Source organism: Ruminococcus sp. FC2018, from assembly GCF_000621805.1.
Lineage (GTDB): Bacteria > Bacillota > Clostridia > Oscillospirales > Ruminococcaceae > Hominimerdicola.
On sequence record NZ_JHXH01000004.1, the window covers coordinates 56,695 to 114,365 of the forward strand.

Sequence of the window (57,671 nt, forward strand, 5' to 3'; positions counted from 1 at the left end):
TCGGCGGCATGATCGCCATGAAAATAGTTATCAAGATAATGAACAAAGGGCTTAAGGTCAAGCGTGTTGACAAGACGCTGCACAAATTCGTTACATCTGTGGTCCATGTTGCAATGATGATACTTATACTTGTGATGGTGCTTTCCGCACTTCAGGTATCCACAAGCTCCATTATCGCAGCTATCGGTGCGGCAGGTCTGGCGATCGGTCTGGCACTTCAAAACAGCCTTTCCAACGTTGCGGGCGGATTTATAATACTGCTGACAAAGACCTTTAAAATAGGCGATTTCATAAGCATAAACAACGTTGAAGGCTTTGTGGACTCCATATCCATATTGCAGACCACCATTCTGACCATGGAGAACAAGAGAGTCAGCATACCCAACAAAATGGTGACAGAGTCCATTGTCATAAACTTTACCGCACAGCAAAAGCGCAGGCTTGAACTCAGATTCAACATTGCCTATGAGGACGACCACAAAAAGGCTATGTCGATAATCCTGGCTATACTCAACACTCATCCTGATATTATCGATGTTCCCGATGAGCCTATGTGCGTTATGGAGGCACACGCCGACAGCTCCATTGTGCTTCTGATGAGGGCATGGCTGCCAACGGAGAAATACTGGGCGACAAGGTACGATGTTATACAGAGAGTGAAGGAACAATTCGACCGGGAAGGCATCACCATCCCGTTCAACCAGGTAGATATGCACATAAAAAACAATTAGCCCACAAAAAAAGAGCCGCAGCAAATGCGGCTCTTTTCAGTTGTTGATAAATTATACGCTCTCCTTGACCTTGGCAGCCTTACCAACTCTGTTACGCAGATAGTAAAGCTTAGCACGGCGAACTTTACCCTTTCTTACTACCTCTACCTTATCGACAGATGGTGAGTGAACAGGGAAAACTCTCTCGATGCCGCAGCCGTGAGCAACTCTTCTTACTGTGAAGGTCTCGCTGATGCCGCCGTGTTTCTTGGCGATAACAGTACCCTCAAATACCTGGATCCTGGACTTTTCGCCCTCAACGATCTTAACGTGTACCCTTACGGTATCACCGATGTTGAATGCAGGGATCTCTTTTCTCATGCTTGACTCAGAAATAAGTTTTAAAGCGTCCACTTTAAATTCCTCCTTAATATTTTCAGACATTCATACACTTTATGGCGAAAACAAATTCCGCAAAGTCAGAGGACTATCCGCTTTAATGTCACCCCGAGGGGAGGCACTAACTCTCGTCACGAACAATTCCGAAGACTTATCCGAGACGGTATCAAATGCTTGTATATTATACCACATTTGTCCTTGAATTTCAACTGTGCATTTCGTAAAATATCGTGGTTTTTCTTACTCGTGATTTGTATTTATTGCACAATCAGGAGACAAATGCGCTTATATAGCTTATAAACATATACAGCAAAACGCACACAAGGGTAACGCTCATATGCCCGTTTACGGCACAAAGCACTGCAAGAACGGCAACAAGAAGGGCAAAGCACCCTTTTATCCATACCGCTCCCCTTCCGTTCAGGACAAGCTCAAGCATTTTTCCCCCGTCCAGATAACCCACAGGCAGCAGATTAAAGCCCCCGAGCAGCAGGTTGACCTGTGCAAAAAAAGTCAGCTCCCCTTTTACCAGGCAGCTTGCAAATGCCAGCAGAAAGTTGACTCCGCAGCCGCTGGCAAGGATAAAAATATCCTTTTTAAACGAGTTCAGGCGCACAGGGGTGGTAAGTTTTATGCCTCCGCCGTAAAGGGTCAGCTCTCCCGGCTTGCAGCCGCAAAGCAGCATGGCAGCAATATGTCCGCACTCATGCAAAGCGCAGCAGGCAAGCATTACAAGCAATTTTCCTGAATTGCCCTCTCCCAGAAGGAAGCTCAGCGACAACACCGCAGGGAACGAAAAACAAAGCCGCAGCTTTACCCCTTTTATCTCACAGACAAACAAAAGCATCACCCCTGAAAGCATATGCTCCCGGGGGCGTATGTTATTACACTTTCTTAATAGTGTGTCTTACCGCATTTATATCCCTTTTTACTTTTTCAGCATTGGCACAAGGAACTGTCCGGTATAAGATTGCTTGCACTTTGCCACCTGCTCTGGTGTGCCTGTGCAGACGATATTTCCGCCGCCGTCGCCGCCCTCGGGACCCAGGTCGATGATATAGTCCGCTGTCTTTACAACATCAAGGTTATGCTCGATAACAAGCACGGTATTGCCCGCATCCACAAGCTTTTCAAGCACCTCGAGCAGCCTGCTGACATCTGCGGTATGCAGACCTGTTGTCGGTTCGTCAAGGATATAGATAGTCTTGCCGGTACTGCGCTTTGAAAGCTCTGCGGCAAGCTTTACCCTCTGGGCTTCACCGCCGGAGAGTGTGGTTGCAGGCTGACCGATTTTTACGTAGCCCAGTCCCACCTCAAACAGCGTTTCCAGTTTACGCTTTATCTTGGAATGGTTCTCGAAAAATGACACTCCCTCTTCAATAGTCATTTCAAGGACATCGTAAATATTCTTTCCCTTATATCGCACCTCCAGGGTCTCACGGTTATATCTCATTCCGCCGCAGACCTCACAGGGTACATATACATCAGGCAGAAAGTGCATCTCTATCTTTATTATGCCGTCGCCCTCGCAGGCTTCGCAGCGTCCGCCCTTGGTGTTAAAGGAAAATCTGCCTGCGGTATAACCTTTCATCTTGGCATCGTTGGTATTTGCATAAAGCTCACGGATATCGTTGAACACACCTGTATATGTGGCAGGGTTTGAACGTGGTGTCCTGCCTATGGGTGACTGGTCAATAACGATAGCCTTGTCAAGATGCTCAATGCCAAGCATTTTATCAAACTTGCCGGGAAATGTTTTTGCACGGTTGAGCTTTGCCGAAAGCTCTTTCTGTATTATTGCGTTGACAAGAGATGATTTTCCGCTTCCGGACACACCTGTAACGCAGGTGAATGTACCAAGAGGGATCTTTACGTCTATGGCTTTAAGGTTGTTTTCCCGTGCTCCCAGCACTTCAAGGAACTTGCCGTTTCCTTTGCGCCTTTGAGCGGGAATCGGTATTTTCTTCTTTCCGCTGAGATACTGACCTGTTACAGACTTTTCACAGTTCATTATATCCTCAACGGTGCCTGCTGCCACTATCTCTCCGCCGTGGACGCCTGCTCCCACGCCTACATCAACGATAAAATCCGCCGCACGCATAGTATCCTCGTCGTGCTCAACGACTATTACGCTGTTTCCGATATCACGCAGACGCTTCAATGTGGCGATAAGCTTATCGTTGTCACGCTGGTGCAGACCAATAGACGGCTCGTCCAGGATATACAGAACTCCAACCAGCGATGAGCCTATCTGCGTGGCAAGCCTTATGCGCTGGCTCTCTCCTCCCGAAAGGGTGCCGCTGGAACGTGAAAGGGTGAGATAATCAAGTCCTACGCTGGACAAAAAGCGCAGTCTGTCCTTTATTTCCTTTATGATGCGCTCGCCTATAAGCGTCTCTTTTTTCGTCAGCTCAAGTCCCTCAAAAAACTCAAGGCACTTTATTACGGACATAGAGGTAAGCTCATGGATATTTATCCCTCCAACGGTAACCGAAAGGCTTTCCTTTTTAAGCCTTTGACCGTGACACTCGGGACAAGGCTCGTCGGTCATGACGGTTTCGATATCCGCCTTTGAATACTCGCTTGCCGACTCTCTGTATCTTCTTTCAAGGTTGGGGATAATGCCCTCAAACGGACCTTCGTACTGGGCATTGTAGAAAAAGCTTCCCCCTCTGGTCAGCTTCAGCTTCTGCCCCTGGGTCCCGTAAAGGAAAATATCTATTGCGTCCTGCGGCAGGTCCTTAACAGGCACATCTAGTGAGATGTCGTACTGCTTTGAGATAGCCTCATAATACATCATGGAAATCGACTTCTCGTCAAGGCTGTTCCAGCCGGAAGCTTTGATAGCTCCCTGTCTTATTGTAAGCTCTTTGTTTGGTATTATAAGGTCGGGGTTTATTTTCTTGAACACCCCAAGACCTGTACACTTGGGACAGGCACCAAAGGGGTTGTTGAAGGAGAACATTCTCGGTGTGAGGTCCTCCATGGACACACCGTGCTCGGGGCAGGCGTAGTTCTGGGAAAACATCATTTCTTCACCGTCGATAACGTCGATTATCACCGTCCCCCCCGACATGGAGCAGACGGTTTCCAGGCTGTCGGTAAGGCGTGACTTGATGGAGTCCTTTATCACCAGTCTGTCAACGATTATCTCGATGTTATGCTTTTTATTCTTATCTATCTTTATCTCCTCGGTAAGCTCATAGGTTATCCCGTCCACCCTTGCTCTTACAAATCCCGATTTCATGCACCTTTCAAGTTCCTTGGTATGCTCGCCCTTCCTGCCTCTGACAATGGGGGCAAGCACCTGTATCTTGGTGCCCGGTTCAAGGGACATTACCTTATCCACTATCTGGTCTATGGTCTGGTGCTTTATCTCCCTGCCACAGACAGGACAATGCGGCACGCCTATACGGGCGTACAAAAGACGAAGATAGTCATATATCTCCGTGACCGTTCCCACGGTGGAACGTGGGTTCTTTGAGGTGGTTTTCTGGTCAATGGATATTGCAGGAGAAAGCCCCTCTATGGTGTCCACATCCGGCTTGTCCATTTGTCCGAGAAACATTCTTGCATAGGAGGACAAAGACTCAACGTACCGTCTTTGTCCGTCGGCATAAATGGTATCAAACGCCAGAGATGATTTGCCCGAGCCGGAAAGTCCGGTCATCACCACAAGCTTGTCCCTTGGAATGGTAACGTCTATATTTTTCAGGTTGTGCTCTCTTGCACCTTTGATAATTATTTCGTTTTTTGCCATAATAACCTTCCTGTTAACAATTATTTGTCTTCTCCACGCAGTTCCTTTATCTTGTCACGTAAAAATGCGGCGTGTTCAAAGTCAAGCAGCTTTGCGGCTTCCTTCATCTGCCGTGTGAGCTTGTCTATCAGCGCAAGGCGCTCCTGCTTGGACATCTTCAGACTCTGCCGTGTCTTATACTCAACGTCCTCCTTGGAGGATATCTCGATAACGTCCCTGATGTCCTTTATTATAGTCTTTGGCACAATGCCGTGAGCCTCATTGAAGGCAGCCTGAAGCTCACGTCTTCTCTGAGTCTCGGTGATAGCAGCTTCCATTGAGCGGGTGACAGTATCTGCGTACATTATGACCTGTCCGCCGGCATTTCGTGCTGCTCTGCCTATGGTCTGGATAAGGGCAGACTCGGAACGCAGAAAGCCCTCCTTATCTGCATCAAGTATAGCCACAAGCGACACCTCAGGCAGATCAAGACCCTCTCTGAGCAGGTTGATCCCCACAAGCACATCAAACTCACCGAGGCGCAGGTCTCTGATTATCTCCATACGCTCTATGGTATCTATCTCACTGTGCATATAGCGTACCTTTATATCAAAGCCTTTAAGATAATCGGTAAGGTCCTCCGCCATTTTCTTGGTCAGGGTTGTCACAAGCACTCTTTCATTTTTGTCAATGCGCTTGTTTATCTCGCTCATAAGGTCCTCGATCTGTCCTTCGATAGGCTTTACGATAACCTCCGGGTCAAGCAGTCCTGTGGGTCTTATTATCTGCTCCACGATCTGTCCCGACTTTTCCTTTTCAAAGGGTCCCGGGGTGGCAGAGACAAATATCGCCTGGTTTATGCGCTCATAGAATTCGTCAAATTTCAGCGGTCGGTTGTCAAGTGCCGAGGGCAGTCTGAATCCGTAGTCTACCAGAGTCTGCTTGCGCTGTCTGTCACCTGCATACATTGCCCGTATCTGGGGCAGGGAAACATGGGACTCGTCTATTATAACAAGGAAGTCCCGGGGAAGATAGTCAAGCAGTGTAAAGGGTGCAGTGCCGGCAGGTCTGCGCTCCAGCACACGTGAATAGTTTTCTATACCGCTGCAAAAGCCTATCTCCTCCAGCATCTCGATGTCATAGTTTGTGCGCTGGGCAATACGCTCTGCTTCGATGAACATTTCGTTGTCCTTAAAATATTTAACACGCTCATCAAGCTCCTGCTTTATCTCGTGGATAGCATCCTGCATTTTATCCCTGCTTACAACATAGTGACTGGCAGGAAAGATCATGTAGTGCAGATAACTCCCGATCAGTTCCCCTGACACCACGTTTATCTCGCTGATGCGGTCTATCTCGTCACCGAAAAATTCCACTCTTACAGCTATATCTGTGGAGTTGGCAGGCATTATCTCAACGGTATCGCCTCTGACTCTGAACTTTGTTCTTGTAAAGTTTATATCGTTTCGCTCGTACTGTATCCCCACCAGCTGTGCGATCAGCTGTTCACGGGAGATCTCCTGTCCTTTGCGTATAGATACCATCATGGACTTGTACTCCGAGGGGTCGCCCATTGAGTAGATACAGGAAACGCTGGCAACTATTATTACGTCCTTGCGCTCGGCAACAGCGGCGGTTGCAGAATGGCGCAGGCGGTCGATATCCTCGTTCACATCCGAGTCCTTTTCGATATACACATCCTTGCTGGGCACATACGCCTCAGGCTGATAGTAGTCATAGTAAGACACAAAGTACTCAACGGAGTTGTTGGGGAAAAATTCCTTGAACTCGGAGCACAGCTGTGCGGCAAGTATTTTATTGTGGGCAAAAACCAGAGTGGGGCGGTTGACACGCTGGATAACATTTGCCATGGTGAAGGTCTTTCCCGAGCCTGTTACTCCCATAAGTGTCTGTTCCTTCATTCCGCTTTCAAGACCTTTTACCAATGCGTCTACAGCCTCGGGCTGATCCCCGGCAAGCTTATAATCGCTGACAAGTTCAAAGTGATCCATAATAACTCCTTTTGTGCATAACAAACGTTACACATAATTATACTCCATAATATTTTTAATGTAAAGACTTTTTTGATAAACTTTTCAACAGCACATTCCAACAAGTGCTGCGGCTCTTGAAAAACGGTAAAAAATGTGGTACAATCTTTGTTGACAACTCGTGAAAGGACAATGGGCTATGCGTGAATTTGTGATAAACAAAAATGACAGCGGACAAAGGCTTGACAAATTCGTGACCAAGGCGGTGAAGGACCTGCCGCAAAGCCTGCTGTACAAATATATACGTCTAAAGCGCATAAAGCTTAACGGCAAACGCTGTGCCATTTCCGACAGGCTCAGAGAGGGTGACGTTTTACAGCTTTACATAAACGATGAGTTCTTTGAGGGCGACACGTCAAAGCCTGCCTTCCTCAAAGCCCCGGATGTACTGGACATTGTGTACGAGGACGATAATATCCTTCTTTGCGATAAAAAAACAGGGCTTGTGGTCCATGAGGACGAGAGCGGTGTTAGCGACACCCTTATAAACCGCATACTACACTATCTTTACAACAAGGGAGAATACGACCCGGAAAAGGAAATCTCATTCGTGCCCGCTCTTTGCAACCGCATAGACCGAAACACCTGCGGCATCGTCATATGTGCAAAGAACGCACAAAGCCTTCGGATACTCAATCAGAAGGTCAAGGACAGAGAGATAGACAAGCGGTATCTTTGCGTTACTGTGGGTGTCCCGAAAAAGAAAGAGGACACACTTACAGCCTATCACCAGCGCAACGAAAAGACCAAAGTTGTAAAGATAACCGACTCAAAGACCCCGTATAACAAGACCATGACCACACAGTACAAAGTCCTTGACGTGAGCAGCGACGGCAAGCTTGCACTTTTGGAGGTAAGGCTCATAACCGGCAGGACCCATCAGATAAGGGCGCATCTTGCACACATAGGCTATCCGCTGCTTGGTGACGGGAAGTATGGCATAAACGCCGTAAACCGGGAATATAATGTTAAGACACAAGTCCTTTGCGCTTACAAGCTCACCTTTGACTTCCCAACCGATGCAGGCTGTCTTGAATATCTCAGGGGCAGAAGTTTCCAGGTGGAAAAAGTATGGTTTTCAGACAAATATTTCAACCTGTAGTATCTATGCCAGATGGGCATTTCTGGCAGTTATGCTGCGGCGTATAGCAATAGCACCAAAAACACAAGCTAAAATTCGACAAAAACACACAATTTTTGTGTGGGTGCTTGATATTGCCCCGAAAATATGATATAATCAAACAGTTGAATTTTTCGACAAATACATCACTCTTTGGAGGGTTTACTATGACAGGCGATCTTCACTGCCATACCACGCTTTCCGACGGAAGCCTCGGTATAGAAGAAACAATCGTTCAGGCTAAAAGAATGGGACTGGATTTTCTTGCCATAACCGACCACGATACCCTTTCGTCTTCAAGCAGAGCCAAGATCCTGGGCGAAAGATACGGTATTCAGGTAATTCCTGCGGTGGAGCTTTCCGCATGGGATAAAAAGCGCAACAATAAAGTACATATACTTTGCTACGCTCCCCAGAAACCGGACAGATTGGAAGGACTGTGCATGAAGTCCTGCCAGATAAGGACAGAGTGCGCAAAGGACATGATAAAGAAAGTTCTGGACAGATACCCTATCCCTTCCGACTCGGTACAAAAGTACACCAAGGGTTCAAAGAGCATTTATAAATCTCACATCATGAGGGCACTGGTGAACTACGGATACGCCACCGAGTTTTACGGTTCGGTAAACGACAAGCTTTTTGCATGGCCAAACGGTGAATGCCTTGTTACAAGAGAATATCCGGACGTTAACTTTGTTATTGATCTTATTCATTCATCAAGGGGAATCGCTGTTATGGCTCACCCTTGTATGTTTGATAACATCGAGCTGCTTAAAGAGCTTATTGCGGCAGGAAAGATCGACGGCATCGAGGCTTACCATTTCTCTGCTACTGTTCAGAAGCAGCAGATGCTGGAAAAGCTGGCAAAAGACAATGATCTTATCGTTACCGGCGGTTCCGATTTCCACGGCCTTTACAACAGCACCATGACCCACATCGGCAAGTTCGTTACCGACCAGGAGAACCTTGACAAGATGTTCAAGCTTATCAGCAAAAACTCTCAGAAGACAAACAAGGTACCCCAGAAGACAGAACAGTAAAAAAATCAGTATATAAGAGGAGCATTACAGGTGTAGTGTTCCTCATATTTATAGCGAATTTATAGCGAAAGAGGAATGTAATAATGGACGTAATGGAAAAGTCACTTGAAATGCACAGAAAATGGGAGGGCAAGATCGAGGTCATATCCCGCACAAAGATAAACAACGCAGAGGATCTTACCCTTGCCTACACACCGGGTGTTGCAAGACCATGCCTTGAAATACAAAAGGATCCCGACCTTTCTTACGAGCTTACAAGAAGGGCAAACCTTGTGGCAGTCATCACAGACGGAAGCGCAGTTCTCGGATTGGGCAACATAGGAGGGCTGGCAGGTATGCCGGTAATGGAGGGAAAATGCGCACTTTTCAAAGAATTTGCAGACGTTGATGCTTTCCCTCTTTGCATAAATTCGAACGATGTGGACGAGATCGTGAACACTATCGCTCTTATTGGCGACAGCTTCGGAGGCATAAACCTTGAGGACATTGCTGCGCCGAGGTGCTTTGAGATAGAGGCAAAGCTCAAGGAGAAGCTTGATATACCTGTTTTCCACGATGACCAGCACGGTACGGCTATCGTTGTGGGTGCGGCACTTATGAACGCCTGCAAGGTGGCAGGAAAGAAAATAAGCGACATAACTATCGTTATAAACGGAGCGGGTGCAGCAGGCTGCGCCATAGGAAAGCTTATACTCAGCCTTGGAGTGGGCAACCTTATTATGGTGGACCGTGAGGGCATCATCTGTGAGGGTGACAAAATGCTCAATCAGGCTCACGAGGAGCTTTCAAAGGTAACAAACAAAAACCATATCCGTGGTTCCCTGGCTGATGCAATGAGGGGTGCTGACGCATTTATCGGCGTTTCAAAGCCTGACCTTGTAAGCGAGGAAATGGTGAGGTCAATGGCGGATAAACCAATCATATTCGCAATGGCAAACCCTGTTCCCGAGATAATGCCCGACAAGGCAAAGCAAGCAGGTGCATTTATTGTAGGCACGGGACGTTCGGACTTCCCTAACCAGATAAACAACGTGGTGGCTTTCCCGGGAATATTCAAGGGTGCTCTTGCGGTAAGGGCAAGGGATATAAACGAGGAGATGAAAATGGCTGCGGCAAAGGCTATCGCAGGCTGCGTGAGCGAAGACCAGCTTTGTGCGGAGTTTATCCTTCCGAATGCATTTGACAGAAAAGTCCCTGTGGCTGTTGCCGAGGCAGTTGCCCGTGCAGCTCGTGAAACAGGCGTGGCAAAGATCTGAAAGGGGAAAGCTTTATGAAAAAAATCAGCTATATACCAAAGGGCGTATGCTCAAGACAGATACAGTTTGAGCTTGACGGAGATGTTGTCCGCAGCGTAAAATTCACAGGCGGCTGCAACGGAAATCTCCAGGGCATAGGAAAGCTGGTTGAGGGCATGAATATCGACGATGTTATACAAAAGCTTGACGGCATAAACTGCAACGGCAGAGGAACCTCCTGTCCGGATCAGCTTGCCAAGGCTTTGAAGGCGTATAAATAAAAGAATGTTCAGGAAAGGGATGCTTTTAAAATGAAAAACAACAAAAAACCTCTTATGGTGAGAATAATCGCACTGGCTATGGTTGCTCTGCTGGTTCTGGGCGTTGTAGTGGCAGCTATCGCAGGGGCAGTAAGCTGATATGGTCCACATAGGAAACAGCTGGGACGATATTCTCAGTGAGGAGTTTAAAAAGCCGTATTATCTGGAATTAAGAGAGTTTCTGAAGCGTGAATATGCAAGGTACAAGGTCTATCCGGATATGTACCACATTTTCAACGCTTTGAAATTCACGCCATATGAAAACGTCAAGGCAGTTATAATCGGTCAGGACCCTTATCACGAGCCGGGACAGGCTCACGGTCTGTGCTTTTCGGTGCAAAAGGGCACTCCTCTTCCGCCGTCGCTGCAGAACATCTACAAAGAGCTTCACGATGACCTGGGCTGCCCCATATCCCAAAGCGGAGATCTGACCTGCTGGGCTCAGCAGGGCGTGCTTTTGCTCAACACCTCTCTGACCGTAAGACAGGGACAGGCAAACTCTCACAGCGGCAAAGGCTGGGAGCTGCTCACAGACGAGATCATCAGAAAGCTCAACAACGCTCCTCAGCCCATTGCGTTTATCCTCTGGGGCTCAAACGCAAGGTCAAAGGCTCAGCTTATCACCAACCCCAATCACGGAGTATTTCAGGCACCTCACCCATCACCGCTTTCGGCATACCGTGGATTTTTCGGGTGCAGGCATTTTTCAAAGGTAAACAGCTTCCTCTCGCAAAAGGGCGTCGAACCCATCGACTGGGCTGTACGGGAAGTATAAACTGTACGTTTTTTTGTACATAAGACAAATTGTAAAGGCTCACACCGCTTTTTGGTCTGTGAGCCTTTTTGCTATTCACAAAATGTTATCTCAAACATATCGTCTATGGGTATCTCCGACTTGTCGGCAAATATCAGCGTCCTTGCGTACTCATCTATCCTGCGCACAGTCCCGGTTCTGACAACATATCTGCCCCCTGATTTATACTTATCCGGGACAAAGTATGTCACCCTTACGGCGGGCATACTGTCACAAGTCTCCAGCAGACGATACAGGTTCTTATTCAGCTCATTCGCCTCGTCCTCGGTAAGCTCCAGCTTGCTGTCGGTGAGCCTTGCGGTCTCATCCACGGCATCGCCATAGCCTGTCAACGCCGCAAACGGTGAGAACTGCGCTGCCCTGTCGCTCATAGGCATGGGGTGCAGGTCATAATACCTTGGACGGGAAAGCTGTTTTATATCGTTATAATTATCAGACACATTCAACCTCCATGTTATTTCTTCAAAGCCTTCAGGTCAGAGCTTTCGTAACGGTTATGCCCCGGCAGATCATGCCTTATGCCCGCCTATCTGGCGGTTGCGGTCTCTCGCCGTTGCTCCCTGTGTATAGTTCTTTCCTTTGAGCACAGCGTTTTTCCCGTAGCGGTGCTTTATTTTCAGCATTGCCTCCTGCAGCGCACGCTCCTTTTCAAGTGCCCTGTCACTGTCAGGTCTTGTCACATCAAACAGGCTTATCTGCTCAAACCTCTCGTTATCCGGGATATCCTGTTCAGATATAACGCTGCACACCACCAATGTCAGCCTTCGCACCAGCAAAGTCCTGTCAATTATACGGTCAAAAAGCTCCATTGTGCTGTCCACTATCTTTCTTGTGGACGAGGTATGTCTGTCAAGATTGATCGTGCCGTGGGCGTGCTTGGGGACGACTCTGCCGTAATAGTCTGTTGTGACCTCGCCTTTGTACTGCCCGTCGGCGAGACTTTCACGGTCATAATTCACCGTAAGCACGATCTGGTTTGTAACAAGCCCTTTATCAACCAGGTCCAGAGACAGCATATCTGCCATTTCCCACAGGATAAGACGTGTGCGCTCATAGTCGCATGGCTCTTGCAGCACCTGACCTGATGTGATGCTGTTGCTCTGTGGTCTGTATGCTTTGACCGCCTCCATGGTCGTTGGCTCAATGCCCCAGGCGTGATCTATCAGCAGTTCTGCATTCTTGCCCAGAGACTTATACAATTTGCCAATGCGGTAGCGGTCAAGGGAATGACGGGCAATGTCACCCATAGTGTAGATGCCCAGCTTTTCAAGCCGTGCCGCAATTCCCTTTCCAACTCTCCAGAAATCGGTTATCGGTCTGTGATCCCACCAGTTTTCCTTATAGCTTTGCTCGTCAAGCTCGGCGATCCGCACCCCGTCCTTGTCCGCAGGAATATGCTTTGCCACAATGTCCATCGCCACCTTGCACAGGTACATATTAGTCCCTACACCTGCTGTTGCGGTGATACCCGTGGCGGAGAGGACGTCCTGTATCAGCATCCTGGCAAAGCCATGTCCGTCGGTATTATATGTGCTCAGATACCCCGTTGCATCAATAAACACCTCGTCTACCGAATAAGCAAAAATGTCCTCAGGCGCAACGTATTTAAGGTAGATACCGTATATCTGCGCACTTACTGTCATGTAAAGCGACATACGTGGCGTTGCGGTAATGTAGTCAAGGGCAAGCGAAGGATCTGCCACGACCTCGGAGTGGACGAAACTCTTGCCCGTCAGTCGCTTGCCGGGCGCTCTGCGTGCACGCTCCCTGTTTACCTGTTCAACCCGGGAAATTACCTCGAAAAGCCTCGCCCTGCCAGATATCCCGTAACTCTTCAGACTCGGCGAAACCGCAAGACATATCGTCTTCTCCGTCCGGCTGCTGTCCGCTACCACCAGATTTGTGTCCAACGGGTCTAATCCCCGATCTACACATTCTACACTCGCATAAAATGACTTTAAATCTATCGCTATATATACCCTCTCCATCCACTCCACCTCCTTTGCTAAATCAGAATTTGTCGGGGTATGCGTGTCGAGCAGCTGGGGGAAACCCTTTTGGAGAAGGGTTCTCCCCCAGACCCCCTTCCTAAACCTTTTAATGACTTTTCAGCAACGGGAGGCAAAGCTCCCGTCACTGAAAAGTGTTAGAGAGTTCAGAAAAAGAGTTTGAGAAAAAACGCTCCCAAGAGAATACCCACAGTTGCTTGACAGGTATACCTCAACAAATGCGGATTTACCGAGGTTTGCACAACACAGCTCTACTCTTGTACAGTTATCACAAAGTGAAAGCCCGGAGCGGCACGAAAGCCGCTGCCTGCTCAAACCGATATGCGACGGACAAGCGTGCCGCCGCGGCGGCAAATTCTGATTTACATTATAGCACGTATGTTCGAATTTGTCAAACATTAGTTCGATTTTCTTGTAAAAGTCCGTTTTTTTGTACGCATATGTAAAATATATGCAGAAAGAGCTATATAGGAAAGAACTTGCTTGACAATGTGGGGACATTGGGGTAAAATCAAAGAGAGATAAGCCGGCAAATAAAGGAGAAGAAAATGGCAGAAATAATTGAGATAACGGATCTTGGAGCAAAGGAGCTTGAGCCGTATGTCTGCACCAACGAGGTACAGTTAAAGAGATATTATGAGCCCAAACCGGGAATATTTATTGCCGAGAGTCCGAAGGTGGTACGACGTGCACTTGAAGCGGGATATGAGCCTATATCGCTGCTTTGCGAGAAAAAATACATAGACGGGCAGGCACAGGATATAATCTCAGCCTGCGACGGTGTAAGGGTATACACCGCAGCCAGCGACGTACTTACGGAACTGACAGGGTTCAAGCTGACGCAGGGGCTGCTCTGCGCCATGAGGCGGAGGGAGCCGGCAAAGGCTGAGTACATATTGAAAGGCTGCACGAGGGTAGCGGTGCTTGAAAACGTAATGAATCAGACCAATGTAGGTGCCATATTCCGCAACGCAGCAGCTTTGGGGATAGACGCTGTCCTTTTGACTAAGGCGTCCAGCGATCCGCTTTACCGCAGGAGCGTAAGGGTGAGCATGGGAACGGTATTTCAGATACCATGGACATTTCTGGAGCAGCCTGTGCCCGACTACGTGAGATTTTTGAAAGAACATGGCTTTGCCACAGCAGCAATGGCACTTCGCAACAACACGGTGAGCATAAGCTCTCCGATCATATCCCGGCAGCAAAAGCTTGCTGTGATTCTCGGAACTGAGGGTGAGGGATTGGATCAAATGACGATCTCAGACTGTGACTTTACAGTTAAGATACCCATGTATCACGGTGTTGATTCACTCAACGTTGCAACCGCAGGAGCTATCGCATTCTGGGAGCTTACAAAAAACAAAGATACCCCGTCCGGCTAACAGCCGAACAGGGTATTTTTTTGTACAGTTTAAATGTCAGAAGCCGCCTCTGCCGCTTCTCATTCCGCCTTTTCCGCCGCCGCCCATCATGGACTGAGGGATAGAGTCCACCTGGGTGCCGTTGATTATGATAGTACCGCCGTTATAGGCAGCCTTTCCGTCGCAGTCAAAGGAGGACGTTCCTGCGGTAATATCGATCTTTCCGCCATTTACGGTGATATTTCCATTTGAGTCAATGGCGTCGGTATCGCCCTGTCCCATGGAAATGGTGACCTCACCGTCGTTGATCTCAATGTTCGGAGTGCTGTATGCGCTGCTCTTATTAGCAGCGTTTATGCCGTCATCGGTAGCCTGGATATTGATCGTTCCGCCGTTGATAAGCACATATGTGGATTCGATACCCTCTCCTGCTTTAAGGTTAAGTGTGCCGCCGTCAACCTGGACATTGGTGTTGCCCTGGATCGCATCGCCGGAGGCATTTATGTTGAATGTGCCGCCTGAGATATAGATGATACCCTGCGTTGCATTGTCATCGTTTTCACAATGCAGTCCATCCTTACCCGAGGTGATATTGAACGTTCCGCCGCAGATAGAGATCGTATCGTTTGCCTCAACGCTGTCATTTGCACTGGTTATCTCGTAAGTTCCACCTGTAAATTTAATGTCGTCCTTGCCGGATATGCCATTGTCGTTTTTGGAAACTATCTTCAGAGTACCCTTACCGTTGAACACCAGGTCGTCCTTTGAAAAGATGACCGCATCGGTATTAGTCTCGCCGTCGGATTTGAACTCGCCTGTTACGCTGAGGCTGTTTTCCTTTTCGGTGGTGGTCACAAAACACTTATCTGCGGACAAAACATATATTGCCGGGAAATCGTCGTTTATAATATTCACCCCGTCAAGCACCAGCTGTACCTTATCTTCACTGCCGGCATTCACCTTAATAGTGCAGTTTGAAGCTGTACCGCTTATAACATACACGCCTTCCGAGGTTATGTCAATGGTGCTGTTGTCGGAAACGGTGAGCTGCTTGGCATTGGATGTATCGGCTGTCTGCTGAAGGTCACGCTCTGTAAATCTGTCAGAGTCAGATTTTGTACTGTTTTGTTCCGAAGACGAATCCTCTGTCGAGGATGTGGCCTCTCCTATGCCTGCATTGGCATTAGTGACTGTTCCCTTTGAGGTCTGTACGGATGAAGTTGTTGTAGAAGAGGTGGCTGTGTTTGCGTCTGTGCTGCTTGATGACTGAGAGCAGCCTGCCATTGCGATTGCAAGCGCCAGTGAGATTATTATAGCATAAGTTTTCTTTAACATTTTGAATACCTCCATGTTCTTTGTTCTTGTTTTTCCTTATGTGCTAATAATAATCTGTCTACCTTAAATGGACTTTAGATGATTGTGAAAACTTCAAGAAAAAAACAAGGAGCCTGTCCAAAACACAAGCTCCTTATTATATACAACTTATTATATACAAGTATATTACTTGTTCATTGCCTCTTCAACTGCAACTGCGCAAGCAACTGTTGCACCAACCATCGGGTTGTTGCCCATACCGATAAGTCCCATCATCTCAACGTGAGCAGGAACTGAAGACGAGCCTGCGAACTGTGCATCGGAGTGCATTCTTCCCATTGTATCGGTCATACCGTAGGAAGCAGGACCTGCAGCCATGTTATCCGGGTGCAGAGTTCTTCCCGTGCCGCCGCCGGAAGCAACAGAGAAATACTTTTTGCCTGCCTCTGTTCTTTCCTTCTTATATGTACCTGCAACAGGGTGCTGGAATCTTGTAGGGTTGGTAGAGTTACCTGTGATAGAAACGTCAACGTTTTCCTTCCACATGATAGCAACGCCTTCTCTTACGTCGTTTGCACCGTAGCAGTTTACCTTTGCACGAAGTCCGTCGGAATAAGCCTTGCGGAATACTTCCTTGACCTCGTTCTTCTCGTAATCCATCTCTGTCTCAACATATGTAAAACCGTTGATACGAGCGATGATCTGGGCAGCGTCCTTTCCAAGACCGTTAAGGATAACTCTCAGAGGCTTCTGTCTAACCTTATTAGCCTTCTCTGCGATACCGATAGCGCCCTCAGCAGCTGCGAAAGACTCGTGACCTGCCAGGAATGCAAAGCACTCGGTGTCCTCTTCAAGAAGCATCTTGCCCAGGTTGCCGTGACCAAGACCAACCTTTCTCTGGTCTGCAACAGATCCGGGGATACAGAAAGCCTGAAGTCCCTCGCCGATAGCGGCAGCAGCCTCGGAAGCCTTTGTGCAGCCCTTCTTGATAGCGATAGCGCAGCCTACGGTGTAAGCCCACTTAGCGTTCTCAAAACAGATCGGCTGGATCTTCTCTACAAGATGATAGATATCAAGACCTTTTTCCTTGCAGACATCTGCGCACTCTTCAATAGAATTTATGCCATACTCTTTGATAACACCAAGTATCTGCTTTTCTCTTCTCTCATATGATTCAAATAATGCCATAACTCGTTACCTCCTTATTCCTTTCTTGGATCGACAAGCTTAACAGCGTCATCAACTCTGCCGTACTGACCCTGTGCCTTTTCAAATGCTGTATTAGCATCATCGCCTGCCTTGATGAAGTCCATCATCTTTCCGAAGTTAACGAACTTATAGCCGATGATCTCGTCGTCCGCATTGAGAGCCAGCTTTGTTACATAGCCATCTGTCATTTCAAGATAACGAGGTCCCTTTGCCAATGTTCCGTACATGGTTCCGATCTGTGAACGAAGTCCCTTTCCAAGGTCCTCAAGACCTGCTCCTACAACAAGTCCGCCCTCGGAGAATGCGCTCTGCGAACGACCGTAAACGATCTGCAAAAACAGCTCTCTCATAGCAGTGTTGATAGCATCGCAAACCAGGTCTGTGTTGAGAGCCTCAAGAATAGTTCTTCCGGGAAGGATCTCAGCTGCCATAGCTGCGGAATGGGTCATGCCGGAGCATCCGATAGTTTCTACCAGTGCCTCCTGGATAACTCCATCCTTAACATTAAGTGTGAGCTTGCAGGTACCCTGCTGAGGTGCACACCAACCGATTCCGTGTGTGAAGCCGGAGATGTCCTTGATCTCTTTTGCCTTTACCCACTTAGCTTCCTCCGGGATAGGAGCAGCGCCATGAGCAACGCCCTGTGCGATAGGGCACATTGTTTCAACTTCGTGAGAATAAATCATTTATAAACTCCTCTCATTAAATAGTAAATGTACAGCTCATACATTCATGTATATTATAAACCATTTGCCGTTTTTTTTCAAGTGGTTTTGTCTAATTTTAATAAAATTTACAGCATTTTAAAAGCCGGGCGGCAAAAAAAGAGCACCGCTCACAGGCGATGCTCGTTGTCTTTTTATTTAAGCTTGCTTTCTCTGTAGATAATATCGTCTCTTGAGGGTCCGTTGGAGACCATTGTTATCGGGAAGCCGATATGCTGCTCAACAAACTCGATATATTTCTTACAGTTCTCCGGCAGATCCTCATAATTCTTTATGCCTCTGATATCAGTCTTCCAGCCGTCAAGAACTTCAAGCACAGGCTTGCACTTTTCAAGCACCTGAGTTGTGGGGAAATCATCAAGGAGCTTGCCCTCGTACTCATAGCCCACGCACACAGGTATCTTATCCAGATAGCCCAGCACATCGATGACCGTAAAGGCAACATCTGTGGTGCCCTGTATACGGCAGCCGTACTTTGTGGCAACGCAGTCGAACCAGCCCATTCTTCTTGGTCTGTGAGTGGTTGCGCCATACTCTCCCCCGTCGCCGCCTCTTTTCCTCAGCTCCTCAGCTTCATCACCAAATATCTCGGAAACGAATGCGCCTGCGCCCACAGCAGAGGAATAAGCCTTTACAACGGTAACGATAGTCTTGATCTCATAAGGGGGAAGTCCTGCACCGATAGCACCGTAAGCTGCAAGGGTGGAGGAAGATGTGACCATAGGATAGATCCCGTGGTCGGGGTCCTTCAAGGATCCCAGCTGACCTTCCAGAAGGACATTCTTACCTTCCTTTATAGCCTTCCACAGATAAGCGGAAACGTCGCACACATAAGGTTCAAGCATTTCCTTATATCTCATAAGTGTTTCAAAAAGCTCATCCGGATCAATGGCAGGCTTATGGTAAAGGTGCTCAAGGAGAACATTTTTCTGTTCCAGCACTCTTGCTATCTTGACTTTCAGAGTATCCTCATGGAAAAGCTCCTGTACCTGGAAACCTATCTTAGCATACTTGTCGGAATAAAAAGGTGCGATACCTGATTTTGTTGAGCCGAAGCTTGCCTTGCCCAGTCTTTCCTCCTCGTACTGGTCGAAAAGCACATGATAAGGCATTACCATCTGTGCCCTATCGGAGATAAGTATCTTTGGCATAGGCACGCCCTTTGAGGTGATATCCTTCACCTCGTTGAAAAACTTTTCAACGTCAAGCGCAACGCCGTTGCCTATTATATTTGTGGTATGGTCATAAAAAACTCCCGAAGGAAGCGTATGAAGGGCAAATTTGCCGTAATGGTTCACAATGGTGTGACCGGCATTTGCACCGCCCTGAAACCTGATTACTATGTCAGACTCCTGGGACATCATATCGGTAAGCTTTCCCTTACCCTCGTCGCCCCAGTTAGCACCGACTATCGCTCTAACCATTATTTTTTCCTCCTTGATAGGCTTAACTGATGTAGCATACCGTCCATCGGCACGCTCTCACCAAATGATTATAACATATAAAATTTACAATGTAAATATCAAGGGATAACTTTTACATTTTTATAACAATTCTCAGTACATAAAAAATTTACAAAGCATTTGCGTATTGTGTTGACAAAGGCAGATATATGTTGTATAATGTTCCTTGTTAAAATAATAGCCTTATCAAGAGTGGCGGAGGGACAGGTCCTATGAAGCCCGGCAACCTGGGTATTTATTACACAAGGTGCTAAATCCTGCGGAGTTTTCCGAGAGATGAGGAAATCATTGGTATTTCAGGCATTTCGGAAACGAAGTGCTTTTTTTCGGCTATTTTTGACTCATTCACACGGCGAAAAGCCGGACCCTATTTACATAGAAAGAGGTAAGCAAATGTCTAAATTTCTTTTTACATCCGAGTCGGTAACACAGGGACATCCTGACAAGATATGCGACCAGGTGTCTGATGCTATTCTTGACGCTATGCTTGAGCAGGACCCTATGTCAAGGGTCGCCTGCGAAACTGTGACCACAACTGGAATGATAATGTGCATGGGTGAGATAACCACAAAAGCTGTGGTGGATATTCCCCAGATAGTGAGGGACACTGTAAACGAGATAGGATATAACGATTCAAAGACTGGTTTTGACTGCAACACCTGTGCGGTGATCACCACGATAGATAAGCAGTCACCTGACATTGCCATGGGTGTGGACAATGCACTCGAGGGCAGAGATGCTGGAGAAAATGACACCGGTGCAGGCGACCAGGGAATAATGTTCGGATTTGCCTGCAACGAGACTCCCGAGCTTATGCCAATGCCTATATCTCTTGCGCACAAGCTCGCCATGAGGCTCACCGCTGTCCGCAAGGACGGCACGATGGGTTATCTGCGTCCTGACGGAAAAACACAGGTCACTGTGGAATACGACGGCGGCAAACCCGTAAGAGTAGACACAGTGGTAGTATCCTCACAGCACGATGAAGAAGTTACTCTGGAGCAGATAAGAGCAGATATTATCGAAAATGTGGTAAAGCCTGTTATCCCCCCGGAGCTGCTTGTGGACACCAAGTATTTCATCAACCCCACGGGACGGTTTGTTGTGGGCGGACCTCAGGGAGACAGCGGTCTTACAGGCAGAAAGATAATCGTTGACACCTACGGCGGATACGCACGCCACGGCGGCGGAGCATTTTCCGGAAAGGACCCCACAAAGGTTGACAGGTCGGCAACTTACGCCGCAAGATACGTTGCAAAGAACATTGTTGCCGCAGGTCTTGCAGACAAGTGCGAGGTGGAGATAGCCTACGCTATCGGTGTGGCACGACCGGTTTCCGTTATGGTGGACAGCTTCGGCACGGGAAAGGTCAGCGATGAAAAGCTTTCACAGGCTGTAAATAAGGTATTTGACCTTCGTCCGTCGGCAATTATCCGGATGCTTGAGCTTCGTAAACCACAGTACAAGGCACTTGCCGCTTACGGTCACATGGGTCGTGAGGATCTTGGTGTGGCATGGGAAAAGACCGACAAGGTGGACGCTTTGCTTGAGGCGGTAAAATAAAGACAACATAAAACAGGAGAACAGCAATGCGCTGCTCTCCTGCTTTTTTATTTTGCGGATATTTCCCCGGAAATTGTCTTGTATATTTTTCCAACGGCTTTGAAATCCATGGCATTTATATAATAGCTTTCTATCACGTCGTGCTGTTGCTTTGCTTTGTCCATTGTTCGTCCGGCGGCGTCTTTCAGCGCACGGACAAGGGTGGCATTTTCTTTCAGGCGGCTTTTGTTTTCCGACCAAAGAGCCTTGTGGTAAAATCTTGACATATTTATCTTTTTGCCAGCTGCATCAAGTCCATTGAGAGGGCTTGCGGACACCAGAGCAACCCCTATCTCGTCAATGAGAATGTGCTCATATACCGTGTTTCCAAAGAGCAGGCACGGGGACAGCTTCACATCGTAGCCCCTTTGCATTGCGTAGTTTGCAACGGCTGAAATAAACATATCCGATGCGGCAAAGGCGTCATCGCAGAGATAATACACATCAAGATAATTTTCCAGGGTCTCACGGAATGTGATGTACCCGTATCGTGTCATTGTGCTGAGATAGCGGACAAAGCTCCTGCCCCGGTGTCCACGTGCTTTGCCGAAGAGCTTTTTACAGAAACGCTTTGAGAAGCCCTCCAGCTTCTGCTTATCAAGACAATCCTGAGCGCAGCAAAGAGTATCCTCGCATATTTTCCCCAGAGCAGCTGAATATTTTGCTGCGCTTGTCATAAGTGCCTTGTTTTTCCTCACCGCCCGGACAATACTGTCCTTTTTATCCTTCAGCATACTGTTATCCCAGCAGCTTCCCAGGTCGATTATCCTCTGACAGGCACCCGGATACACCGGGTCAAAAACGTGGGGGGCTGTCCCGTCAACTATAACAGTCTTTGAACTGTGCAGCACCACACCGTCCAGCGAATCCGGGTCCGACGAGCAGTAATAGCGGGTAACATTTTCGCTTTCCTCAAAGCTGTCTGCAAGGCGTTTCATAAGCGAGGACTTTCCTGTTCCCGCTCCTCCTTTCAGAATATAAGTATAATAGCTATCAGAATTCACATATTCACCGAACTGCGTTACAAACCCCTTGGGTGTCATTGAGCCGAGAAAGAATTTTTCCGACATACGATATCCTCCTGTTTCGTCCGCCAAAACGGACGTTATTTTGTATATAGTATGTTATTGAGCCGAAAAGGGACACAAAAACAGCTGTACAAATAAATGTACAGCTGTTCGTTAAGCGGCAGCACTGCGTCATTAAGGCACGACCCGGCGTAAGCCTCAGTCTTTCGGCGGGGAGCTATTCCCCTGACGAAAGACTGAAATGACCTCCGCCTTTCAGGCGGAGGTCATGGGTCGTGCTTGACTATCTATTCTGTTTTCTCGCTCTGGGTCTCCGACTTGGAAGACTCCTCGTCAGGCGGCGTAACACTTACACCTATGTCGGCACATATAAATACCCTGCCGCCGCCGTTTCCGGTTATCTCATAGCCCATATCAGATTTGGAAGTCTCCGGGGTGGGTATTGTCGTAGTGGAGTTTTCCTTATCAAGCTCTGCGCTGTATATCATTCTTTGTTTGCCGTCTGATGTGGTTATCACAAGGGGCTGTTCATATGTATACTTGCTGAGAAAGTCGTAAAGCTCCTCCAGCACCAGGTCGTTGTCGTGCATCACCTTGGCATAAGCCTGCCCCACATAGCGATAGTGGTTTTTCTTGCCCTCCACACCGGTCACGCTCAGCTTTTCAGCAGGGTATCTCAGCACAAAGCCGTACTTCCAGCAATTTTCATTTATCCATGCATATTTGCCTTCTCCGGTGAACTCCGGATAAGTTCCCTTATCCATTTCGTAAAGCTGAAGATCCACCGCAAGTCCCGTGAGATGCTCAAAGCACCCTGCGGATGACGGGGTATTCCCACTTTCAGTCTTCTCCTGGGCTTCTTTGGGTTCTTCTTTTGCCTTATCGTCCTGTGTCTGCTGAGCAGGGATATCATATTGCGTCTTGTAGACCTTTCCGTCCAGCAGGTAAGATGAGTTGGTGACCATTATGGTGCGAAGCGAGGTAGCCGCAGCAAAATCACTTATCATCGAGTTCAGGTGGGCAAACATATCTTTATTGCCCGAAACATTCATACTGCTGGTGGTCATCACCTGTTCGCCCTTTGCGTTGAACAGATACGAATAAATAGGAACAAGGTCCTGGGCATTTGCGGTATAGGAATGGACCTTGTTATCCAGCACAAGAAAACCTGTATTATTCACCTTGTCATTTTCAAATTTTTCATACTTGGTCTCATAGCTTTTCTTTTCCGCAGCGGAAGATGTGCCGCTTTCAGAGGAACTTGACGAGTTATCTGCACTTGCGGTTTTTTCCACCGGGTGGGTTGTCAAAGCAAGGAAAAAGATCAAAAGCGCAGCAAGTGTCAAGCCTGTTCTTCTGCACAAAGTCCTTGTCCAACGTATCTTTTTATACTTTTCTTTCAGCTTTTCAAGCATTTGAAGCACCGCCTTTCGGAAAAGAGATACAACTACAAGTACATTGTATCACATTATACAACGATAGTACACAACTTTTTGGGGGAATGCCAAACTTTTGTATACTTTAACAAATAGATCATCACAGGATTGTGCAATAATGCAAGCACAGAGGCGGTTGAAAAAGCGCACAGAATATGTTATCATCAATATATGAAAAAACCGGGAAGGAGGCAGGGAAAATGGCGGACAGCCTGATAAAATGGATAGAATGTTCCTTAGCATTTCGTGGCAAAGAACAGCTTTTCAGGGAGCTTTTTGAAAAACATTCAAGCCCGGAAAAAGCTTTGGATCACGCCCATCAGTCAAAGCTGCCTCTTGGGAAGGTCAGCGTGGGAACAGCAGAAAGTATACTGGATAACTGCCGCAAAAGCGGTGTAAAGATAATAACTTTGAAGGACATTTCCTACCTCCGCAGCTTTGGTGCTGTGCCTGCGCCGATAGTTTTATACGTCAAAGGCGACCCTGACACGCTTTTATCAAGTGATGCTGTGGGAATAATCGGTGCAAGGCACCCAAGCGACTATTCTGTGAAAATATGCAGCAGATTTTCAAGCGAGCTTGCCCGCAGCGGCAGGGTGATAATCAGCGGATTTGCCTCAGGCATAGACAGATGTGCTCATCTGAGCTGTATCCGTTCAGGTTCCCGTACAGTTGCAGTCCTTGGCTGCGGAATAGGCTGCGATTATCCTTACGGCAGCCTTGAAATACAAAAAGAGATCGCCGCATCGGGTGCAGTGATCTCGGAGTATCCGCCGTATTCAGAGCCTGTTCGCAGCAATTTTACACAGCGCAACAGGCTTATCGCAGCGCTGAGTTCAAAGCTTCTTGTGGTGGAAGCTTCGGCAAAAAGCGGCTGTCTCAACACAGTTTCCCATGCTCTTACAGCAGGCACGGATGTTTTCGTTATCCCGCCCTATCAGACGGACAGTGAAAGATACCGTGGTCAGACAGAGCTTATCCGTGAGGGTGCTCAGATAGCCTTTGAGCCTTCCGATCTGCTTTAACCCTTTTTCCTCAGCATTACTGCGGACATTGGTGCAAGGCAGATATTCAGCTTATATCCGTTTGCGATACAGTGCTCGTTGAGACAGTTTGAACCGCTGTATATATCACGGTCAGAGTTGAGCATTTCCTCGTACTCCCCGTTCATATGCACATTAAGCACATAGTTCTGTCTGCTTGCAGAGAAATTGAAAACGCAGTATATAAGATGTCCCTCAAGGTCATTTCGCTGGAATGCGAAAATACATCTTCCACGGTTGTCAGCATCCACCCAGCGGAAGGATGCGGCATTGTAATCGTATTTATAAAGTGCAGGCTCGGTCAGGTAGATCTGATTGAGCCTTTTTATATACCGGTGCAGGGAATCGTGAGCGGGGTACGAAAGAATGTTCCAGCCAAGCTCCTTTTCCTCACGCCACTCCATATATTCTCCGATCTCATTTCCCATAAAGTTAAGCTTTTTCCCCGGGTGTGTCATCTGCCACATATAAAGCGCCCTTATGGTTGCCATTTGGTCCTCCTGGGATCCGAACGCTTTGTCAAGCATTGTTTTTTTGCCGTGGACCACCTCGTCATGGGAATAAGGGAGCATATACAGATTGCTGTAAAAATAGCTCATGGAAAAGGTCATTTTGTGGTGATGCTTCGGTCTCTGGACAGGTGGTGTTTTGATATAGTTTATGGTATCATTCATAAAGCCCAGGTCCCATTTGTAATCAAAGCCGAGACCGCCGAACTCCACCGGTGCGGTGACCTTTTCATAGCCTGTGGAGTCCTCCGCAAAGAACATAACATCCGGGTGAAGTCTTTGCATTGTGTAGTTGGTATCACGCACGAACCACAGTCCGCTGTCGTTGTACGGCATATCCTGCCTGCCCTGCTGGTATATAAGATTTGCCACAGCATCGTACCGTATGCCGTCAACGTGATATTTATCTATCCAGAAATTTACCGCCGACTTCATAAAGCTGAGCACATGGGGCTTTGAGTAGTCAAAAAGTGCAGTGTTCCACTCACTGTAACGCTTCATCGGGTCTTGGCTTTCAAAAACATATCCCCCGTCATACATATGCAGGGCAAAAAAGTCCCTTGCAAAGTGTACGGGGACAAAGTCCAGAACAACACCGATGCCCTGTGTGTGACAGCGGTCGATAAAGTATTTCAGACCGTTGGGTTCGCCGTATCTTGATGTGGCGGAAAAATAGCCTGTTGCCTGATACCCCCACGAGCCGTCAAAAGGATGCTCTGTCAGAGGCAGCAGCTCAATATGGGTATACCCCATATCCTTCACGTAGCCGATAAGCATATCCGCCAGCTCATAGTAAGAATAAAACCTCTGTGCGTCCTGCATTCCCTCTTTTATTTTCCAGCTGCCAAAGTGTACCTCATATATATTCACGGGACGCTCGTAGCTTTTATCACGCCGGCTCATCCAGCTTTCATCGTTCCAGTTAAAATTGTCCATATCATAGACTATGGAGGCATTCTTAGGGCGAAGCTCGCTGTAAAAGGCAAAGGGGTCCGAGCGGTAATGCTGTTCAAGGGTCTTGGTGGTGATAACATACTGATAGATATCCCCCTGCTTTGCCCCTTGGCAAAAGGCGGTCCACACTCCCCTGTCATCACGCTGCATATCGTAAAAACTACCGTTGAGCATCAGTCTGACATTTTCGGCGTTGGGGGCAAAGGTGGCAAAATGCACACCCCCGTCACACAGGTGAGCACCCATATATTCGTAAGCATCATAGCTCAAGCCGTTTAAAAAGCCGCTCACTCTGCTAAAGTCAAAGCCCAACTATCACACATCCTTTTCGGTAGTTTTGTTCTTCCTCTTATTGCTTAAAAGCTCGACAGTGATAAGCACTCCCAGCACAGCCACGCCTGATGCGGACATAAGAAGTCCTGCATTTTTAAGGGGAGCGGTAAAGGTTATTCTGATATCGTGGTGACCTTTTGTAATGGCAAAGCCCACAAAGGCGGTGTCCACACATTCAACTTCCGTTTTTTCTCCGTCAACATAAGCGGTAAAGCCCCGGGCGTAAGGAACAGAGAGCTTGAAATATCCGTCATTTGAAACGTCGATGCTTCCCTCTATATTATCGCCCTTGGTCTTTTGCTTGTCAAACACGAACTCGTCCACCTGCATAAGCTCGCTTATATCCATAACATAGCACTTTATGTTTTTGATATCGTAGTTGCCACTCATAAGTTTCAATTTAAGGGTATCAATATCCTTTCCGTCTGTTGAGGACACAACGAATTTAAAGGTCGTATTATTGTTATAGTATTTCCAGCTGGGATCGGTAAGGTTATTCTTTATGCCGTTTATAAATATCTTTGCATCATCTGAGGAAAGCCCCTTGCCGGACATATCATTGTCCATATCCATAGTTACCAGCAAAAGCTTATCTCCGCTCACCTTCCGGGGAAGATCAATTACAAACTCGTCTGTCTTTTCCAGCCTTATCTCGTAGCCGTCACCGGATCTGCTGATACCTGTTCTGCTGGGCAGCTCAAAGGACGGGAACGAACTTATCATATTACACTCATAGCTGTCCTTACCTCCTTGCGCAACAACGATATTGTTCATAAGGGCGCAAAGGGATTGGGGATAATCCATATCAAGCAACGCCTTTTCATTGAGTGTGGCAGAGGTGCTGTATCCTATGGGGAAGACTTTGTCACACTTGTAAAGTGATAGCTCCCCTGACTGTTTTATCTTCTTATATTCATGGGAAGGAAGTGCCTTGTCATCGTTTGTTATCAGGTATTTCTGTCCCATATAGATCTGATAGAGCAGACTCTGTGACTGGGTCGTGAAGGCAGGATTCCTGAACTCATTTTCGTTATATATGTGTGTAAAGTAAAAGTCGTTGTACTTTCTGTTATGCAAAGAGGAATAGATATTGCTTACAAGATAATCGTTGTTGTAGACATAATTCACCGTATCACTGCGGCTTATAAGGTTGGCAGTACGCACCTGTTTGTCATCCTGGCTTATGGTGTCGGTAAGGGCATACATATCCTGTGAGAACCAACTGTCAAGATCTTTGAGCTTAATAAGGGAATCGCTGCAGTTGACTATAACTCCTGCAAAGACCGCCACTGCCACCAGCCCGCCTCTTAAAATAATCTTCTTTTTCAGCTTAAAAAACAGCACGCCTATAACCAGCATAGCCCCAAGATCTGCCACCGCAGCCTTGACTATCTGCTTGTTTACGCTGTTGTAATCTCCGCTTTCTCCGAAAACGGCAGCCAGGGCGATAATAACTGCTGTGACAGCAAGGCACCACTTGTAATTGAAGCTCTTGTCAGATATCTGCTCAAGAAGTCTTCCCACCAGCAGCAGACAAACAGGCACAAAGGGAATAAGCACCTTTGCGTCAACGTACAGTCCGCCGTTGATAACAAGAAGAAATACAGGCAGTGACATAAGCACCAGCATGGTAATGCCCAGAAAGCGTGTGTGCTTTTTGTTTTTGGAGATCACCGCATTCAATATGGCGATCAGGGCAACAATAGTCAGCCCCATTCCGTAGCTGTCATAGCAGAAAAAGCCGATATTTGCCTTGGGGATAAGACCTGACAGATCTATCTTGGTGTTTCCAGCGTCACGTCCGCTGAGCATACAATTCAGCGTGGGCACCAAAAGTATTCCCGCCATGAGAACCGCAGTTATTATCCTGCCCGCAAAGTGGGAGCCTTTTTTGAAAAAGTCCTTGAATGTAACCTTTTCCGTAGTCCGCAGATATTCGTACACCCCGTAGACCACAATAGCTGCCAGGGCAGCAACTCCGAAAAAGTAGCAGCACATGATGCACAGAAAAGTATAGATGACCAGGGAGAACTTGCGCCTGCCCTGAAAATAATCCTCGATCGCACCAAAGGCAAGGATAAGAAACGGCATATAGCTGACAAACATAATATGTCTGTGGCTGTGCAGAGAATAGCCCGACGAAAACTCAAACATAACCGTGAGCACAAAGGCTGTTGCGGCACCGAATTTTCTGTTTACCCAGCGGTAGAAAAGGAATATGCTTATGCACATCCCCAGGACAGAGACGATCTGTATGTAAATATACATTGGAACAAAGGGGAAAAGGTAGGAAAGCAATATAACGGGAGAAAACAGTCCGTAATAGGACAGATTGTATATGTTTTCACCTGCTCCCAGATTTAAAAGAAAGCTGGGGAAAAGCTCACCGGACTCATAAAAGGATCGTCTGAAGTTATCCGGGATAGCAAAGTGCTGTGCGCCCCAGTCCAGAGTCGAGCCGTATGCATAGGTGAATCTGGTTATACAAAGCACCATTAACAGATACATTCCCATAAGAATGAGAATATGTATATAATTTTTCTTCTTAAGCTTCATATCATTACCCCTGTTTCAAGGATCATTTTCTGTAAGTTGGGTTTTCACTGTACTGCTCATACTGTGTCCACATCTCATATGGTCCCATATGCCACAGTTTTTTCACCGTGTTCTCCTGGGACTCATACACCTTTACAAGCTCGTCCTTATACTTAAAACGCTCCTGGCTGACTTTAGTCATCTCGCTCTCATGATCGGGAAGTTTTTTCGGTGAGTAATAGGTCCCGAAATTGTAAAGAGGCTGGGTCATGGACAGTCTGTCATATATCTCGGTAACAATGGTGTGAGAATACTTATGATGCTGATGTCCGTACTCCCCTGCCTTGTTGTGGGTAACAATAAGCTCCCACTTCTTGCAGCTCATTATTCTTTCAAGGTCGTTTTTTATCTTGTCCCAGACATAGGTCCACTCATCACGCTCGCCAAGCACCTTGTCGGGATATTCAAGAATGATACCGCTGTTGCCTGACTTTTCAAGCATTTTTTCAAACTCCGGTCTTCTGGTGTCGTTTCTTCCGTTGGTTATGCACACAACGTAGTAATCACCGTCCATAAGGTGCGCTCCGCCCCAGATAACATCGTCGTCCGGGTGCGCTACCACCATAAGCTTTTTAGCCTTGGAGTTGTCCCTTATTTTCTGTATCTGTATATCCGTAAGAGGCTTGACATCATATGCCTTCTGCCTTGCAGACTTGCGCAAAAGACCATGTACAGTGTAAAATGCCAACGCTGCCGTCAATGCCACAGCCAACACAAGGCAAACAGTTGTCAATATTTTGTTTTTCTTTCCAAACAGCTTCATTATATTCCATTCCTCATCTATATCGCAATTTAAACATACACCATTATTATATAACAAATACAGTCTTCTGTCAACGCTTGCCACCCCGGGGGATATATAAACAAAATGTTAAATTTCGTAAAAAGCTTGACAAGGCGGTCGGTGGTGGTTATAATTATTGTATATTCTAAATATTGTATATTTTAAATGCTTTGATAGGAAGAAAAGCAGGTGCGTACTGCACAGAGAGCCAGCGGTCGGTGTAAGCCTGGCGTGTACGGTCTGTAATAGCTCATCCTTGAGCAGGAGCGGTGAAAATGTTTTGTTGTAGTCGCTTCCGGGGTTCCGCCGTTAAAAGGAAAGCACATTGTTTGGATGTGACTGAGGTGTACAGTGTGAGCTGTATGCGAATGAGAGTGGTAACACGGGTAATCTCGTCTCTCCTGTTTTCGGGGGAAGGCGATTTTTTATTTCCCCGTACAAACGATTTTAAATCACAAAAGAGAAAGGAATTGTTGGTATGGAAAACTACAAGAAGTATTCGGTCGGTTATTTTCTGCCGCCGGAAAGATGTATGGAATGGACACAGAAGGATCATGTGGACAAGGCACCTGTATGGTGCTCGGTAGACCTGCGTGACGGAAACCAGGCACTTGTTATACCTATGAACCTGGAAGAAAAACTGGAGTTCTTCAAGCACCTTGTAAAGATAGGATTCAAGGAGATCGAGATCGGCTTTCCTGCTGCGTCGGAAACAGAGTATGAGTTCTGCCGCACACTTATCGAGCAGGATCTGATACCCGATGACGTGACGATCCAGGTGCTCACACAGTCAAGAGAGCACATCATCAAAAAGACATTTGAAGCACTCAAGGGAGTTAAGAACGCTATCGTTCACCTTTACAACTCCACCTCCGTGGCTCAGAGAGAACAGGTGTTCAGAAAGAGCAAGGAGGAGATCATAAAGATCGCTACCGACGGAGCCGAGCTGCTCAACAAGTACAGAGAGATGTACAAAGGCGAGTCCAATTTCAGATTTGAGTACTCTCCCGAAAGCTTTACCGGCACTGAGATGGAGTTTGCAAGAGACATATGCAACGCTGTTATCGACATCTGGAAGCCTACGGCTGAGGACAAGGTGATAATCAACCTGCCTGTTACTGTTGAGGTGTCCATGCCTCACGTTTATGCACAGCAGATAGAGTATATGTGCAAGACTATGCACAACAGAGAAAACCTTATCGTTTCCCTGCACCCGCATAACGATAGAGGCTGCGCAGTTGCTGACTGCGAAATGGGACTGCTGGCAGGCGGTGACAGAATAGAAGGTACCTGCTTCGGAAACGGTGAAAGAACAGGCAACGCCGATATTGTTACCGTTGCAATGAATATGTTTTCACAGGGTATAGACCCTATGCTGGATTTCTCGGATATGCCTACTCTGGTCGAGCTTTATGAAAGAGTAACAAGAATGTCCGTCAGCCCAAGAAGTCCATACTCCGGTGCACTGGTATTCGCTGCATTCTCAGGCTCTCATCAGGACGCTATCGCAAAGGGCATGAACTGGCGCAAGGAAAAAGGGATCGACGCATGGACCGTTCCTTATCTGCCTATCGACCCCCACGATGTGGGCAGAGAGTACGACGCAGACGTTATCCGTATCAATTCCCAGTCGGGCAAGGGCGGTATCGGCTTTGTGCTCCAGACTCAGTTTGGCTACGACCTGCCCAAGAAGATGCGCGAGGACTTCGGCTACAAGGTAAAGAGCGTTTCCGATCATCTGCACAAAGAGCTTAAACCTGATGAGGTCTACGAAATATTCAAGAAAGAGTACCTCAACAAAGCAACATTTGTCAACGCAACTCAGGAGCACTACACTCAGCTTGAAGGTGAGCGTATCCTGGCAAAGGTAACTGCATCTGTGGGCGGCGGCGAGGCAAAGATATACGAGGGCGAGGGCAACGGACGTCTTGACGCTGTGGCAAACGCTCTGCGTAAGGCTATCGGATTTGAGTTTGCACTTGAATCCTATCAGGAGCACGCTATCGAAAGAAAGACAAACTCCGAGGCTGTGTCCTACGTTTCCATATCAAAGGACGGTAAGACCTACTGGGGCGCAGGCAGACACTCAGACATCATCGTATCCTCGATAAGAGCTCTGCTTTCGGCTATCAACAACGCAAACGAACAGTAAATATCGCATATAACAAGAAAGGCTGCTGTACAAAAAAATGTACAGCAGCTCTTTTGTTTTTATCTGAACTTTTCAAGTCTGTAAAGCAGTCTGTCCTCTGGCTGTTCAGCTCCGTTTTTAAAAGCGTAGCCCATTTTCCTGTAAAAATCCACAGCGGTAAGAGAAGCAGGTATCTCTATACGCTTTGCCCTGAAAAAGAACTCATCCTGCTCAAGCGTTTCAATAATTTTTCTCCCAACACCATTGCCCTGATATTCGGGAAGAACAAAAATCGTCAGCAGGATACTTTCTGTAACGCTCCCCCAGTAGGGTGCGATGCAGCCGCAGCCGATTATCCTTTCGCCGTGGCAGGCAACGTAAAAATGCCCCTGCTCCGCCCTTTCGACAATGACCTCGGAGGAATGTGTATCAATATTCATCTGAATGTATTTTTCGGGATAATCCTTGCTGTTGCTTATCCTCAGCGTGTGAGCGATAAGCTGTGCAACTTCATCGGCATCACGATTCCTGAATCTTCTTATTTCCATTGTAACTCACTGTCAGCTTCCCAGAATAAAGAATTTCGTCAGCGCAAACCACTCTCTCACCCAGTGCGAAGCAACGTGCCTGAACTCGGTATCTGCGCCGTAGTAGGTTACGCTGTCCGCCCCCTGCTGCTTGGCAATAAGACCTGCACGGTACAGATGATATCCGTCGGTAACTATGGTAATATCACGGCTTATGCCCAGCTCGTCAAGCTTTTCCATAGTGAATTTCATATTTTCAAAAGTAGTCGCAGACTTGTCCTCAACGATTATCCTGTCCTGAGAAATGCCCTTTTCAACAAGATAGTTTTTCATGCACTCCGCCTCGGATATTTTCTCGTCGCTGCCTTTTCCACCGGACACAACACACTTTACATCGGGGTACTCATCAAGCAGCTTTATTGCCGCATCAAGGCGCAGACGAAGCATCTTTGACGGACTTTCTCCTCTGACTTTACAGCCAAGCACCACAACTACATTGGGCTTGTCCGGCTTGCTGTAAATAGCTCGCAGCATCATTACACTAAGTATTGCGAAATAAACTGCCGCAACAGCGACCACCACAATGCCCGATATGACCACGCCTTTGCCTGCACCGCTTTTCCACAGTCCTTTTAAAACCCCGGTAAAGCCATTCCACTTCAATATAAGCACAATAAGGGCACAGCACATCAGACCGCCTATGACTGTTCCCGCATTGCCAAAGGGAAACGCCGCCGCAAACCAGAGCAGCAGTAAAAGCTCAATGACCAGCAGCACCCAGCGCACTGCAGTCATTGACCCAAACAGATCTTTAATAAATCCCATTACATTGACTCCGGACAGGTGATCTTCAGCATATCAAGAATGTTTGCAATAACCTGTTTTACTGCCAGCGACAAAGACAATCTTGCCTGCATAAGTGCCTCTTCCTCGCCTTTGATACGGCAGGAATTATAGAACTTATGGAACAGCGTTGCAAGGTCGATGACATACTTTGTAACCTTTGCAGGGTCGTAGTTTCTTGCGCTATCGTTGATAACATTGGGCAGATTAGCCAGCAGCTTGATGATCTCCTTTTCCTCAGCACTTTCAAGCAGCTTTGCGCTGCTGTCGTCAAACGGCTTGACCGTTATGCCCTCCTCTGCAAGCTTTTTAATTACCGAGCAGATACGTGCATGGGCATACTGTACGTAGTAAACCGGATTCTGACTTGATTCGGAAACCGCAAGGTCAAGGTCAAAATCAAACTGGGAATTAGGCTCACGCAGATTAAAGAAAAATCTTGCTGCATCAATAGGTATCTCATCAAGCAGAGTGTTAAGGGTTATTGCCTTGCCGGAACGCTTTGAAAGCTTGTAAGCCTCACCGTTCTTAACCAGTCTTACCATCTGCATTATAACAATGTCAAGCTTCTTTTCGTCGACTCCGAGAGCAGTCATGGAAGCCTTTATTCTGGGTATATATCCGTGGTGGTCGGCACCGAAAATGTCCACCGCCTTATCGAATTTTCTAACAGCCAGTTTGTTGTAATGGTACGCAATATCAGGTACAAGGTAGGTAGGGATACCGTTTTCACGCACAAGCACCCTGTCCTTTTCGTCGCCGAAATCAGTGGTCCTGAACCACAGCGCACCGTCCTGCTCATAGGTATGACCGCTTTCTTTAAGCTTCTGGATTATTTCCTTGACAGAGCCGTCGTTGTGCAGAGTGCTCTCTCTGAACCATGTATCATATGTTATGCGGTACTTCTCAAGGTCACGGTGCAGTCCCTCTATATTCACAGGCAAAGCGAAATCAACAAGCGCCTTTCGTCTGTCCTCCTCGGACATTTCCCCTGCTATTCTTCCGAACTTGTCATAATAATTCTTGGCATGGGCGATTATATCCATTCCCAGATATACGTCCTCCGGCATCGGGAACTCAGGTCTGTTTCCGTCCTCACCGTAGATCTCTTTGCAGAAATCCTCTATGTCAAGGTCCTTGGCAGCAACAGCTTGTCCCGCATCGCTGAGTATCTGCATATAGCGCAGGGAAAGGGATTTGCCGAATTTTTCTATCTGGTTTCCCGCATCGTTTACATAAAACTCACGCTCGACCTCATAACCTGCTTTTTCAAGTACAGCCGCAAGACAGTCACCAATAGCTCCGCCTCTTGCGTTTCCTATGTGCATAGGTCCTGTGGGGTTGGCGGAAACGAACTCAACAAGAACTCTTTTGCCCTTGCCCATATCCGTGGTGCCGTAGCTCTGCTTTTCATCAAGCACAGCCTGCATCACCTGTGCATACCACACGGGAGAATAGAAAAAGTTGATAAATCCCGGACCTGCCACCTCGCATCTTTCAAAGCAGGAGCCTTCAAGCCTTATCTTTTCAACTATATTCTGTGCAATAGCCCTGGGGTTGTTCCTGAAAGGTCTTGCACAGACCATTGCCGCATTGGTGGATACATCGCCGTTCTTGGGGTCGGCGGGTATCTCGGAAATAAAAGCAGGTATAGGCTCCTGAGGGAAAGTGCCCTCTGCCACCAGCTCTCCCAGAGCGGTCATAACAAGCTCCTTTACCTGCATAAACGCATCATTAACAAGATTTGTCATCTTTTTCGTCCTCTCTGTGTTTAACTTTTTACCTCGATATAAACGTCAAAATCTCCCACATAACTGGAATTGACGTCGATAACATATTTGAAATCCAGCTTTCCGCCCTTTTCGTCCAGCTCCGAATCAATGGACTTTGCATTCACGCCCACCATAAAATCTCCGTATGGTGTGCCGTAAACGCAATGATGCTTTGTACCAAGCTCAACTATCAGATTGGAGCTTACCGAGCCTGTGCGGGACATAACAACCTTTTTCCCCTCAAAAAGCTCGATGGTCGTGGTGCTTCCCTCATAGCCGGTAGCCTCCGACTCGTCATAAGTCAGTTTATATCCGCTGATCGTTTTTTCATATATTGCTCTGGAAAGCAGCTCAGTGGACTCCTTTTTGTCCCCGTCCGACTGACTGCTCACCAGTTTCATAGAAACATCCTGTTTTCGCAATTCTTATCCTCCTTAAAATTTAAGGGTACATTTTGAAATCTTTGCATTTATATTTGTATCCATTAGCTTTTGGACATTTTCTCTGAAAAGCTCCTCACTGTCGGTACAGTAAAGCTCCAGCTCGCCGGGACAGTCCCTGCCGCACAGAGCGTCATTGTAGCTGAGGGTCTTCAGGGCGTGCTTTGCAAGCTCTGCACCGGAAGATATAAGCGTTACCTCCGTTCCCATAATATCCGAGATAAGCTCGCTCAGGTGGGGATAATGGGTACAGCCCAGTATAAGTGTGTCCACCTGCTCCCGCTTCATTATCTCCAGATACTGGTTTGCAAAAAAACGTGCAGGCTCGCAGTCCTTTGCGGTATACCCGTTCTCGACCAGCGGCACGAACATGGGGCACGCCATGCCAACTACCTTAACATCAGACATTATCTCATGCATTACCTTTCCGTAGCTGCCGCTTTTTATGGTAGCACTGGTGCCGATAACACCGATACGCTTGTTCTTTGTGGCTGCACAGGCTGCGTGTGCAGCAGGCAGCACAACTCCGCTTTTCAGCTCTGTGGTGCTGTCCTCGAACACAGGCATGGACATCATCACCGATGATACCGTGCCGCAGGCAACAAGTATCATTTTCACATCGTGCTGCTCCAGAAAAGCAATATCCTGCTTTGCGTAAGAATAGATCGTGTGCTTGCTTTTGGTGCCATAGGGTATCCTTGCCGTATCGCCCAGATAGATTATATTCTCGTTTGGCATAAGCTTTCTCAGCTCGTCAACGCAAGTCAGTCCCCCAACGCCCGAATCAAAAACTCCGATAGCCGAATTATTCATAGTCTACCCCTGCTCTTTCAAGGGCAAGTCTTATCAGCCTGTCCTCCTGCTGTTCAAAAGTCATGCCGTCATGTTCCATAAGCTTGGGATACATACTTATGGATGTATGTCCGGGCATGGTATTTATCTCGTTGAGCACCACTGTTGAGTCATCACAAAGGAAGAAATCCACCCTTGCAAGTCCGGAGCAGCCCATAGCCCTGTAAGCTTTAAGGGCTGTCTGTCTTATTTCCTCTATCCTGTCCTGGGGTATCCTTGCGGGAATATAAGTCTTGGAACCGCAGTTGCAGTATTTTGCATCGTAATCGTAAAACTCGTTGGCAGCCTCTATCTCGCCTGCTGACGAAGCGGTAAGCTTGTCGTTGCCCATAACGGCGCACTCACATTCCTTACCCTTGACCTCCTGCTCCACGATAACCTTCCTGTCGTGTGCAAAAGCCATTTTTATGCCGTTTTTAAGGCTATCAAGGTCCGTGGCTTTGGATATTCCCACCGAAGAGCCGCAGTTTGCAGGCTTAACGTACATGGGATATCTGAGCTTTTCCTCAATAAGTGTGCACTTTTCATCAAGCTGCGAAAGGTCTGCATATGTCACAGCCACGTATTCAGCCATTTTTACACCGTGGCTTCCAAGAACGATATGGGTAAGCTCCTTATCCATGCAGTTTGCAGAGCTTATATGGTCGCAGCCCACAAAGGGGATCTGTGCCATTTCCAGAAGTCCCTGAATAGTGCCGTCCTCTCCGTTTTTACCGTGAAGAACAGGAAAAACGCAGTCCACCTTCACACGGCTGACATCACCGTCGTCATTTATCGCAATAAATCCCTTGTCCATAGGGTCCGGGCTGAGCACGCAAGGAACATTGTCCGGGTGTTTTTCCCACTTGCCTCCGGGGATATCCTCAACATCACCTATATATTTGAGCCAATGACCCTTCTTTGTTATACCGATACACACCACGGAATATTTATCCTTGGGTATATTTTTTATTACATGAGTCGCCGAAACCAGCGATATGTCATGCTCGTTGGACTTACCTCCGAATATGACAGCTACACGGATCTTAGCCATTTCTGATCTCTTCCCTTCGATGTGATATTACCAAAAAAGTTATCAATATATTTTACCACAAAACGCCCGTGATTGCAAATATATTTCCTACAAATAACGCCGAAAATACATCTCAATATTGTTGCTTTTGCCTAAGTGGTTCTATTTGTATCCGGCTATGCGCTCAAAGCTCATATCTCCGCCGAAAATATCAAGCGCCGACCCCACGGTGAAATCCACCTTTTCGCTGCCCAGCACCCTTAGCTTTTCGATGTCTTCAAAGCTTGAAATACCCCCTGCATAGGTAGAGGGCACAGGTGAATACTTACCCAGTATTATTGCCACATCGTCCCGGATGCCCCCGGATTTGCCCTCAACGTCCGCCGCATGGACAAGAAACTCATCGCAATACCCCGAAAGAGTGTCAAGTGTCCTGTCATCAAGCTCCACGTCAGTGAATTTCTGCCAGCGATCGGTAACGATATAGTACCTTCCGTCCTTTTCACGGCAGGACAGATCAAGCACAAGACGCTGCCTGCCAACGGTCTTTACAAGCTTTTCAAGATTGTCCCAGGCGATCTGTCCGTCTTTGAAAACATAGCTGGTAACGATAACATGGCTGGCACCGCTGTCAAGAAACTGCTTTGCATTTTCTGCATTTATCCCGCCGCCGATCTGCAAGCCGCCCTCCCAGGCTCTGAGCGCAGAAAGGGCCTGTTTCAGGTCAGCCTCATAATAGGGGCTTTCCTTGGGATTCAATATTATTATATGCCCTCCTCTGAGGCCATATTTCCTGTAAAGCTTTGCATAATATGCGCCGTCCTGCTGTGACACGAAATTATCGAGGGCAAAATCTCCCTTGTCGGCAAGACTTGAACCTACTATCTGTTTTACGCTTGCGTTGTGTATGTCTATGCAAGGTCTGAACCTCATATACGTTCCCCCTTATCGCCCTGTATTTACCCTACTTATTATATATTATACTGCCTGTCCTGTCAAGAAATGCCCCGTGTGTCCACTGTCTGAGGAAAAATTGACCCGGGCGGTGAGCTCGATTCTTGACAAAAAGCGGATTTTGAGGTAAAATGATAGTATATGATTTTTAACAAGAAAGGTGTTTTAAATTATGGGACTTACTTTGACTGAAAAGATACTGAAAGCGCACCTTGTTGACGGCGAATTCGTCAAGGGCAGCGAGATAGGTATCCGCATCGACCAGACTCTTACCCAGGACGCTACGGGAACTATGGCTTATCTGGAATATGAGGCTATGGGTGTTCCCCGTGTAAAGACAGAAAAAAGCGTGGCATACATTGACCACAATACTTTGCAGTCGGGATTTGAAAATGCCGACGACCACAGATTTATCGGCTCTGTGTGCAAAAAGCACGGCGTATATTTCTCCCGCCCCGGAAACGGCATATGCCACCAGGTGCATCTTGAAAGATTCGGTATCCCCGGAAAGACCCTTATAGGCTCTGACAGCCACACCCCCACAGGCGGCGGTATCGGCATGATCGCTATCGGCGCAGGCGGACTGGACGTTGCGGTTGCAATGGGCGGCGGCGCATATTACATAACATACCCGCAGATAGTCAAGGTAAATCTTACAGGCAAGCTTTCACCATGGGTATCCGCTAAGGACGTTATCCTTGAAGTGCTCAGACGCATCTCCGTAAAAGGCGGAGTAGGCAAGGTAATGGAATACTGCGGCGAGGGTGTAAAGACCCTTTCCGTTCCCGAGAGAGCTACCATAACAAACATGGGTGCAGAGCTTGGTGCTACCACCTCTATCTTCCCTTCCGACGAGATAACAAAAGCCTTCCTCAAGGCACAGGACAGAGGTGAGGTCTGGACCGAGCTTAAAGCAGACGACGATGCAGTTTACGACGAGGTCATTGACATCGACCTTGGTGCACTGGTTCCTCAGGCAGCCTGCCCTCACTCCCCCGATAATGTGAAGAACATGGAGGAGATAGGAAAGCTGAAGGTCGACCAGGTGTGCATAGGTTCATGCACAAACTCGTCTTACGTTGATATGATGAAAGTTGCGTATATCCTCAAAGGCAAGACAGTTGACCCAAGCGTTTCCCTGGCTATTGCCCCGGGCTCAAAACAGGTGCTGAATATGCTGGCTTCCAACGGCGCACTCGCAACAATGATAGATGCAGGCGCAAGGATACTTGAATCTGCCTGCGGTCCGTGCATCGGAATGGGACAGGCTCCCAACTCCGGCGGAGTTTCGCTGAGAACGTTCAACAGAAACTTCCTGGGAAGAAGCGGAACAAAGGACGGACAGATCTACCTCGTATCTCCCGAGACCGCTGCTGCTTCTGCACTTACCGGCTATCTCACAGACCCCAGGACTCTGGGAGAAATGCCTGAGATAAAAGTTCCCGACCAGTTCAAGATAAACGACAATATGGTCGTTGCTCCCGCAAGCGTGGAGGAAATGGACAGCGTTGAGGTCCTCAGAGGACCAAACATCAAGCCTTATCCCGAGACTGCACCGCTGGTGGACAATATTGAGTGTCAGGTATCTTTGAAAGTCGGCGACAACATTACCACAGACCACATCATGCCAGCAGGCGCAAAGATACTGCCGCTGCGTTCAAATATTCCTGCTATCTCACAGCACTGCTTTACAGTATGTGACGAGGATTTCCCAAGACGTGCAAAGAATATGGGCAGGTCCATAATCGTAGGCGGGACCAACTACGGTCAGGGCAGCTCCCGTGAGCACGCTGCACTTGCTCCGCTTTATCTTGGCATCAAGGCTGTGCTTGTAAAGAGCTTTGCAAGAATACACAGAGCTAACCTTATAAACGCAGGTATCCTGCCCCTTACTTTTGTAAACGAGACAGATTATGATAAGATAAGCCAGGGCGACGAAATAAGCATAGAAAACGTGCGTGCAGATATACAAAGCGGCAAAACTCAGCTCACAGTAAAGAATAAGACAACAGGTGCTGAGATACCGGTTCTGTGTGAGCTTACAGGAAGAACAAAGGACATTATTCTGGCAGGAGGTCTGCTTGATTACACAAGAGAACAACTTTCAAAGTGACTTTAAAAGGAGACACAAAATATGAAAGACTCGTATGATCCCTTAGATTGGAACAACGGTCAGAAAACACAGGGCTATGACCAGTATTCACAGTCGGATTATGATAATTTTGCAAACAACCCCACATATCGCAGCAACAGTGCGGACGATACCGCAGCTTATCAGGACAGCGGATACTATCAGGACGACTACAGCGCATACAACACAGCGCAATCATACGGCACCGATAACAATACCTACTACGACAGCGCCCAGATGGGTGATGCTTACCAGAGCTACGACGGTTATCAGCAGGGCTATGACAACACCTATCAGCAGCCGCAGAATAACTATTACAGCTCTCCCGCTCAGGGTGCTCCCAGGTATACTCAGGCTGATTACGATTATATGGCGCAAAACCCCACCAATCTTCGTGAGGACCCCAACAGAATGGCTCCCGACCAGTTTTTCAGCATGGTACAGGAGCAGGACAGGCGTAAGAACAGACAGGAACAAATAGCTATGTTTGCGCTTACAAGCAAGACACGCCATCTTTACAGGGCATGTGGAGAGGGCTCCGGAGAGATAAGCAAGGATTTTCTACTTTATCTCGTTGCTCTGGGTCTGGGCGCAGGCATTGCAGGACTATTCCACGCATCATTTTACCTGTTCCCGCTGATAGCTTCCCTTATTGCGCTTATCGTGTTCGTTGTCAAATCTCTTGTGATCGACAACACATCTCCCATTGAGGCAATGAAGGCTGATGCACTGCCGATAGTCGGTTTTGTGCTGGGAATAATCTTTACTATCGTCCTTTACAACAAACGATAAATAATGCATACTGATTTTATAATACGGAGGAATGTAAAATGGACAAAATTCAGATGAAAACACCGCTGGTTGAAATGGACGGCGACGAGATGACAAGGATCATCTGGCAGGAAATAAAGGATATCCTGCTGCTGCCCTATATCGACCTCAAGACCGAATATTACGATCTCGGACTGGTACACAGGAACGAGACCAACGACCAGGTAACTATCGACTCGGCTAACGCTACAAAGAAGTACGGCGTTGCAGTAAAGTGCGCAACTATCACTCCTAACGCTGCAAGAATGCCTGAGTACAACCTGAAGGAAATGTGGAAATCTCCTAACGGTACTATCAGAGCAATGCTTGACGGAACAGTGTTCAGAACACCTATCCTCGTTAAGGGCATCACACCTTACATTCCTACCTGGACAAAGCCTATAACCATTGCCCGTCACGCTTACGGCGACGTTTACAAGAACGTTGAAATGAAGTGTCCGCAGGGCTCAAAGGCTGAGCTCGTCCTCACCGATAAGGACGGCAAGGAAACAAGAGAGCAGATCTTTGATTTTGAAAACACTCCCGGCATAATCCAGGGACTGCATAACAGAGAGGACTCCATTTCTTCCTTTGCAAGAGCCTGCTTCAACTTCGCCCTCGACACCAAGAAAGACCTCTGGTTCGCTACAAAGGATACTATCTCCAAAAAGTACGACCACACCTTCAAGGACATCTTTGCAGAGATATTTGAAAAAGAGTACAAGGAGAAATTCGAGGCTGCTGGTATTGAGTATTTCTACACCCTTATCGACGACGCTGTTGCAAGAGTTATCCGTTCAAACGGCGGCTACATCTGGGCTTGCAAGAACTACGACGGCGACGTTATGAGCGATATGGTTGCTACCGCTTACGGCTCGCTGGCTATGATGACATCGGTCCTCGTTTCGCCTGACGGAGTTTACGAGTACGAGGCTGCTCACGGCACAGTACAGCGTCACTACTACAAGCACCTCAAGGGCGAGGAGACCTCGACAAACTCAGTTGCTACTCTGTTTGCATGGACAGGCGCACTGAGAAAGAGAGGCGAGCTTGATGAGCTTCCCGAGCTTATGAACTTTGCTGATTCGCTTGAAAAGGCTACTATCCAGACTATCGAGGACGGCGTAATGACAGGCGACCTTTACCTGCTCTCCACACTTGAAAACAAGACCAAGGTAAACACCGAGGATTTCCTCAAGGCTGTAAACGAGAGACTTGTAAAGATATTAGGGTAAAATTTTGGATAGTTAAAAGCAGAGGACTTCCCGCTTGGGAAGCCCTCTTTTTGGGTACATATTTTTGGACAGTTACTTTCTCTTGAACTCTCTGTTTTTGAACGTCACAGACTCGACCTTGTCAACATCGACCATTGTTCTGAAAGCCTGACGGAATCCTACGTCTGTATCATCAAGCATCAAACCTAAGCCACCTGCTTCCATATTTTCATCCCAGTTTGTTTTTACTGTACCGTCTTTGAACTTGATCTTAAAGTCGAGATCATATTCGCCTTTTTCTACAAGCATCTTGTGTTCTGCCTCGCTCTTTGCTATCGGCATTGAAACAAGTGCAACAAAACCGGTTTCGGAGAGATAAAGCTCTTTTCCGTCATCAGAATATAGCTTTACATCTTTCAGCTTTTGCGCCTGAGGAATATCCAGAACTATGCCGTCAAGAAGCTTTTCATCTTTATACGGTTTGTTATTCAGATCATTTTCAGCTTGCTTGAATTCAAGCCTTATCGGTCTTGAGAAATCAACATTTCTCTTGCCATAATGGGCGGTTATATCTAATTCAAAATTGAGTGATTTATCACCCTTTTTATATTCTTTCCAGCCCCATGATGTAAGCGCGCTCATATATAGTGCCTCGTTATTGTCAGCGTAAAATGCATCAGCATCAAACCCCATAACCTTTTCAAGATAATCCTGTGCCTTTTCATCAAGCGGCTCGACAGCAAATATGCAGCTGCAAACATAGTCATCCTTTATAACGCTTTGCATGTTGAAACGGAAGTGCTCATTTTCACTCGTCTTGCCAGAAAGCATTCCCCTGCTTTCCATTTTGCTGACTGCGCTTGAGTCGTAAAACTCGCGTACACCTTCCTTATTCGACAGCTTTGCCACCGCTACCGCACCTGCGGTGACGGTCATTACCGCTGCTGCTGCGGCAACAGCTACAAACTTTGCCGAGATTTTACGGCGGTGCTTTGTCTGTTTTATCTGTCCCTCTCCTTGTGCTTCATGCAGGTATTTTTCATCTGCAAGTCCTATAATATCAAGTATCTTATTGTTCATAACAATCCCTCTCTTTCCAATAGTTTTTTCAGTTTGACCCTGGTGCGGTGCAAACTTACCTTGACCTTGCTCTGGGAGATCTCAAGCTTTTGCGCTATCTCCCGGACAGTATGCATATACCAATACCGCAGCAGGAAAATACGCCTTTGTTCCGGTTTCAGTGAGCCGAGAAAGCTGTTGAACGCCTCTCTGAGCGCAAGTGTGTCATCCAGCTTTTCCAGTGCGCTTTCCGAAGCAGCCTCATCCGAAAGCTCCTCCAACAGCAGCTCTATATGCCCCGAGCCGCGCTTCTGGGCGTGCTTTCTGCGCCATAGATTTATTGCGGTGTTTCTTGTTATCTCCGCTATGTACATTTTCAGATCCTCCGGCTTACCGGGAGGTATGCTGTTCCACACACTGAGATAAACGTCGTTAAGACATTCCTGTGTATCCTCCCTGCTGCGCAGAATATTCATAGCAATGCTTTTACAGTATCCACCGTATTTGTTTTCCAGTTCCACAAGAGCATTTTTGTCCTTGACCTCCAGCAAAGCTATCAATTCGTCGTTGGACATTTATCTTCCTCCGTTCCGTTTCTGAAGCGCCTCACTTATATAGACACATATCCATAGCAGAAGGTTACAACTTTAACGCAAAAAAACTGCCGCAATAAATGCAGCAGTCTTTTTTATCGTGTATGAAAATTAAAATAGAAATAGGCTTGTCAACATATCTTACGCAGCAGGCGTATATGCCTTTCCGTCCTGCCTTGTAAACACCTTGCTGTCGGATACGCTTACGGCAACATCAGCAACGTGGTCAAACTTTTCGTCCTTGCAGTCATATACCTTGAAGCAGTAGCAATCTGCCCCGTTCACCTTGTCCTTGCCCATATAACCGAAGGATCTCTGATAGTCCTTCTGTGCGGGATAAGCAATATCTGCGCTTTTAGCCGCAGCGTCAAGAGCCTTTTCTGCACCCTCGGGCAAAACGCTGAACATCCTGCTGTCAGGCTGAGTCTGTGATGACTCTTCAACAGCCACGCTCTGCTGTGCAGGAACGATATCGCTTGTATCTTCGTTTGAACCTGTCTCACCACAGCTTACGCAAAGTGCAGCAACGGCAGACATAAGTGCTATAATCAAAAACTTTTTCATATCAACAAAGGCGGAAACCCCACCTTCTCCTTTCAAAAATACTATATGTTATCTTTCATTCCAAATTATAACACAACATATGTCAGTTGTAAAGGAATTGCACCGAATTGTTACCAAAAATGCCGATAGTGAACAAAAACACTACCGGCATAAAATCTTTTTGTACAATATTGCACAAAGACAGGTTACTGATTTATTACATTTTCACAATGCTATCACATTTGCTCTCAGGAATAGTCCACAACATCTATCCAGCGCATAAGAAGCTCCCTTTCTTCGGGCTTGCCTTTTATAAGCTGTGCAGCCGCAACGATCGGCAGCCACGCCTGAACATACTGCTTCGATGTTCCGCTCTTGAGACAGTACTTATCAAGGTAAGGTTCGGCGATCTCAGGGTCGTTAAGACACAAAAGCAGATATGTCCTTGCCACATCGGCAGAAGCATTGCCCTGTCTTGCAGAGCCCCAGTTAATAACATATGTACCCTCGTCATTGATGATTATGTTCTTCGGAGCAAAATTGCCGTGACACAGCTTAATGTGCTTTGGCATGGAATCCAGCCTTGTAAGCAGCTCATATTTCTTTATCTCGTCTATCTGTCCCAGAGATTTGATCTGCCTTGTCATCTTGTCCTTGAGCTTTGAAAGCAGCGGCATATACTGTGCGTGTATCTCCGTCTGTATGTCGATAAACTGGTTCAGGTATTTGTCCATATTCTCCGGGTTCTCTTCCATAAGCTGCTGCATGGTCTTTCCCTTAATGAAATCCATAGTCACCGACCACCTGCCGTCAACCACTGAGACCTCATGCAAAGTAGGTATCTTTATAAAGGAGTTGACCAGCGTGGTCTCCACCCTGGCATGGGTCAGAGCCGCATAAAGGCACTTTTCTTTGTACATATTATCCTTGTACTCTCTTACGGCAAATCCGTCACGCTCATAAACATCATATATATCGCTTTGCGCCAGTAATCTTTTTTCGCTCATAATTTTTATCCTTTCTGTCTTTTGGCTCGTATAGGACGCACCTCTTTTCGCAGTCCTTTACTGTCTATATTATACACTCTTTTTCAACAATGTCAAGACTTAATTCGTTATTATCACAAGTGTATATATTTTAGATTTAAAATAATCAAAAAAAATTCACACAATTTGATCCTCGGCATACTTTTTCCCCGCAACAGCATTCACCACAGGTCTTTTATTGACAAAGTAACCAAGAAAAGTGTTGAAATATGCTGAAAAATCTATGTTTTAAAATTGACAAAAAATCTCGGCTGTTGTATAATGTATTAAATATAATATGGTGCAAAATTGCACTTAAATACTGACAGGAGGACGTATATTATGGCTGCAGCAGAAAATGCTCCGTTCGTCGTTGATAATGTACCCGCACTGGAAAAGAAAATAGCACAGCTCAGAGAGGCTCAGCAGAAGTTTTCTGCCTTCTCACAGCAGCAGGTGGATAAGATATTCAGAGCCGCAGCTCTGGCTGCCAATAAAGCCCGTATCCCACTTGCAAAGCTTGCAGTTGAGGAGACCGGCATGGGCATAGTTGAGGACAAGGTCATAAAGAATCACTATGCCAGCGAGTATATATACAATAAATACAAAAATGTAAAGACCTGTGATGTGATAGACCGTGACGAGGTTTACGGCACTACGACTCTTGCAGAGCCTATCGGTGTTATCGCTGCGGTAATACCCACCACCAACCCCACGTCAACAGCCATCTTCAAGGCGCTTTTGTGCTTAAAGACAAGAAACGCCATTATCATATCTCCCCACCCCAGGGCTAAAAATTCCACAATTGAGGCTGCCAGAGTAGTTCTTGATGCTGCGGTGGCGGCAGGGGCACCGGAGGGTATAATCGGCTGGATAGACATTCCTTCACTTGAGCTTACCCAGACGGTGATGCGGGAAGCTGACTGTATCCTTGCCACAGGCGGTCCGGGAATGGTCAAGGCTGCGTATTCAAGCGGAAAGCCTGCTATCGGCGTAGGCGCAGGAAACACTCCCGCCATAATAGACAGCTCCGCCGACATACTGCTGGCGGTATCTTCCGTGATACACTCAAAGACCTTTGACAACGGTATGATATGCGCTTCGGAGCAGTCGGTCATCGTTGACAGGCAGATATATGATGCGGTGAAAAAAGAATTCAAGCTCCGGGGATGTTATTTCCTGAAAAAAGATGAGATAGACAAAGTCAGAAAGACTATTATCATAAATGGCTCGCTCAACGCCAAAATAGTTGGTCAGTCGGCTCACCGGATCGCAGAGCTGGCAGGAGTCAGTGTGCCTGAGGACACCAAGATCCTTATCGGAGAGGTCACAAGCGTTGACATAAGCGAGGAATTTGCACACGAAAAGCTCTCACCTGTTCTTGCAATGTACAAGGCAAAGGATTTTGACGATGCCCTTGACAAAGCAGACAGACTTATAAAAGACGGAGGCATTGGACATACCTCATCTATCTACTGCAATGTGCTTACGGAAAAAGAAAAGCTGGAGAAATTCCAGAATCGGATGAAGACCTGCCGTATTCTTGTAAATACGCCTTCTTCTCACGGCGGTATCGGTGACCTGTACAACTTTAAAATGACACCTTCGCTGACATTGGGCTGCGGCTCATGGGGAGGCAATTCCGTTTCGGAAAATGTAGGCGTGAAACATCTTCTGAACATCAAGACCGTTGCGGAGAGGAGAGAGAATATGCTTTGGTTCAGAGCACCGGAAAAGGTCTACTTTAAAAACGGCAGTCTGCCTGTTGCCCTTGAAGAGCTTGGTGAGATGGGTAAAAAAAGAGCATTTGTTGTTACGGACAATTTCCTGTACAAAAGCGGATTTTCAAAATGTATAACCAACAAGCTTGAAGAGCTTGGCATAGCACACCATGTATTTTCAAATGTTCAGCCCGACCCTACGCTGGCAAATGCTACCGAGGGATCCCACGAGATGGCTGAGTTTGAGCCGGACGTTATCATCGCCCTGGGCGGCGGCTCAGCTATGGACGCAGCAAAAATAATGTGGGTACTTTACGAGCACCCGGATGTTAGCTTTGAGGATATGTCCATGGACTTTATGGATATCAGAAAGAGAATATTCAAGTTCCCGAAAATGGGCGAAAAAGCGTATTTTGTTGCCGTTCCCACATCGGCAGGCACAGGCTCGGAGGTCACGCCGTTTGCTATTATAACCGACCAGGAGACAGGAACAAAGTACCCTATCGCAGACTACGAGCTTCTGCCTGATATGGCTATAGTTGATGCGGATATGATGATGAACGCACCAAAAGGACTGACCTGTGCATCGGGTATCGACGTGCTGACCCATGCTCTGGAAGCATACGCTTCTGTTATGGCATCTGACTACACCGATGCTCTGGCATTAAAGGCTGCAAAGCAGGTGTTTGAATACCTGCCGTCGGCTTATATTAACGGTGCTAACGACCCTGTGGCAAGGGAGAAAATGGCAAATGCAGCCTGCATGGCAGGTATGGCTTTTGCAAACGCATTCCTTGGCGTAAATCACTCAATGGCGCATAAGCTCGGCGCTTATCATCACCTGCCGCACGGCATTGCAAATGCGCTTATCCTTACAAGAGTTATGCGCTACAATGCCGATCCCACACCGAGAAAAATGGGTACTTTCTCCCAGTATCAGTACCCGCACACACTGGAAAGATACGCAGAGGTCGCACGCTACTGCGGCTTTGGCGGCAAGAATGATAAGGAGTCCTTTGATAACCTTCTCAAGGAGATAGAAAAACTCAAGAAGACTATCGAGATAAAGCCGACTATCGCAGATTACGGCATCAAGGAGGAAGACTTCCTGGCAACGCTGGACGATATGGTAGAAAACGCTTTCAACGACCAGTGCACAGGTGCAAACCCGAGATACCCGCTGATGAGCGAGATCAAGGAGATCTACCTGGCAGCATACTACGGAAAATAAGACAAACATAAAAGCGGTGCTTTGCTGGCACCGCTTTTGTATTTTCTTTTTATGAAATTTCGAATGTGATTTTTAGAGTCTTAGAATCTGTACTTTTTCCTATTTCTGCATAACCAATTTTACTGTCTCTAAAATCAAAAGCATATCTCACACCGGCTTTTTGTAACGTTATAGATTTACCAGCTCCAAAACCGCACTTTTCAAAGTATGATTTGATTTCCTCTCTTTTATCATCAATGTCATTCCCAGGTATATCTGTTTCAAGGCTTATATAAGCCAAAGTATTTTCGTATAAACCAGTTACACCGTCCAATAAATAAACCGTGATTTTAGTGAATCTTATTCCGTTGATAGTCTTATCCATTTCCCAAATGTATTCTTTTCTTGTATATATTCCGTTTGAACTTGATTCATCTTTCCTTTGTGATGTAATACCAAACGTCTTTACAACAATACTGCCGAGTTTGTCAATATCTGTATTATTTTTCCCGAACTGTTCGAGATGGGATCCAATGGCATCATTTAGTGTTTTCAACTCATTGTCAGTGGAAAAATCTTCGCTGCTTTCAGAGGTTTGTGTGGTCGTTTCTGTTGTAGTCTCTGTCGTTGTTTCAGATTCCTTGGTCGTTTCAGATACAGTTGTCGTCACCGCAGAACTGTCTGCACTGCCTGTGCTGCTCTTATCGCCTGAACTACTGTTGTTGCTGCTTTTTTCCGATTCACCACAGGCGGTCATAGACATCATTACTATTGCTGCGAGAACCGCAAGCGTTCTTTTGAGCTTCATAATTGTAATCCTCCGTTCACTATTTCAAATATTAACTGTTATAGCATATATGTATATATATATCAGATGTTTTGTTAAATAACTGTTAATTTGCCTCTTGTTTTACAAGCCTTACACCCTTCGCAATAATGCTTTTGCATTCAGTAAAAAAGTTTAAAAAGCCTTTAAAATATGCCGATTTTGTGTTGAATTTTGCGGATAAATGTGTTATACTAAAATAAGTATATTTACTTGAAATTCTCGCTTTGGTCTAAATCTGAAAGGTCAAGAGGTTTTTGAATATGAACAGAAATTATGATGTTATAATCGCCGGTAGCGGCGCAGCAGGTCTGTATGGAGCGCTTAACCTTCCAAAGGAGCTTCGTGTGCTTGTGCTGTCAAAAATGCAAAAGGACCTTTGCAACACCGCTCTTGCCCAGGGCGGCATCGCAGGTGTTTACAACAGCCCCGAGGACAGCCCCGAATTTCACAAACACGATACCTTTGTGGCAGGTGGCTTTGAAAACGACCCGGTCTCAACGGATATACTTGTAAACGAGGCTAAAACCGACATTGCAAAGCTCATCCAGCTGGGCTGCGACTTTGACAAAAAGCCTGACGGCGACTATCACAGGACACTTGAGGGTGGTCACGGCAAACACCGTATCTTCCACCATAAAGATTCCACAGGTGCAGAGATAGAACGCACGCTTATCGCAGCTGTACAGAAGCTTGAAAATGTGACTATCCTGGAGAACGCAGTTATATGCGATGTGAAAAGAACTAAGACAGGATTTTCTTTCCTTGTGCTGCGTAACAATGATTTCACTACCTACAACTGCCACTATTCTATTTTTGCCACAGGCGGCATAGGCAGGGTGTATGAGTTCACAACCAACTCCCCTATTGCCACAGGCGACGGTATCACAATGGCATACAATATGGGTGCTGAGATAAAGCATCTGAGTTATATACAGTTCCACCCCACAGCCTTCAACGACGAGCATACCAGACAGTGTTTTCTTATCTCCGAAGCCGTCAGAGGCGAGGGCGCATACCTGCGCAACTGCAACAAACAGCGGTTTATGCACAACTATGACAAGCGTCTGGAGCTTGCACCCAGAGATGTGGTGTCCCACTCCATAATCTTTGAGGCAAAGCGTACCGGCTCAAATAAATTCTACCTGGACATCACCCACAAGGACCCCGATTTTATCAGAAATCGCTTCCCAATGATATACAAAAACCTCAAGGATGCCGGGATAGATATGACAAAAGACCTTATCCCTATTTTCCCGTGCCACCACTATCTTATGGGCGGCATAAACGTTGATACCTATGCACGTACCAATATTCCAGGGCTGTATGCCTGCGGCGAATGCTCACACACGGGAGTACACGGAAACAACCGCCTTGCAAGCAACTCTCTGCTTGAGGCTCTGGTATTTTCAAGACGTGCAGCAGGAGATATTGCAGCTAATATCAAAGAATGCACAGACGACTTTGAGGAGTATAAGTTCACCGTTGACAAAGATGCTCCCCATATGCCAAAGGGTCTGCGCACACAGATAAGAGCCATAATGCAAAAGGCATATTTTGTCCTGCCAAATGTAAAGGAGCTGGGACCGGGGCTTGAAAAGGTCACACAGATAAAGGATATGCTTTATAAGCAAAGCTATCAGCTGGATAAGGACCTTGTGGAGGCACGTTCACTGGCAACGGTGGCATATATCGTCCTGACAGAGGCATTCAAAATAGCCACGGAAAACGCAGAGATGAATATAGATAAATAACGGCAGCTGCCGCACAGAAAGGAAAAACGTTATGAAGCTTATGCAGTTTCAGATAGACGATATTATAAAAACAGCCCTTGCGGAGGATATAAACTATATCGACGTTACCACCGACTACCTTGTTGATGAACGCAGTATTTCCACAGCAAGATATGTTTCAAAGGACGATGGAGTTCTGTGCGGTATAGATATTGCCCTGAGAGTGTTTGAGCTGCTGGACAAAGATGTAAAAACACAGGTTCTTATCCACGACGGAGAAAAGGTGAAAAAGGGCGACATCATCGCAAGGATAACAGGCTCCACAAGAGCACTTCTGAAAGGCGAGAGAACAGCTCTGAACCTTGTTCAGCATATGTCCGGCATCGCCACTGCAACAAACAAATGCGTTGAGCTTGTAAAGGGCACAAAGGCGTCTATCGCCGATACCAGAAAAACTCTCCCGGGACTGCGTGTGCTGCAGAAATATGCAGTCACTGTCGGCGGAGGAAAGAACCACAGATATAATCTCTCTGACTGTGCCATGCTCAAGGACACTCACCTTGACGCATACGGCTCCATGACCGGTGCTGTCAACGCCCTGCGTGAAAAAATGGGGCACACGGTAAAGATAGAAGTCGAGGTCTCAGACCTTGAACAGCTTAATGAGGCACTTGATCTGGGCGTTGAGATAATTATGCTGGACAATATGTCATGCGAGGATATGACAAAGGCTGTGGAGATAACCGCAGGCAGAGCAAAGCTTGAAGCATCGGGCAACGTTACCGAAAAGACTATTGCGGCTATCGCTCAGACGGGTGTGGATATTATCTCTCTCGGTGCGCTGACACATTCGGTAAAGGCTTTTGACATATCAATGAAAATGGATAAATAAAATGAAATGGTACACAGATAAGTATTACGATCTGCAAAACGCAAAGCCGATAATCTCGCTGTGCGGAGACGACTGTGCGGTTTGCCCTCGTTATCTCGCCAAAACAGACCAGCAGCTTCACGAAACAGCAGTTTTCTGGCACAAGGCGGGTTGGCGTGACAGGATCGTTTCAAACGAGGAGATAAGCTGCACAGGCTGCGGAAGCAAGGGAGTCTGCGCATTCGGACTGCTGGAATGTGTGAAAAGGCACGGTGTCAGCAGATGCAGTGAATGCAGGGAGTTTGTATGTGAAAAGATAAAGAAAGCTATGGAAAACTCCGATGCAAAAAAAGCGGCTTGCAAAAATGCATGCCAGTCGGAAAAAGAATTTGAACTGTTCATCAGGTCATTTTACGAGAAAGAGAAAAACATTTACAATGAAGTATGAAAAACTTTCATTGCTTTGATTTAAGGAGTTGAGCACATGGCAAGCCTAATTGATACTGAAAGACAATTCCATATCGCCACGCTTCCAAGCGAGGTCGGCGGATATGTGATACTCCCCGGCGACCCGTTCAGAGTACCGAAGATAGCAGCTTACATCGACGACGCCAATCAGGTGGCTCACAACCGTGAGTTCAACGTGTACACGGGTACGCTTGACGGCGAGAAGGTCAGCATCTGCTCAACGGGTATCGGCGGACCGTCAACAGCGATCGCAGTTGAGGAGCTTGTAAAATGCGGCGCACATACCTTTATAAGAATAGGCACCTGCGGCGGAATGAATGATAAAGTCAGCGCAGGCGACCTTATTATAGCCACTGCTGCCGTCCGGGGTGAAGGCACGTCATACGAATATATGCCGTCCACATATCCTGCCGCTGCCGATTTCACGGCGGTTACGGCACTTGTCGAGGCAGCAAAAGCATTAAGCGATAACCGCAAAGGCAATGGCTGGCACGCAGGCGTTGTCCACAGCAAGGACAGCTTTTACGGACAGCTGGAGCCTGACAACTCCCCTGTCAGCGACAAAGTAAAAGGTCGCTGGGATTCCTATATAAGGCTCGGCTGCCTTGCGTCGGAAATGGAATGTGCTGCTCTTTTCTCTGTGGGACAGGCAAGAAATGTCCGCTGCGGTGCGGTGCTTGCAAGCCTGTGGAACTGCCAGAAAAACCTTAACGAGGGTGCTGATGAGAGCATAACCCTTGACACAGACAGAGCAATACGCTGCAGCGTGGAAGCCATAAAACTGCTTATAAAAGCCGACAAGTCATAACAAAAAACCTCGGAGCTCCAAACTCCGAGGTCGTTTTTATTCGCCTATTTTATATTCCTTTATGTCCTCATCGCCCTCGAACTTTATCTCGTTCACCTCATCGGCGGTGGGGATAACTATCTTCTCAAGCTCCTCAACTGTCAGCGGTTTCTTCTTTTCCGGCTTAGCATAAAGATGCTCGATATCCTGCTTGTAATACTCTGTTGTTACAGGCAGCTTCTTCCTTCTCAGCTTGTTTTCGACCCATGACCTTGTAAAGCTGTACAAAAGTGCGAACATCGGAACTGCAAGAACCATTCCCGCAAATCCGAAAAGTCCTCCGCATATAATAAGGGAAACAAGCACCCAGAATCCGGGAAGACCCGTGGAATCTCCCAGTATCTTCGGTCCAAGAACGTTTCCGTCAAACTGCTGAAGTATAAGGATGAATATAAACAGAAGTATTGCTTTCTTCGGATCGACGATCACCATAAGGATAGTCGACGGCACGGCACCGATGATCGGACCGAAGAACGGGATAATATTGGTTACGCCCACGATAACCGCTATCATAATGTTATAAGGCATACCCATAAGAGTAAGACCGATAAAGCACAAAAGACCAATGATTATGGAGTCTATTATCTTTCCTGTGATAAATCCGGAGAAAACCTTGTTTGCCTGCGCCGAAACATTCATTATCTTTGCGCAGGTGGATTTTTTGGTTATGGATACAATGGTCTTTTTTATCTGCGCAAGCAAAGTTTCCTTGTTGCACAGCATATAAATTGAAACGATAAAGCCCAGAGCAAAGTCCTTGATAAACGAAAGAACGTCCCATGCTCCCGAAACAAGATCGTCCATCATTGGCTGGATCTTCTCAAATATAACCGAGGCATCTTTGGTAAAATCGTCTATCTTCTCGGTGGCAGTCCTTACAAGACTGGGGTAATTGCTGAAAGTGTTTTTTATCCAGTTTTCAAGCTTATCCCGCAGATCTCCCATGTTGTTGAAAAGATCCTTGATCGACTTGACCAGCTCAGGTACTACTATCACAAGAAGTCCTACCACAATGCCAATGAACACAAGGGATGCCACTGTTACGGAAAAGGCACGCATAAGCTTGCCGGAGCCGCCATTTTTTTTCTTCTTGAAAAGCTTTTCCGTGTTGACCATTATCGGGTTCATCAGAAATGCGATGATAAGTCCCCAGATCACAGGGCTGAGCACCTTCATCAGAGTACCGAAGACGTTTGCTATGGCATCAAATTTGAGTATGGCAACAATAAGCAGCACATTTGCCGCAATCACCAACGCCGCATACAACGCCACGGTATTGTATTTTTTGTTAGGTACTATCTTCATTCTACCACTCCGTTATGCCTTTATGGCATTTACATACATATACATATTTAGTATACACCTTTTCAGGCAGAAATGCAACCTTTTTGAAAAATATTTTATCTTTTTCACCATATCAAGCATATCTGCTCCCGCTTTCGTTCACATAATATTAAAACATTCCTGCCCCAAGGGGCGCAATAAGCTGTTGACAAAGCATCAAAAAAAGAATATAATGATAGGTGAAATATGATAAATCCTGTGACCGGGAGTAAGTAGCCGTGGATAAACCTTTCAGAGAGCTGCCGTTTGGGTGCGAGGCAGCAGGCAGACCTTGTGCGAATGGACCTGTGAGGAGCTGCGGGAACGCTTTATCTTTAAAGCAAGTATCGCCTGCCGTGTTCCCTGCGTTAAAGCGGACGGATATGTAAGTATCCTTTAAATGCCATTGGGTGGCAAAACGGTGTTCTATCGTCCCATAGCGGAGGATAGGGCTTATTTTTTTTACGGCAAATAAGACAGCAAAAAATCAGTTGTACAATAATCTTGATAAGGAGTAAAAACATGGAAAACAATATTATTCTCACAGGCGACCGCCCCACCGGGTCACTTCACCTTGGACACTATGTGGGTTCTCTGCGAAAAAGAGTCGAGATGCAAAACACAGGCAAGTATCAGCAGTTTGTAATGATAGCTGACCTGCAGGCGCTTACCGACAATGCCGACAACCCGCAGAAAATACGTGATAACATTATGGAGGTAATGCTTGACTACTTAGCCGCCGGGCTTACCCCGGACAAAACTACTTTCCTTGTCCAGTCACATATTCCTGCCCTTTATGAGCTGCCAATGTACTACTCAAACCTTGTTACAATGTCAAGACTTGAGCGTAACCCCACTATAAAAAACGAGATAAAAATGCGTAACTTCGAGCGCAGCATTCCCGTGGGCTTTATGACCTACCCCATAAGCCAGGCTGCGGACATAACCGCTTTCAAGGCAAAATACGTTCCCGTTGGAGAGGACCAGCTGCCTATGCTGGAACAGGCAAGAGAGATCGTAAACAGCTTCAACAGAGTGTATAACTGCGATATCCTCGTTGAGCCTGAGGCTGTGCTCCCCGATTCGGACAGCTGCAACAGACTTGTTGGCACCGACGGAAACGCCAAAATGAGTAAGTCACTTGGAAACTGCATTTACCTCAAGGACGATGAAAAGACTATCAAGACAAAGATAATGTCCATGTTCACCGACCCCACTCACATAAACGTCACCGACCCGGGTCACACCGAAAATAACCCTGTTTTCCTTTATCTCGAGGCATTTTCAACAGATGAGGACTTTAAAAAGTATCTCCCCGATTATGCTAACCTTCAGGAAATGAAGGAGCATTATGAGCGTGGCGGACTTGGAGATATGAAGTGCAAGAAACTGCTAAACAGCGTAATGCAGGAGTATCTCGCACCTATCAGAGCAAGACGTGAGGAGTACGCAAAGGACATGGGAGAGGTGCTCAATATGCTCAGAAAAGGCACCGAAAAGGCAGTTGAGGTTTCAAATGAAACTGTCAACGAGGTGCGCAACGCTATCGGTATCAACTATTTCAACGACAAGACCTTTATGGATAAGATTTTCAAATAATACTTTTGGGCTGCGAGCTTCGCAGCCTTTTTTTGTTGACATACCTTTTCAAGTATATTATAATATAAATCAGAATTTATCATCATACGTTTGGCGAATACTCGGGGAGGACCCTTTTGAAAGAAGGTTGGAGAATGGCATCGCCATTCTCCCGAGTAACCGTGGTAACGGTTACTCCATCTCCCCCAAACCCCACCCCTAAAACTTTTATTGCTTTTTCTGCACAAGATGTCTGCGACATCTTGCACTGAAAAAGTAGTGAGAGTTCAGGAGGAGAGATTAAGGGAAACACTTTCAAGAGGTCAACCCAAATATTTACCAAACGTATGATGATAACTCGGATTTACCACATTATCCTTGCGTAGTAGTTGGGGATTTCTCTTAAGGGGGTTCTCATATCTCCTTAGGACTTATAGTTATTTTTTCCTGCCCCGTCGCAGACGGGGTGGGGAAAAATCATTAATAGGTTTCTGAGGGGGTCTGGGGGAACTCTTCTCTTAAAAGAGTTCCCCCAGCTGCTACCCAAGGGTACTGCGGTAAATTCTGGTTTAACAAAGTAAGGAGGCAGGCAAATGCTCGGATACGGTGACAAGGAAAAGCGGCTGATAGAAAGCGGCTTTGACAATGTAAAGTCGGTACTTCTCGGTGATGACATTGAACAGGCTCGCAGGGTACTTTTCTGCCTTGACAGGTACCTTGACCCTTATCACAGAAACAGGCTTTCTTATGAAAACGAGCTGTGTGAGCTGCTGGAGAATATAGTTATCACCAGTGATGAGGACGGACTAATTGATGACTGTTTACAGCTTCTTGGGGACTATGCCGTCATACCTCTTACGATTCTTGAGGAGAACATTGAGAGCGTAAAGAAAAATATGCGTTCACAGGCAAGATACGTGATAAATATGCAGACAGAATCTTTTGTTTGAAACGGAGAGCAGTATGAAAGAAGTTGAGATATTTACCGATGGTGCCTGTTCGGGCAATCCGGGTCCCGGAGGCTACGGTGCGATTTTAAAATACAAGGGAGTGGAAAAAGAGATCTCCGGCGGCGAAGCACACACCACCAACAACCGCATGGAGATGACCGCCGTGATCACCGCCCTTGAAATGCTCAAAGAGCCCTGCAAGGTCACATTGTACAGCGACTCAAAATACGTTATTGATTCGGTAACAAAGGGCTGGGTCAAGAACTGGGAGAAAAAGAACTGGATGAGAGGCAGCGAAAAGGTGCCTAACACAGAGCTTTGGAAAAAGCTGCTCGCACTTCTTGATAAGCACAAGGTCGAGTTCGTATGGGTAAAGGGACACGCAGGTCACCCGGAAAACGAACGCTGCGACAGGCTTGCGGTGGAACAGTCGCAAAAGTTTAAG

The 57,671-nt window shown here is 46.8% G+C and carries 49 protein-coding genes and 1 riboswitch (2 of these 50 only partly in view); of the genes, 21 read left to right on the forward strand and 28 right to left on the reverse strand.

Annotation, left to right across the window (positions count from 1 at the left end; all coding sequences use genetic code 11):
• Nucleotides 1-731, forward strand: the 3' portion of a protein-coding gene (locus T494_RS0103785) for a mechanosensitive ion channel family protein (RefSeq protein ID WP_242836376.1). The gene continues 67 nt to the left of window position 1, outside the view; only the last 731 of its 798 coding nucleotides appear in the window; its start codon lies off the left edge, out of view; it ends in the stop codon at nucleotides 729-731.
• Between the two features lie 51 nt (nucleotides 732-782).
• Here the strand turns inward: T494_RS0103785 and rplS are convergent, their stop codons facing one another.
• The 4 genes from rplS to uvrB form a co-directional block, all read right to left on the reverse strand.
• Nucleotides 783-1,124 (reverse strand): 50S ribosomal protein L19, encoded by a 342-nt coding sequence (gene rplS, locus T494_RS0103790; protein WP_028505148.1) that lies wholly within the window; start codon nucleotides 1,122-1,124, stop codon nucleotides 783-785.
• Between the two features lie 253 nt (nucleotides 1,125-1,377).
• A complete protein-coding gene (locus tag T494_RS0103795; RefSeq protein ID WP_051540032.1) occupies nucleotides 1,378-1,971 on the reverse strand; it encodes a site-2 protease family protein in 594 nt (197 codons plus the stop codon).
• Between the two features lie 66 nt (nucleotides 1,972-2,037).
• Nucleotides 2,038-4,869, reverse strand: a complete 2,832-nt coding sequence (uvrA, locus tag T494_RS0103800) for an excinuclease ABC subunit UvrA (protein ID WP_028505150.1) — start codon at nucleotides 4,867-4,869, stop codon at nucleotides 2,038-2,040.
• A 20-nt stretch (nucleotides 4,870-4,889) separates the two neighbouring features.
• Nucleotides 4,890-6,860: an excinuclease ABC subunit UvrB gene (gene uvrB, locus T494_RS0103805; protein ID WP_028505151.1), complete on the reverse strand. Its 1,971-nt coding sequence runs from the start codon at nucleotides 6,858-6,860 to the stop codon at nucleotides 4,890-4,892.
• A 178-nt stretch (nucleotides 6,861-7,038) separates the two neighbouring features.
• Here uvrB and T494_RS0103810 point away from each other — a divergent pair, with 178 nt between their 5' ends.
• From T494_RS0103810 to T494_RS0103835, 5 genes are all read left to right on the forward strand, one after another.
• The gene (locus tag T494_RS0103810) at nucleotides 7,039-8,001 is read left to right on the forward strand and encodes an RluA family pseudouridine synthase (protein ID WP_028505152.1); all 963 of its coding nucleotides are present in this window, start codon (nucleotides 7,039-7,041) and stop codon (nucleotides 7,999-8,001) included.
• Between the two features lie 185 nt (nucleotides 8,002-8,186).
• Nucleotides 8,187-9,059 (forward strand): PHP domain-containing protein, encoded by an 873-nt coding sequence (locus T494_RS12200; RefSeq protein ID WP_051540033.1) that lies wholly within the window; start codon nucleotides 8,187-8,189, stop codon nucleotides 9,057-9,059.
• Nucleotides 9,060-9,142: 83 nt separating this feature from the next.
• Nucleotides 9,143-10,315 (forward strand): malic enzyme-like NAD(P)-binding protein, encoded by a 1,173-nt coding sequence (locus T494_RS0103820; RefSeq protein WP_028505153.1) that lies wholly within the window; start codon nucleotides 9,143-9,145, stop codon nucleotides 10,313-10,315.
• 14 nt (nucleotides 10,316-10,329) lie between these two features.
• Entirely contained in the window at nucleotides 10,330-10,575 is a 246-nt protein-coding gene (locus T494_RS0103825) for a TIGR03905 family TSCPD domain-containing protein (protein WP_037343861.1), read from the forward strand.
• A gap of 139 nt (nucleotides 10,576-10,714) precedes the next feature.
• Nucleotides 10,715-11,389, forward strand: coding sequence for a uracil-DNA glycosylase (locus T494_RS0103835; RefSeq protein ID WP_028505155.1), 675 nt, complete (start codon nucleotides 10,715-10,717; stop codon nucleotides 11,387-11,389).
• 71 nt (nucleotides 11,390-11,460) lie between these two features.
• Here the strand turns inward: T494_RS0103835 and T494_RS0103840 are convergent, their stop codons facing one another.
• Nucleotides 11,461-11,868, reverse strand: a complete 408-nt coding sequence (locus T494_RS0103840) for a hypothetical protein (RefSeq protein ID WP_028505156.1) — start codon at nucleotides 11,866-11,868, stop codon at nucleotides 11,461-11,463.
• Between the two features lie 69 nt (nucleotides 11,869-11,937).
• Nucleotides 11,938-13,416: a DNA methylase gene (locus T494_RS0103845; RefSeq protein WP_028505157.1), complete on the reverse strand. Its 1,479-nt coding sequence runs from the start codon at nucleotides 13,414-13,416 to the stop codon at nucleotides 11,938-11,940.
• A gap of 569 nt (nucleotides 13,417-13,985) precedes the next feature.
• Between T494_RS0103845 and T494_RS0103850 the strand changes: the two genes are divergently transcribed.
• Nucleotides 13,986-14,819 (forward strand): RNA methyltransferase, encoded by an 834-nt coding sequence (locus tag T494_RS0103850; protein ID WP_028505158.1) that lies wholly within the window; start codon nucleotides 13,986-13,988, stop codon nucleotides 14,817-14,819.
• 36 nt (nucleotides 14,820-14,855) lie between these two features.
• Here the strand turns inward: T494_RS0103850 and T494_RS0103855 are convergent, their stop codons facing one another.
• The 4 genes from T494_RS0103855 to T494_RS0103870 all read right to left on the reverse strand — a co-directional run bounded on the left by T494_RS0103855 (nucleotide 14,856) and on the right by T494_RS0103870 (nucleotide 19,470).
• Nucleotides 14,856-16,133 (reverse strand): carbohydrate-binding domain-containing protein, encoded by a 1,278-nt coding sequence (locus tag T494_RS0103855; RefSeq protein ID WP_051540034.1) that lies wholly within the window; start codon nucleotides 16,131-16,133, stop codon nucleotides 14,856-14,858.
• Nucleotides 16,134-16,298: 165 nt separating this feature from the next.
• On the reverse strand, nucleotides 16,299-17,300 hold the full coding sequence (locus tag T494_RS0103860; protein WP_028505160.1) for a GGGtGRT protein: 1,002 nt from the start codon (nucleotides 17,298-17,300) through the stop codon (nucleotides 16,299-16,301).
• A gap of 14 nt (nucleotides 17,301-17,314) precedes the next feature.
• Nucleotides 17,315-18,007, reverse strand: coding sequence for a nitrogen fixation protein NifU (locus tag T494_RS0103865; RefSeq protein WP_028505161.1), 693 nt, complete (start codon nucleotides 18,005-18,007; stop codon nucleotides 17,315-17,317).
• Nucleotides 18,008-18,180: 173 nt separating this feature from the next.
• The gene (locus T494_RS0103870) at nucleotides 18,181-19,470 is read right to left on the reverse strand and encodes an adenylosuccinate synthase (RefSeq protein WP_028505162.1); all 1,290 of its coding nucleotides are present in this window, start codon (nucleotides 19,468-19,470) and stop codon (nucleotides 18,181-18,183) included.
• Between the two features lie 219 nt (nucleotides 19,471-19,689).
• Nucleotides 19,690-19,792, forward strand: a riboswitch (SAM riboswitch).
• Nucleotides 19,793-19,902: 110 nt separating this feature from the next.
• Here T494_RS0103870 and metK point away from each other — a divergent pair.
• On the forward strand, nucleotides 19,903-21,072 hold the full coding sequence (gene metK, locus T494_RS0103875) for a methionine adenosyltransferase (protein ID WP_028505163.1): 1,170 nt from the start codon (nucleotides 19,903-19,905) through the stop codon (nucleotides 21,070-21,072).
• Nucleotides 21,073-21,119: 47 nt separating this feature from the next.
• Here metK and T494_RS12205 read toward each other — a convergent pair whose 3' ends face one another.
• A complete protein-coding gene (locus T494_RS12205; RefSeq protein WP_051540035.1) occupies nucleotides 21,120-22,181 on the reverse strand; it encodes a hypothetical protein in 1,062 nt (353 codons plus the stop codon).
• 245 nt (nucleotides 22,182-22,426) lie between these two features.
• On the reverse strand, nucleotides 22,427-23,554 hold the full coding sequence (locus T494_RS0103885) for a D-alanyl-D-alanine carboxypeptidase family protein (protein ID WP_028505164.1): 1,128 nt from the start codon (nucleotides 23,552-23,554) through the stop codon (nucleotides 22,427-22,429).
• A 176-nt stretch (nucleotides 23,555-23,730) separates the two neighbouring features.
• Here T494_RS0103885 and T494_RS0103890 point away from each other — a divergent pair, with 176 nt between their 5' ends.
• Nucleotides 23,731-24,600 (forward strand): DNA-processing protein DprA, encoded by an 870-nt coding sequence (locus T494_RS0103890; RefSeq protein ID WP_081777207.1) that lies wholly within the window; start codon nucleotides 23,731-23,733, stop codon nucleotides 24,598-24,600.
• Here the strand turns inward: T494_RS0103890 and glgB are convergent.
• From glgB to T494_RS12210, 3 genes are read right to left on the reverse strand one after another with little or no spacing between them, the layout of a single operon-like run.
• Nucleotides 24,597-26,393: a 1,4-alpha-glucan branching protein GlgB gene (gene glgB / locus T494_RS0103895; protein WP_242836377.1), complete on the reverse strand. Its 1,797-nt coding sequence runs from the start codon at nucleotides 26,391-26,393 to the stop codon at nucleotides 24,597-24,599. The genes T494_RS0103890 and glgB overlap by 4 nt on opposite strands.
• Nucleotides 26,394-26,396: 3 nt before the next feature.
• Nucleotides 26,397-28,970 carry a YfhO family protein gene (locus tag T494_RS0103900; protein ID WP_028505167.1) on the reverse strand — a complete coding sequence of 858 codons (2,574 nt, stop codon included), beginning with the start codon at nucleotides 28,968-28,970 and terminating at the stop codon, nucleotides 26,397-26,399.
• A 22-nt stretch (nucleotides 28,971-28,992) separates the two neighbouring features.
• A complete protein-coding gene (locus tag T494_RS12210; protein WP_051540036.1) occupies nucleotides 28,993-29,772 on the reverse strand; it encodes a PIG-L family deacetylase in 780 nt (259 codons plus the stop codon).
• 499 nt (nucleotides 29,773-30,271) lie between these two features.
• Between T494_RS12210 and T494_RS0103910 the strand changes: the two genes are divergently transcribed.
• Nucleotides 30,272-31,945, forward strand: a complete 1,674-nt coding sequence (locus T494_RS0103910; protein WP_028505168.1) for a 2-isopropylmalate synthase — start codon at nucleotides 30,272-30,274, stop codon at nucleotides 31,943-31,945.
• Nucleotides 31,946-32,004: 59 nt separating this feature from the next.
• Here the strand turns inward: T494_RS0103910 and T494_RS0103915 are convergent, their stop codons facing one another.
• The 7 genes from T494_RS0103915 to hisA form a co-directional block, all read right to left on the reverse strand.
• Nucleotides 32,005-32,472: a GNAT family N-acetyltransferase gene (locus T494_RS0103915; RefSeq protein ID WP_028505169.1), complete on the reverse strand. Its 468-nt coding sequence runs from the start codon at nucleotides 32,470-32,472 to the stop codon at nucleotides 32,005-32,007.
• A 12-nt stretch (nucleotides 32,473-32,484) separates the two neighbouring features.
• Nucleotides 32,485-33,276, reverse strand: a complete 792-nt coding sequence (locus tag T494_RS0103920) for a YdcF family protein (RefSeq protein ID WP_051540038.1) — start codon at nucleotides 33,274-33,276, stop codon at nucleotides 32,485-32,487.
• The gene (argS, locus tag T494_RS0103925) at nucleotides 33,276-35,045 is read right to left on the reverse strand and encodes an arginine--tRNA ligase (RefSeq protein WP_028505171.1); all 1,770 of its coding nucleotides are present in this window, start codon (nucleotides 35,043-35,045) and stop codon (nucleotides 33,276-33,278) included. Before argS ends, T494_RS0103920 begins: the two co-directional genes overlap by 1 nt.
• A gap of 20 nt (nucleotides 35,046-35,065) precedes the next feature.
• Nucleotides 35,066-35,488 (reverse strand): DUF1934 domain-containing protein, encoded by a 423-nt coding sequence (locus T494_RS0103930; protein ID WP_051540041.1) that lies wholly within the window; start codon nucleotides 35,486-35,488, stop codon nucleotides 35,066-35,068.
• 12 nt (nucleotides 35,489-35,500) lie between these two features.
• Nucleotides 35,501-36,319, reverse strand: coding sequence for a glutamate racemase (murI, locus tag T494_RS0103935; protein ID WP_028505173.1), 819 nt, complete (start codon nucleotides 36,317-36,319; stop codon nucleotides 35,501-35,503).
• Nucleotides 36,312-37,391 carry a D-alanine--D-alanine ligase family protein gene (locus T494_RS0103940; RefSeq protein ID WP_028505174.1) on the reverse strand — a complete coding sequence of 360 codons (1,080 nt, stop codon included), beginning with the start codon at nucleotides 37,389-37,391 and terminating at the stop codon, nucleotides 36,312-36,314. The genes murI and T494_RS0103940 overlap by 8 nt, the downstream gene beginning before the upstream one ends.
• A 141-nt stretch (nucleotides 37,392-37,532) precedes the next feature.
• Nucleotides 37,533-38,303 (reverse strand): phosphoribosylformimino-5-aminoimidazole carboxamide ribotide isomerase, encoded by a 771-nt coding sequence (hisA, locus tag T494_RS0103945; protein WP_028505175.1) that lies wholly within the window; start codon nucleotides 38,301-38,303, stop codon nucleotides 37,533-37,535.
• A 193-nt stretch (nucleotides 38,304-38,496) separates the two neighbouring features.
• Between hisA and T494_RS0103950 the strand changes: the two genes are divergently transcribed.
• From T494_RS0103950 to T494_RS0103960, 3 genes are read left to right on the forward strand one after another with little or no spacing between them, the layout of a single operon-like run.
• Nucleotides 38,497-40,437 carry an aconitate hydratase gene (locus T494_RS0103950; protein WP_028505176.1) on the forward strand — a complete coding sequence of 647 codons (1,941 nt, stop codon included), beginning with the start codon at nucleotides 38,497-38,499 and terminating at the stop codon, nucleotides 40,435-40,437.
• Nucleotides 40,438-40,458: 21 nt separating this feature from the next.
• The gene (locus T494_RS0103955) at nucleotides 40,459-41,247 is read left to right on the forward strand and encodes a hypothetical protein (protein ID WP_028505177.1); all 789 of its coding nucleotides are present in this window, start codon (nucleotides 40,459-40,461) and stop codon (nucleotides 41,245-41,247) included.
• A gap of 38 nt (nucleotides 41,248-41,285) precedes the next feature.
• Nucleotides 41,286-42,500 carry an NADP-dependent isocitrate dehydrogenase gene (locus T494_RS0103960; protein WP_028505178.1) on the forward strand — a complete coding sequence of 405 codons (1,215 nt, stop codon included), beginning with the start codon at nucleotides 41,286-41,288 and terminating at the stop codon, nucleotides 42,498-42,500.
• Nucleotides 42,501-42,572: 72 nt separating this feature from the next.
• Here T494_RS0103960 and T494_RS0103965 read toward each other — a convergent pair whose 3' ends face one another.
• The 4 genes from T494_RS0103965 to T494_RS0103980 all read right to left on the reverse strand — a co-directional run bounded on the left by T494_RS0103965 (nucleotide 42,573) and on the right by T494_RS0103980 (nucleotide 45,681).
• Nucleotides 42,573-43,559 (reverse strand): hypothetical protein, encoded by a 987-nt coding sequence (locus T494_RS0103965; protein WP_028505179.1) that lies wholly within the window; start codon nucleotides 43,557-43,559, stop codon nucleotides 42,573-42,575.
• Nucleotides 43,556-44,113: a sigma-70 family RNA polymerase sigma factor gene (locus T494_RS0103970; RefSeq protein WP_028505180.1), complete on the reverse strand. Its 558-nt coding sequence runs from the start codon at nucleotides 44,111-44,113 to the stop codon at nucleotides 43,556-43,558. The genes T494_RS0103965 and T494_RS0103970 overlap by 4 nt, the downstream gene beginning before the upstream one ends.
• Nucleotides 44,114-44,272: 159 nt before the next feature.
• Nucleotides 44,273-44,695 carry a hypothetical protein gene (locus T494_RS0103975; RefSeq protein WP_028505181.1) on the reverse strand — a complete coding sequence of 141 codons (423 nt, stop codon included), beginning with the start codon at nucleotides 44,693-44,695 and terminating at the stop codon, nucleotides 44,273-44,275.
• 227 nt (nucleotides 44,696-44,922) lie between these two features.
• The gene (locus tag T494_RS0103980; RefSeq protein WP_037343866.1) at nucleotides 44,923-45,681 is read right to left on the reverse strand and encodes a phosphotransferase; all 759 of its coding nucleotides are present in this window, start codon (nucleotides 45,679-45,681) and stop codon (nucleotides 44,923-44,925) included.
• A 360-nt stretch (nucleotides 45,682-46,041) separates the two neighbouring features.
• Between T494_RS0103980 and adhE the strand changes: the two genes are divergently transcribed.
• Nucleotides 46,042-48,651 carry a bifunctional acetaldehyde-CoA/alcohol dehydrogenase gene (adhE, locus tag T494_RS0103985; RefSeq protein WP_028505183.1) on the forward strand — a complete coding sequence of 870 codons (2,610 nt, stop codon included), beginning with the start codon at nucleotides 46,042-46,044 and terminating at the stop codon, nucleotides 48,649-48,651.
• Nucleotides 48,652-48,700: 49 nt separating this feature from the next.
• Here adhE and T494_RS0103990 read toward each other — a convergent pair whose 3' ends face one another.
• Nucleotides 48,701-49,438: a hypothetical protein gene (locus tag T494_RS0103990; RefSeq protein ID WP_028505184.1), complete on the reverse strand. Its 738-nt coding sequence runs from the start codon at nucleotides 49,436-49,438 to the stop codon at nucleotides 48,701-48,703.
• A gap of 281 nt (nucleotides 49,439-49,719) precedes the next feature.
• Between T494_RS0103990 and T494_RS0103995 the strand changes: the two genes are divergently transcribed.
• The 4 genes from T494_RS0103995 to T494_RS0104010 are packed head-to-tail and all read left to right on the forward strand — an operon-like array spanning nucleotide 49,720 to nucleotide 53,336.
• A complete protein-coding gene (locus T494_RS0103995; RefSeq protein ID WP_028505185.1) occupies nucleotides 49,720-51,210 on the forward strand; it encodes an FAD-binding protein in 1,491 nt (496 codons plus the stop codon).
• Between the two features lie 31 nt (nucleotides 51,211-51,241).
• Nucleotides 51,242-52,081, forward strand: a complete 840-nt coding sequence (gene nadC / locus T494_RS0104000; RefSeq protein ID WP_028505186.1) for a carboxylating nicotinate-nucleotide diphosphorylase — start codon at nucleotides 51,242-51,244, stop codon at nucleotides 52,079-52,081.
• Nucleotide 52,082: 1 nt separating this feature from the next.
• Nucleotides 52,083-52,508, forward strand: a complete 426-nt coding sequence (locus T494_RS0104005; RefSeq protein ID WP_028505187.1) for a DUF3795 domain-containing protein — start codon at nucleotides 52,083-52,085, stop codon at nucleotides 52,506-52,508.
• Nucleotides 52,509-52,544: 36 nt separating this feature from the next.
• Nucleotides 52,545-53,336, forward strand: coding sequence for a nucleoside phosphorylase (locus tag T494_RS0104010; protein ID WP_028505188.1), 792 nt, complete (start codon nucleotides 52,545-52,547; stop codon nucleotides 53,334-53,336).
• A gap of 36 nt (nucleotides 53,337-53,372) precedes the next feature.
• Here T494_RS0104010 and T494_RS0104015 read toward each other — a convergent pair whose 3' ends face one another.
• Nucleotides 53,373-54,680, reverse strand: a complete 1,308-nt coding sequence (locus tag T494_RS0104015) for an AI-2E family transporter (protein ID WP_028505189.1) — start codon at nucleotides 54,678-54,680, stop codon at nucleotides 53,373-53,375.
• A 540-nt stretch (nucleotides 54,681-55,220) separates the two neighbouring features.
• Here T494_RS0104015 and trpS point away from each other — a divergent pair.
• The 3 genes from trpS to rnhA form a co-directional block, all read left to right on the forward strand.
• Nucleotides 55,221-56,297, forward strand: coding sequence for a tryptophan--tRNA ligase (gene trpS / locus T494_RS0104025; protein ID WP_028505190.1), 1,077 nt, complete (start codon nucleotides 55,221-55,223; stop codon nucleotides 56,295-56,297).
• A 572-nt stretch (nucleotides 56,298-56,869) separates the two neighbouring features.
• Nucleotides 56,870-57,226: a hypothetical protein gene (locus tag T494_RS0104030; RefSeq protein WP_028505191.1), complete on the forward strand. Its 357-nt coding sequence runs from the start codon at nucleotides 56,870-56,872 to the stop codon at nucleotides 57,224-57,226.
• A gap of 13 nt (nucleotides 57,227-57,239) precedes the next feature.
• Nucleotides 57,240-57,671: the 5' portion of a ribonuclease HI gene (gene rnhA / locus T494_RS0104035; protein WP_028505192.1), read on the forward strand. It continues 9 nt past the right edge of the window; the window shows 432 of its 441 coding nt (coding positions 1-432); it begins with the start codon at nucleotides 57,240-57,242; its stop codon lies off the right edge, out of view.

Excerpts from the sequence above, each read along its gene's own strand:
- T494_RS0103795 (WP_051540032.1), bottom strand. The coding sequence starts at position 1,971 with ATGCTTTCAGGGGTGATGCTTTTGTTTGTCTGTGAGATAAAAGGGGTA.
- uvrA (WP_028505150.1), bottom strand. The coding sequence starts at position 4,869 with ATGGCAAAAAACGAAATAATTATCAAAGGTGCAAGAGAGCACAACCTG.
- uvrB (WP_028505151.1), bottom strand. The coding sequence starts at position 6,860 with ATGGATCACTTTGAACTTGTCAGCGATTATAAGCTTGCCGGGGATCAG.
- T494_RS0103810 (WP_028505152.1), top strand. The coding sequence starts at position 7,039 with ATGCGTGAATTTGTGATAAACAAAAATGACAGCGGACAAAGGCTTGAC.
- T494_RS12200 (WP_051540033.1), top strand. The coding sequence starts at position 8,187 with ATGACAGGCGATCTTCACTGCCATACCACGCTTTCCGACGGAAGCCTC.
- T494_RS0103820 (WP_028505153.1), top strand. The coding sequence starts at position 9,143 with ATGGACGTAATGGAAAAGTCACTTGAAATGCACAGAAAATGGGAGGGC.
- T494_RS0103825 (WP_037343861.1), top strand. The coding sequence starts at position 10,330 with ATGAAAAAAATCAGCTATATACCAAAGGGCGTATGCTCAAGACAGATA.
- T494_RS0103835 (WP_028505155.1), top strand. The coding sequence starts at position 10,715 with ATGGTCCACATAGGAAACAGCTGGGACGATATTCTCAGTGAGGAGTTT.
- T494_RS0103845 (WP_028505157.1), bottom strand. The coding sequence starts at position 13,416 with ATGGAGAGGGTATATATAGCGATAGATTTAAAGTCATTTTATGCGAGT.
- T494_RS0103850 (WP_028505158.1), top strand. The coding sequence starts at position 13,986 with ATGGCAGAAATAATTGAGATAACGGATCTTGGAGCAAAGGAGCTTGAG.
- T494_RS0103855 (WP_051540034.1), bottom strand. The coding sequence starts at position 16,133 with ATGTTAAAGAAAACTTATGCTATAATAATCTCACTGGCGCTTGCAATC.
- T494_RS0103860 (WP_028505160.1), bottom strand. The coding sequence starts at position 17,300 with ATGGCATTATTTGAATCATATGAGAGAAGAGAAAAGCAGATACTTGGT.
- T494_RS0103865 (WP_028505161.1), bottom strand. The coding sequence starts at position 18,007 with ATGATTTATTCTCACGAAGTTGAAACAATGTGCCCTATCGCACAGGGC.
- T494_RS0103870 (WP_028505162.1), bottom strand. The coding sequence starts at position 19,470 with ATGGTTAGAGCGATAGTCGGTGCTAACTGGGGCGACGAGGGTAAGGGA.
- metK (WP_028505163.1), top strand. The coding sequence starts at position 19,903 with ATGTCTAAATTTCTTTTTACATCCGAGTCGGTAACACAGGGACATCCT.
- T494_RS12205 (WP_051540035.1), bottom strand. The coding sequence starts at position 22,181 with ATGTCGGAAAAATTCTTTCTCGGCTCAATGACACCCAAGGGGTTTGTA.
- T494_RS0103885 (WP_028505164.1), bottom strand. The coding sequence starts at position 23,554 with ATGCTTGAAAAGCTGAAAGAAAAGTATAAAAAGATACGTTGGACAAGG.
- T494_RS0103890 (WP_081777207.1), top strand. The coding sequence starts at position 23,731 with ATGTTATCATCAATATATGAAAAAACCGGGAAGGAGGCAGGGAAAATG.
- T494_RS0103900 (WP_028505167.1), bottom strand. The coding sequence starts at position 28,970 with ATGAAGCTTAAGAAGAAAAATTATATACATATTCTCATTCTTATGGGA.
- T494_RS12210 (WP_051540036.1), bottom strand. The coding sequence starts at position 29,772 with ATGAAGCTGTTTGGAAAGAAAAACAAAATATTGACAACTGTTTGCCTT.
- T494_RS0103910 (WP_028505168.1), top strand. The coding sequence starts at position 30,272 with ATGGAAAACTACAAGAAGTATTCGGTCGGTTATTTTCTGCCGCCGGAA.
- T494_RS0103915 (WP_028505169.1), bottom strand. The coding sequence starts at position 32,472 with ATGGAAATAAGAAGATTCAGGAATCGTGATGCCGATGAAGTTGCACAG.
- T494_RS0103920 (WP_051540038.1), bottom strand. The coding sequence starts at position 33,276 with ATGGGATTTATTAAAGATCTGTTTGGGTCAATGACTGCAGTGCGCTGG.
- argS (WP_028505171.1), bottom strand. The coding sequence starts at position 35,045 with ATGACAAATCTTGTTAATGATGCGTTTATGCAGGTAAAGGAGCTTGTT.
- murI (WP_028505173.1), bottom strand. The coding sequence starts at position 36,319 with ATGAATAATTCGGCTATCGGAGTTTTTGATTCGGGCGTTGGGGGACTG.
- T494_RS0103940 (WP_028505174.1), bottom strand. The coding sequence starts at position 37,391 with ATGGCTAAGATCCGTGTAGCTGTCATATTCGGAGGTAAGTCCAACGAG.
- hisA (WP_028505175.1), bottom strand. The coding sequence starts at position 38,303 with ATGAGGTTCAGACCTTGCATAGACATACACAACGCAAGCGTAAAACAG.
- T494_RS0103950 (WP_028505176.1), top strand. The coding sequence starts at position 38,497 with ATGGGACTTACTTTGACTGAAAAGATACTGAAAGCGCACCTTGTTGAC.
- T494_RS0103955 (WP_028505177.1), top strand. The coding sequence starts at position 40,459 with ATGAAAGACTCGTATGATCCCTTAGATTGGAACAACGGTCAGAAAACA.
- T494_RS0103960 (WP_028505178.1), top strand. The coding sequence starts at position 41,286 with ATGGACAAAATTCAGATGAAAACACCGCTGGTTGAAATGGACGGCGAC.
- T494_RS0103965 (WP_028505179.1), bottom strand. The coding sequence starts at position 43,559 with ATGAACAATAAGATACTTGATATTATAGGACTTGCAGATGAAAAATAC.
- T494_RS0103970 (WP_028505180.1), bottom strand. The coding sequence starts at position 44,113 with ATGTCCAACGACGAATTGATAGCTTTGCTGGAGGTCAAGGACAAAAAT.
- T494_RS0103975 (WP_028505181.1), bottom strand. The coding sequence starts at position 44,695 with ATGAAAAAGTTTTTGATTATAGCACTTATGTCTGCCGTTGCTGCACTT.
- T494_RS0103980 (WP_037343866.1), bottom strand. The coding sequence starts at position 45,681 with ATGAGCGAAAAAAGATTACTGGCGCAAAGCGATATATATGATGTTTAT.
- adhE (WP_028505183.1), top strand. The coding sequence starts at position 46,042 with ATGGCTGCAGCAGAAAATGCTCCGTTCGTCGTTGATAATGTACCCGCA.
- T494_RS0103990 (WP_028505184.1), bottom strand. The coding sequence starts at position 49,438 with ATGAAGCTCAAAAGAACGCTTGCGGTTCTCGCAGCAATAGTAATGATG.
- T494_RS0103995 (WP_028505185.1), top strand. The coding sequence starts at position 49,720 with ATGAACAGAAATTATGATGTTATAATCGCCGGTAGCGGCGCAGCAGGT.
- nadC (WP_028505186.1), top strand. The coding sequence starts at position 51,242 with ATGAAGCTTATGCAGTTTCAGATAGACGATATTATAAAAACAGCCCTT.
- T494_RS0104005 (WP_028505187.1), top strand. The coding sequence starts at position 52,083 with ATGAAATGGTACACAGATAAGTATTACGATCTGCAAAACGCAAAGCCG.
- T494_RS0104010 (WP_028505188.1), top strand. The coding sequence starts at position 52,545 with ATGGCAAGCCTAATTGATACTGAAAGACAATTCCATATCGCCACGCTT.
- T494_RS0104015 (WP_028505189.1), bottom strand. The coding sequence starts at position 54,680 with ATGAAGATAGTACCTAACAAAAAATACAATACCGTGGCGTTGTATGCG.
- trpS (WP_028505190.1), top strand. The coding sequence starts at position 55,221 with ATGGAAAACAATATTATTCTCACAGGCGACCGCCCCACCGGGTCACTT.
- T494_RS0104030 (WP_028505191.1), top strand. The coding sequence starts at position 56,870 with ATGCTCGGATACGGTGACAAGGAAAAGCGGCTGATAGAAAGCGGCTTT.